Origin of the sequence: Bacillus sp. FSL L8-0193, assembly GCF_037976065.1 — a bacterium.
In the GTDB taxonomy this organism is placed as follows: Bacteria; Bacillota; Bacilli; order Bacillales; family Bacillaceae; genus Bacillus; species Bacillus paralicheniformis.
Genome location: NZ_CP150261.1, coordinates 1,161,978 through 1,219,648 on the forward strand (window position 1 = coordinate 1,161,978; position 57,671 = coordinate 1,219,648).

The 57,671-nt window shown below is 44.2% G+C and carries 54 protein-coding genes (2 of these 54 cut by a window edge); 41 read left to right on the forward strand and 13 right to left on the reverse strand.

What is annotated here, in order from left to right; genetic code table 11:
• The 6 genes from MHH76_RS05795 to MHH76_RS05820 all read left to right on the forward strand — a co-directional run.
• Positions 1–1,505, forward strand: partial view of a transglycosylase domain-containing protein gene (locus MHH76_RS05795; RefSeq protein ID WP_023856563.1) — the 3' portion only. Its footprint begins 634 nt before the window's first position; 1,505 of the gene's 2,139 nt are visible here — the last part of the coding sequence; its start codon lies beyond the left edge, outside the window; its stop codon occupies positions 1,503–1,505.
• 125 nt (positions 1,506–1,630) lie between these two features.
• Positions 1,631–2,692 (forward strand): uroporphyrinogen decarboxylase, encoded by a 1,062-nt coding sequence (gene hemE / locus MHH76_RS05800; protein ID WP_039072632.1) that lies wholly within the window; start codon positions 1,631–1,633, stop codon positions 2,690–2,692.
• 73 nt (positions 2,693–2,765) lie between these two features.
• Positions 2,766–3,704 (forward strand): ferrochelatase, encoded by a 939-nt coding sequence (gene hemH / locus MHH76_RS05805; RefSeq protein ID WP_043054263.1) that lies wholly within the window; start codon positions 2,766–2,768, stop codon positions 3,702–3,704.
• A 15-nt stretch (positions 3,705–3,719) separates the two neighbouring features.
• Positions 3,720–5,132: a protoporphyrinogen oxidase gene (gene hemY, locus MHH76_RS05810; RefSeq protein WP_023856566.1), complete on the forward strand. Its 1,413-nt coding sequence runs from the start codon at positions 3,720–3,722 to the stop codon at positions 5,130–5,132.
• 196 nt (positions 5,133–5,328) lie between these two features.
• Positions 5,329–5,901, forward strand: coding sequence for a TetR/AcrR family transcriptional regulator (locus MHH76_RS05815; protein WP_003180287.1), 573 nt, complete (start codon positions 5,329–5,331; stop codon positions 5,899–5,901).
• A gap of 71 nt (positions 5,902–5,972) precedes the next feature.
• Positions 5,973–8,135, forward strand: a complete 2,163-nt coding sequence (locus MHH76_RS05820) for a YhgE/Pip domain-containing protein (protein WP_039072634.1) — start codon at positions 5,973–5,975, stop codon at positions 8,133–8,135.
• Positions 8,136–8,191: 56 nt separating this feature from the next.
• Here MHH76_RS05820 and MHH76_RS05825 read toward each other — a convergent pair whose 3' ends face one another.
• The gene (locus MHH76_RS05825; RefSeq protein WP_023856568.1) at positions 8,192–9,187 is read right to left on the reverse strand and encodes a ketoacyl-ACP synthase III; all 996 of its coding nucleotides are present in this window, start codon (positions 9,185–9,187) and stop codon (positions 8,192–8,194) included.
• 106 nt (positions 9,188–9,293) lie between these two features.
• On the opposite strand from MHH76_RS05825, the gene MHH76_RS05830 reads away from it, so the two are divergent.
• Entirely contained in the window at positions 9,294–10,331 is a 1,038-nt protein-coding gene (locus tag MHH76_RS05830; RefSeq protein WP_016886430.1) for a M42 family metallopeptidase, read from the forward strand.
• A 78-nt stretch (positions 10,332–10,409) separates the two neighbouring features.
• Here the strand turns inward: MHH76_RS05830 and MHH76_RS05835 are convergent, their stop codons facing one another.
• The 3 genes from MHH76_RS05835 to yhfH all read right to left on the reverse strand — a co-directional run bounded on the left by MHH76_RS05835 (position 10,410) and on the right by yhfH (position 12,491).
• Positions 10,410–10,607 (reverse strand): hypothetical protein, encoded by a 198-nt coding sequence (locus MHH76_RS05835; protein ID WP_003180298.1) that lies wholly within the window; start codon positions 10,605–10,607, stop codon positions 10,410–10,412.
• 155 nt (positions 10,608–10,762) lie between these two features.
• Complete coding sequence (locus MHH76_RS05840) at positions 10,763–12,049, reverse strand: cation:dicarboxylase symporter family transporter (RefSeq protein ID WP_003180300.1); 1,287 nt, start codon at positions 12,047–12,049, stop codon at positions 10,763–10,765.
• Positions 12,050–12,356: 307 nt separating this feature from the next.
• Positions 12,357–12,491 (reverse strand): protein YhfH, encoded by a 135-nt coding sequence (yhfH, locus tag MHH76_RS05845; RefSeq protein ID WP_075213443.1) that lies wholly within the window; start codon positions 12,489–12,491, stop codon positions 12,357–12,359.
• A 156-nt stretch (positions 12,492–12,647) separates the two neighbouring features.
• Here yhfH and MHH76_RS05850 point away from each other — a divergent pair, with 156 nt between their 5' ends.
• From MHH76_RS05850 to MHH76_RS05860, 3 genes are all read left to right on the forward strand, one after another.
• A complete protein-coding gene (locus MHH76_RS05850) occupies positions 12,648–13,382 on the forward strand; it encodes an MBL fold metallo-hydrolase (protein WP_020450814.1) in 735 nt (244 codons plus the stop codon).
• Positions 13,383–13,400: 18 nt separating this feature from the next.
• Entirely contained in the window at positions 13,401–14,390 is a 990-nt protein-coding gene (gene lplJ, locus MHH76_RS05855; protein WP_039072635.1) for a lipoate--protein ligase LplJ, read from the forward strand.
• Between the two features lie 159 nt (positions 14,391–14,549).
• Positions 14,550–16,091, forward strand: coding sequence for a fatty acid--CoA ligase family protein (locus MHH76_RS05860; RefSeq protein WP_039072636.1), 1,542 nt, complete (start codon positions 14,550–14,552; stop codon positions 16,089–16,091).
• On the opposite strand, the gene MHH76_RS05865 is transcribed toward MHH76_RS05860, so the two are convergent.
• Positions 16,062–16,508, reverse strand: a complete 447-nt coding sequence (locus MHH76_RS05865; protein WP_020450817.1) for a hypothetical protein — start codon at positions 16,506–16,508, stop codon at positions 16,062–16,064. The two genes, MHH76_RS05860 and MHH76_RS05865, sit on opposite strands and share 30 nt — an antisense overlap.
• A gap of 127 nt (positions 16,509–16,635) precedes the next feature.
• Between MHH76_RS05865 and MHH76_RS05870 the strand changes: the two genes are divergently transcribed.
• From MHH76_RS05870 to MHH76_RS05885, 4 genes are all read left to right on the forward strand, one after another.
• The gene (locus MHH76_RS05870; protein WP_003180313.1) at positions 16,636–17,187 is read left to right on the forward strand and encodes an XRE family transcriptional regulator; all 552 of its coding nucleotides are present in this window, start codon (positions 16,636–16,638) and stop codon (positions 17,185–17,187) included.
• A gap of 12 nt (positions 17,188–17,199) precedes the next feature.
• Positions 17,200–17,916, forward strand: a complete 717-nt coding sequence (locus MHH76_RS05875) for an AzlC family ABC transporter permease (RefSeq protein ID WP_003180314.1) — start codon at positions 17,200–17,202, stop codon at positions 17,914–17,916.
• Entirely contained in the window at positions 17,909–18,220 is a 312-nt protein-coding gene (locus MHH76_RS05880) for an AzlD domain-containing protein (protein WP_025811755.1), read from the forward strand. The genes MHH76_RS05875 and MHH76_RS05880 overlap by 8 nt, the downstream gene beginning before the upstream one ends.
• A 71-nt stretch (positions 18,221–18,291) precedes the next feature.
• On the forward strand, positions 18,292–19,548 hold the full coding sequence (locus MHH76_RS05885; RefSeq protein WP_039072637.1) for a M48 family metallopeptidase: 1,257 nt from the start codon (positions 18,292–18,294) through the stop codon (positions 19,546–19,548).
• A gap of 57 nt (positions 19,549–19,605) precedes the next feature.
• Here MHH76_RS05885 and MHH76_RS05890 read toward each other — a convergent pair whose 3' ends face one another.
• Positions 19,606–20,742, reverse strand: coding sequence for a S8 family peptidase (locus tag MHH76_RS05890; RefSeq protein ID WP_043054574.1), 1,137 nt, complete (start codon positions 20,740–20,742; stop codon positions 19,606–19,608).
• Between the two features lie 384 nt (positions 20,743–21,126).
• Here MHH76_RS05890 and MHH76_RS05895 point away from each other — a divergent pair, with 384 nt between their 5' ends.
• The 4 genes from MHH76_RS05895 (at position 21,127) to MHH76_RS05910 (ending at position 25,247) form a co-directional block, all read left to right on the forward strand.
• Positions 21,127–22,056 (forward strand): DMT family transporter, encoded by a 930-nt coding sequence (locus MHH76_RS05895; RefSeq protein ID WP_020450820.1) that lies wholly within the window; start codon positions 21,127–21,129, stop codon positions 22,054–22,056.
• Between the two features lie 110 nt (positions 22,057–22,166).
• The gene (locus MHH76_RS05900) at positions 22,167–23,144 is read left to right on the forward strand and encodes an ABC transporter substrate-binding protein (RefSeq protein ID WP_023856572.1); all 978 of its coding nucleotides are present in this window, start codon (positions 22,167–22,169) and stop codon (positions 23,142–23,144) included.
• 82 nt (positions 23,145–23,226) lie between these two features.
• Positions 23,227–24,225 carry an iron ABC transporter permease gene (locus MHH76_RS05905; RefSeq protein ID WP_023856573.1) on the forward strand — a complete coding sequence of 333 codons (999 nt, stop codon included), beginning with the start codon at positions 23,227–23,229 and terminating at the stop codon, positions 24,223–24,225.
• Positions 24,225–25,247 carry an iron ABC transporter permease gene (locus tag MHH76_RS05910; protein WP_043054264.1) on the forward strand — a complete coding sequence of 341 codons (1,023 nt, stop codon included), beginning with the start codon at positions 24,225–24,227 and terminating at the stop codon, positions 25,245–25,247. Before MHH76_RS05905 ends, MHH76_RS05910 begins: the two co-directional genes overlap by 1 nt.
• 30 nt (positions 25,248–25,277) lie before the next feature.
• Here the strand turns inward: MHH76_RS05910 and MHH76_RS05915 are convergent, their stop codons facing one another.
• The 3 genes from MHH76_RS05915 to MHH76_RS05925 form a co-directional block, all read right to left on the reverse strand.
• Positions 25,278–25,850, reverse strand: coding sequence for a histidine phosphatase family protein (locus MHH76_RS05915; RefSeq protein WP_020450824.1), 573 nt, complete (start codon positions 25,848–25,850; stop codon positions 25,278–25,280).
• A gap of 291 nt (positions 25,851–26,141) precedes the next feature.
• Positions 26,142–27,434: a globin-coupled sensor protein gene (locus tag MHH76_RS05920; RefSeq protein ID WP_025811745.1), complete on the reverse strand. Its 1,293-nt coding sequence runs from the start codon at positions 27,432–27,434 to the stop codon at positions 26,142–26,144.
• A gap of 106 nt (positions 27,435–27,540) precedes the next feature.
• Positions 27,541–29,070, reverse strand: a complete 1,530-nt coding sequence (locus MHH76_RS05925; protein ID WP_023856580.1) for an FAD-dependent oxidoreductase — start codon at positions 29,068–29,070, stop codon at positions 27,541–27,543.
• 141 nt (positions 29,071–29,211) lie between these two features.
• On the opposite strand from MHH76_RS05925, the gene MHH76_RS05930 reads away from it, so the two are divergent.
• On the forward strand, positions 29,212–30,069 hold the full coding sequence (locus MHH76_RS05930) for an SDR family oxidoreductase (protein WP_020450827.1): 858 nt from the start codon (positions 29,212–29,214) through the stop codon (positions 30,067–30,069).
• Between the two features lie 68 nt (positions 30,070–30,137).
• On the opposite strand, the gene MHH76_RS05935 is transcribed toward MHH76_RS05930, so the two are convergent.
• The gene (locus tag MHH76_RS05935; RefSeq protein ID WP_020450828.1) at positions 30,138–30,371 is read right to left on the reverse strand and encodes an IDEAL domain-containing protein; all 234 of its coding nucleotides are present in this window, start codon (positions 30,369–30,371) and stop codon (positions 30,138–30,140) included.
• A gap of 272 nt (positions 30,372–30,643) precedes the next feature.
• Between MHH76_RS05935 and MHH76_RS05940 the strand changes: the two genes are divergently transcribed.
• The gene (locus tag MHH76_RS05940; RefSeq protein WP_020450829.1) at positions 30,644–31,222 is read left to right on the forward strand and encodes a competence protein ComK; all 579 of its coding nucleotides are present in this window, start codon (positions 30,644–30,646) and stop codon (positions 31,220–31,222) included.
• Here the strand turns inward: MHH76_RS05940 and MHH76_RS05945 are convergent.
• Entirely contained in the window at positions 31,216–31,581 is a 366-nt protein-coding gene (locus tag MHH76_RS05945; protein ID WP_020450830.1) for a hypothetical protein, read from the reverse strand. The two genes, MHH76_RS05940 and MHH76_RS05945, sit on opposite strands and share 7 nt — an antisense overlap.
• Positions 31,582–31,788: 207 nt before the next feature.
• On the opposite strand from MHH76_RS05945, the gene MHH76_RS05950 reads away from it, so the two are divergent.
• Positions 31,789–32,400, forward strand: coding sequence for a TVP38/TMEM64 family protein (locus tag MHH76_RS05950; RefSeq protein ID WP_020450831.1), 612 nt, complete (start codon positions 31,789–31,791; stop codon positions 32,398–32,400).
• A 12-nt stretch (positions 32,401–32,412) separates the two neighbouring features.
• Positions 32,413–32,931, forward strand: coding sequence for a signal peptidase I (lepB, locus tag MHH76_RS05955; protein WP_020450832.1), 519 nt, complete (start codon positions 32,413–32,415; stop codon positions 32,929–32,931).
• 128 nt (positions 32,932–33,059) lie between these two features.
• Here lepB and MHH76_RS05960 read toward each other — a convergent pair whose 3' ends face one another.
• On the reverse strand, positions 33,060–34,835 hold the full coding sequence (locus tag MHH76_RS05960; RefSeq protein ID WP_025811741.1) for a S8 family peptidase: 1,776 nt from the start codon (positions 34,833–34,835) through the stop codon (positions 33,060–33,062).
• A 424-nt stretch (positions 34,836–35,259) separates the two neighbouring features.
• Between MHH76_RS05960 and MHH76_RS05965 the strand changes: the two genes are divergently transcribed.
• Positions 35,260–36,501, forward strand: a complete 1,242-nt coding sequence (locus tag MHH76_RS05965) for an MFS transporter (protein WP_020450834.1) — start codon at positions 35,260–35,262, stop codon at positions 36,499–36,501.
• Between the two features lie 40 nt (positions 36,502–36,541).
• Here MHH76_RS05965 and MHH76_RS05970 read toward each other — a convergent pair whose 3' ends face one another.
• Positions 36,542–38,155 carry a PucR family transcriptional regulator gene (locus MHH76_RS05970; protein ID WP_020450835.1) on the reverse strand — a complete coding sequence of 538 codons (1,614 nt, stop codon included), beginning with the start codon at positions 38,153–38,155 and terminating at the stop codon, positions 36,542–36,544.
• A gap of 603 nt (positions 38,156–38,758) precedes the next feature.
• Here MHH76_RS05970 and allB point away from each other — a divergent pair.
• The 18 genes from allB to MHH76_RS06060 all read left to right on the forward strand — a co-directional run.
• The gene (gene allB, locus MHH76_RS05975) at positions 38,759–40,123 is read left to right on the forward strand and encodes an allantoinase AllB (protein WP_020450837.1); all 1,365 of its coding nucleotides are present in this window, start codon (positions 38,759–38,761) and stop codon (positions 40,121–40,123) included.
• Positions 40,124–40,721: 598 nt separating this feature from the next.
• Positions 40,722–41,951 (forward strand): allantoate deiminase, encoded by a 1,230-nt coding sequence (gene allC, locus MHH76_RS05980; RefSeq protein WP_020450840.1) that lies wholly within the window; start codon positions 40,722–40,724, stop codon positions 41,949–41,951.
• A 23-nt stretch (positions 41,952–41,974) separates the two neighbouring features.
• Positions 41,975–42,763 carry a (S)-ureidoglycine aminohydrolase gene (gene allE, locus MHH76_RS05985; protein ID WP_020450841.1) on the forward strand — a complete coding sequence of 263 codons (789 nt, stop codon included), beginning with the start codon at positions 41,975–41,977 and terminating at the stop codon, positions 42,761–42,763.
• A gap of 15 nt (positions 42,764–42,778) precedes the next feature.
• On the forward strand, positions 42,779–43,807 hold the full coding sequence (allD, locus tag MHH76_RS05990; RefSeq protein WP_020450842.1) for an ureidoglycolate dehydrogenase: 1,029 nt from the start codon (positions 42,779–42,781) through the stop codon (positions 43,805–43,807).
• A gap of 27 nt (positions 43,808–43,834) precedes the next feature.
• A complete protein-coding gene (gene allD, locus MHH76_RS05995; RefSeq protein ID WP_020450843.1) occupies positions 43,835–44,884 on the forward strand; it encodes an ureidoglycolate dehydrogenase in 1,050 nt (349 codons plus the stop codon).
• 17 nt (positions 44,885–44,901) lie between these two features.
• Entirely contained in the window at positions 44,902–46,659 is a 1,758-nt protein-coding gene (locus tag MHH76_RS06000) for an acyl-CoA synthetase FdrA (RefSeq protein WP_020450844.1), read from the forward strand.
• On the forward strand, positions 46,659–47,924 hold the full coding sequence (locus MHH76_RS06005; RefSeq protein ID WP_020450845.1) for a DUF1116 domain-containing protein: 1,266 nt from the start codon (positions 46,659–46,661) through the stop codon (positions 47,922–47,924). The genes MHH76_RS06000 and MHH76_RS06005 overlap by 1 nt, the downstream gene beginning before the upstream one ends.
• Positions 47,921–48,691: a DUF2877 domain-containing protein gene (locus tag MHH76_RS06010; protein WP_020450846.1), complete on the forward strand. Its 771-nt coding sequence runs from the start codon at positions 47,921–47,923 to the stop codon at positions 48,689–48,691. The genes MHH76_RS06005 and MHH76_RS06010 overlap by 4 nt, the downstream gene beginning before the upstream one ends.
• Positions 48,692–48,696: 5 nt before the next feature.
• On the forward strand, positions 48,697–49,629 hold the full coding sequence (gene arcC / locus MHH76_RS06015; RefSeq protein WP_020450847.1) for a carbamate kinase: 933 nt from the start codon (positions 48,697–48,699) through the stop codon (positions 49,627–49,629).
• 164 nt (positions 49,630–49,793) lie between these two features.
• Positions 49,794–51,047, forward strand: coding sequence for an MFS transporter (locus MHH76_RS06020; RefSeq protein ID WP_020450848.1), 1,254 nt, complete (start codon positions 49,794–49,796; stop codon positions 51,045–51,047).
• Between the two features lie 71 nt (positions 51,048–51,118).
• On the forward strand, positions 51,119–51,415 hold the full coding sequence (locus MHH76_RS06025; protein ID WP_229129168.1) for a DUF2690 domain-containing protein: 297 nt from the start codon (positions 51,119–51,121) through the stop codon (positions 51,413–51,415).
• A 250-nt stretch (positions 51,416–51,665) separates the two neighbouring features.
• Positions 51,666–52,763, forward strand: coding sequence for a Rap family tetratricopeptide repeat protein (locus MHH76_RS06030; RefSeq protein WP_025811723.1), 1,098 nt, complete (start codon positions 51,666–51,668; stop codon positions 52,761–52,763).
• Positions 52,763–52,879 (forward strand): hypothetical protein, encoded by a 117-nt coding sequence (locus MHH76_RS06035; protein ID WP_020450851.1) that lies wholly within the window; start codon positions 52,763–52,765, stop codon positions 52,877–52,879. Before MHH76_RS06030 ends, MHH76_RS06035 begins: the two co-directional genes overlap by 1 nt.
• Positions 52,880–53,045: 166 nt before the next feature.
• Positions 53,046–54,083, forward strand: a complete 1,038-nt coding sequence (locus tag MHH76_RS06040; RefSeq protein ID WP_025811721.1) for a LacI family DNA-binding transcriptional regulator — start codon at positions 53,046–53,048, stop codon at positions 54,081–54,083.
• A gap of 114 nt (positions 54,084–54,197) precedes the next feature.
• The gene (locus MHH76_RS06045) at positions 54,198–55,451 is read left to right on the forward strand and encodes an extracellular solute-binding protein (RefSeq protein WP_025811720.1); all 1,254 of its coding nucleotides are present in this window, start codon (positions 54,198–54,200) and stop codon (positions 55,449–55,451) included.
• Positions 55,452–55,493: 42 nt separating this feature from the next.
• A complete protein-coding gene (locus MHH76_RS06050) occupies positions 55,494–56,417 on the forward strand; it encodes a sugar ABC transporter permease (protein WP_035339030.1) in 924 nt (307 codons plus the stop codon).
• A complete protein-coding gene (locus tag MHH76_RS06055; RefSeq protein WP_025811718.1) occupies positions 56,418–57,248 on the forward strand; it encodes a carbohydrate ABC transporter permease in 831 nt (276 codons plus the stop codon). It begins immediately after the preceding gene.
• A gap of 30 nt (positions 57,249–57,278) precedes the next feature.
• A protein-coding gene (locus tag MHH76_RS06060) for an alpha-glucosidase/alpha-galactosidase (protein WP_025811716.1) crosses the window boundary here: on the forward strand, positions 57,279–57,671 show its 5' end (the start). The gene runs 906 nt beyond the window's last position; only the first 393 of its 1,299 coding nucleotides appear in the window; its start codon is at positions 57,279–57,281; its stop codon lies off the right edge, out of view.

Genomic DNA, 57,671 nt, shown 5'->3' on the forward strand with positions numbered 1-57,671 from the left:
CGGAAAAAAGCCGTGAGCGGCGCAATGTCATTCTCGGCATGATGAACGAGCAGGGATATATCAGCTCAAAGGAAACCGTCAGAGCCCAAGGCAGCACATTGGGCCTCCACGTGAAAGAAAAATCAAAAAATCCGTGGCTTGACAGCTATATTGATCTGGTCATGAAAGAAGCGGAAGACAAATATTCGATTTCGAGTGAACAGCTTCTTCAAGGCGGATACACAATCAGTGTTCCGCTCGACGTTTCGATACAAAAAGCGGCTTACACGCTGATGAAGCAGGACGGCTATTTTCCCGGAACAGACAATAAAGCTGAAGGGAGCGCCGTTTTTATCGATAACCGGACAGGCGGCGTAGTGGCCGCTCTCGGAGGTCGGGAATACGCTCCGAAAGGCTACAACAGGGCAACAGCCCCGCGTCAGCCGGGTTCGACTTTTAAACCGCTTGCCGTTTACGGCCCCGCTCTTGAAGAAAAGCGGTTTAAGCCGTACTCCATGCTTGAAGATAAACAGCTGTCATACGGCGGCTACTCGCCGAAAAACTATGACGGCCAGTACGAGGGCAAGGTCTCTATGGTGGATGCGCTGACCTACAGCAAAAACGCGCCTGCCGTATGGACGCTAAATGAGATCGGAATCGAAACGGTGAAGCCTTATCTCAGCCGCTTGGGCATGAACGTGCCGGATGAGGGCCTGGCATTGGGGCTGGGCGGCTTAGAGAAAGGAGTGTCGCCGCTTGAGATTGCCGGGGCATACCGGACCTTTGCAAATTCAGGACAATACACCGAGCCGTTCTTTATTAAAAAAATCACGGACGAAAACGGGGATGTCATATTCCGCCGCGAGGAAAAATCAGAAAAGGTATTCAGCAAACAAACCGCTTGGAACATGACGCGAATGCTAGAGGAGGTCGTGAAAAGCGGAACGGGAAAAGCCGGTGATTTTTCCGGAGAGATTGCAGGAAAAACGGGCTCGACCACGTATACCGGAAAAGAGGGCGGAACAAAAGATGCCTGGTTTGCGGGGTATACGCCCGAAGTGACGGGAGCTGTCTGGATGGGCTACGATAAAACGGATGAATCCCATTATTTAAAAGGCGGCAGCGCTTATCCGACAAGGCTGTTTAAAGACATTTTAAAACGCTCCAACCATAAGCCTGAACGATTTAAGGCGCCTGAAGGTGTAAAAGATCTGGACAGGCCGATCCGCCTCGAAGATTTGGAAAGTGTTAAAGCAGACTATTCCTTTACGCCGATGGGGCTGATTACGGTGTCATTAAAATGGCATGAACAAGAGGATAAAAGGGTTGAATACCGAATATATGAAAGGAAAAACGGAAAAGAAACGCTCATTGATACGGTTAAGGGGAAAGGAAGCTATTCAATCCCTTATGCAAACATCTTTTCCAATGCTTCCTATAAAATTGTTCCGTACAATCCGCAGACGAAAACAGAGGGGAAAGGGACTGATTATATCGAACCGAAAGTGTTTCCTTCGGGTCATTAGGTACCCGAAATTCATCAATTTCTTGAACAATAAGTCTCATGAGTATACCGTTCAATAAAAAAACGGTATATTGGAAGGAGTAATTTTGCGAACGTATGGTTGCAGCTTGAAAGGTGGATATCATGATGAAAAACGACAAGGCTTTTAATGACACATTCTTAAAAGCGTGCCGAGGAGAAAAAGCCGCCCATGTACCGGTATGGTACATGAGGCAGGCTGGAAGATCACAGCCTGAGTACAGAGCGCTCAAGGAAAAATACGGACTGTTCGAAATTACGCATCAGCCCGAACTGTGCGCTTACGTGACAAGGCTCCCCGTCGAACAGTACGGTGTCGATGCGGCAATACTTTATAAAGACATAATGACACCGCTTCCAGGTATTGGCGTTGACGTCGAAATTAAAAACGGCATCGGTCCTGTTATCGATCAGCCGATCACATCTCTCACAGATGTTGAAAAACTTGGCGAACTCGAGCCGGAGGAGCATATACCATATGTGCTGGAGACGATCAGGCTCTTGACAGAAGAACAGCTGAACGTTCCGCTGATCGGTTTTACTGGGGCGCCGTTTACACTGGCCAGCTATATGATCGAAGGCGGCCCGTCCAAAAACTACAATAAAACAAAAGCGTTTATGTACAGCCAGCCTGCTGCATGGGACCTCTTGATGAAAAAGCTCGGGAAGATGGCGGCTGTATACGTCAAAGCCCAAATCCGCGCCGGTGCCAAAGCCATTCAAGTGTTCGATTCCTGGGTCGGGGCGTTGAATGCCGGTGATTATTGCCGCTATATCAAGCCGACGATGGACATTCTTTTCAAAGAGCTGAAAAAAGAAGGCGTGCCGCTGATTATGTTCGGGGTCGGCGCAAGCCACCTCGCGACTGAATGGCACGATCTTGACCTTGACGTCGTCGGGTTGGACTGGCGGATGAGCCTGCAGGAAGCCAGGGATAAAGGGCTGACAAAAACGCTTCAGGGGAATTTGGATCCTTCGATCCTCCTCGCCCCGTGGGAAGTCATTGAAGAGAGGACGAAAGCCATTCTCGATCAGGGCATGCAGACGGACCGGTTTATTTTCAACCTCGGTCACGGGATTTTTCCCGAAGTGAGTCCTGACACACTGAAAAAATTGACGGCATTTGTTCATGAGTATTCCGCCTCAAAAAAATCGAGCCTGATGACATGAGCATTTCAGTTGGTCTTTTCAATATAAACTGTCAAAATACGTATAGATCATGATCTTTAAAGAGGTGTTCACGTTGGGTAAAAAGAAAATGGGGCTTCTTGTTATGGCGTATGGGACGCCGTACAAAGAGGAAGACATTGAACGTTATTATACACACATCAGAAGAGGCAGGAAGCCTGAGCCTGACATGCTTCAGGACTTAAAAGACCGCTATAAGGCGATCGGCGGAATTTCTCCGCTTGCAAAGATCACGAAAGAGCAGACGAAGCAGCTGGAAAAACGCTTAAACGAGCTTCAGGATGATGTGGTATTCAAGTCATATATCGGTCTCAAACATATCGAACCTTTCATCGAGGATGCCGTTCAGGAGATGCATAAAGACGGGATTACAGAAGCCGTCAGCATCGTGCTTGCGCCCCATTTCTCCACCTTCAGCGTACAGTCGTACAACAAGCGGGCGAAAGACGAGGCTGAAAAGCTCGGCGGATTGTCGATCACATCGATCAACAGCTGGTATGATGAGCCGAAATTCATCGCATATTGGGCGGATCAAGTGAGAAAAATCTATGACGAAATGCCTTCGGAAGAAAGGGAAAACGCCGTCTTGATTGTATCGGCGCACAGCCTTCCCGAAAAGATCGTCGAAATGGGTGATCCATATCCTGAACAGCTTAAAGAATCAGCGAAGCTGATTGCCGAAGCGGCGGGTGTAAAAGATTACGCCGTCGGCTGGCAAAGCGAAGGAAACACCCCTGATCCGTGGCTTGGGCCGGATGTTCAGGATTTGACCCGTGACTTGTCAGAGCAAAAAGGGTACAGCGCTTTTGTTTATGCTCCCGTCGGCTTCGTAGCTGACCATTTGGAAGTTCTTTATGACAACGATTATGAATGCAAAGTCGTCACAGACGATATCGGAGCAAGCTATTACAGAACTGAAATGCCTAACGCAAAACATGAGTTTATCGATGCTTTAGCAGATGTTGTATTAAAACAATTGGAGAAAGAACAGTAAAGAAGGCGATTGTAAATGAGTGGAGAACGCAGGCAGATTGTCATCATCGGCGGCGGTATTACCGGATTAGCCGCCGCCTTCTACTTGGAGAAGGAAATCAAAAAGAACGATCTCCCGGCCGAAGTCACGCTTGTTGAAGCAAGTCCGAGACTGGGCGGAAAGATACAGACGGTACACAAAGACGGCTATGTGATTGAACGGGGGCCGGATTCATTTTTGGAACGGAAGCAAAGCGCACCTCAGCTCGTGAAGGATCTCGGGCTGGAGCACTTGCTCGTGAACAACGCGACAGGCCAGTCTTATGTTCTTGTCAGCGAAACGCTCTATCCGATTCCGGAAGGAGCTGTGATGGGGGTGCCGACAAAAATCGGACCTTTTCTGACAACCGGCTTGTTTTCCTTGCCGGGGAAGTTGAGAGCCGGAATGGATTTGCTGCTTCCAGCGAGCAAGCCGCAGGAAGACCAGTCGCTCGGAGAATTTTTCAGAAGGCGTGTCGGCGGTGAAGTGGTGGAGAACCTGATCGAACCGCTTTTGTCAGGCATTTATGCCGGGGACATTGACCGCCTCAGTCTGATGTCAACTTTCCCGCAATTCTACCAGACAGAACAGAAGTACAGAAGCTTGATCATCGGGATGAAAAAATCGCGCGGCGCCCAGAGCGCCAAAAAGCCTGCGAACAAAAAGAAAGGCCAGTTCCAGACGGTGAAAACCGGCCTGCAGACGATTGTTGAAGAACTGGAAAAGCAGCTCGATATCACAAAGGTTTATAAAGGCACAAAGGTCGTCAGCATTGAGCGCGCGGGCTCGGGCTACAGCATGAAGCTTGACAACGGCAAGGTGCTTCACGCTGATTCGGCCGTGGTCACCGCTCCCCATAAAGCAGCTGCCGCGATGTTTCCAAAAGCGGATTGGCTGAAGGGTTTAGAAGATATGGTGTCAACATCTGTCGCCAATGTGGCGCTCGGATTTCCGGAAGAAGCCGTCCAAATGGAGCATCAAGGAACAGGCTTTGTCATTTCAAGGAACAGCGACTTTTCGATTACGGCGTGTACTTGGACAAACAAAAAATGGCCGAGCACAACGCCTGAAGGAAAAGTTCTGTTAAGAGCTTATGTGGGGAAAGCCGGCGATGAGTCCGTTGTCGAACAGTCAGATAACGAAATGGTGAAAATCGTCCTCGACGATTTAAGACGGATTATGAAGATCGACGGCGAGCCGGAAATGACCTGCATCACAAGATGGCATGAAGCGATGCCGCAATACCATGTCGGCCATAAGAAAAGAATGAAAGAGATCAGGGAAGGGTTACAGGCGTCATATCCGGGCGTTTTCATGACGGGGGCCTCTTTTGAAGGGGTCGGCATTCCGGATTGCATCGACCAAGGCAAGCAGGCCGTAGCCGATGTGCTCTCACACCTTTTCGAATAAAGAAGAGCAAATAAAGCTGTCCGAATCCATTCGGCGGCTTTTTTTATTTCACTCTTTTTACAGCTTTCATCATTTTAAAGTTTGTTTATGGAAAAGATAACATTTAAATTATTGCATTTTATATTCAGGTGTGTTACATTACTTTTTGTACTTACTGACCAAAATGTTCAAATAGTCAATTTCGGGGTGAGAAACCGTGAGCAAAGATCGAAAAGCACTTATTTTAGAAGCGGCGACAAAATCGTTTACACAATTCGGCTACAAAGCGACGACGATGGATCTGGTGGCGAAGCTTGCCAATGTCGGCAAAGGTACGATTTATACTTTTTTCAAGAATAAAGAGGAACTGTTCGACGACATTTTTTCTTCGCTTCTGATTGAGATGAAGCAAACGGCTGATCAAGCGATTGATCCTGATCTGCCTTTTCACGAAAATGCCCATCGCGCGATGATGGCGATATTGGAGTACAGAAAGAAGCACCAGCTGACCATTAAGATCTTTCAGGAAGGTGCGGAGCTCGGCACACCGGCGGCCCGCGAAGTGATTGAAAAGCTGGAACGCATGGTCATCAGCTATATTAAGAGAAAGATTAAAGAAGCGATTAAAAATGACGATATTAGACCGTGTGACCCCGAGCTGAACGCGTTTGTCATCTTCAAGCTTTACATCGCGCTCATCTTTGACTGGGAAAAAAACCATGAACCGCTGAAAGATGAAGAGTTGGCAGAGATGCTGAAAATGTATATTTTAAAAGGATTATCTCGTTAGATTGTCCTTTCTTTGTTTAAAGGGGTGCTTATCCGCATAGAGAGCGGCTACTAACTAGGAGGCGTATCAACATGAATGTTTTCAAAAACCAGTGGAGAGAACTGATAACCAATAAAAAACTACTGATATCCGTGATCGGGGTTCTCTTTATACCGCTGATTTACAGCAGCATATTTTTGGCGGCGTACTGGGACCCATACGGAAACGTCGATCAGCTCCCCGTAGCGGTTGTGAATTCCGACAAGGGAACGACATATGAAGGAAAAGACCTTCACATCGGCGACGACCTTGTCAAAGAACTGAAAAAAAACGATAAATTCGACTGGCATTTTACGACGAAGGAAAAAGCGCTGAGAGGCTTGCAAAATGAGGAATACTACATGGTTGTAGAAATTCCTGAAAACTTTTCGAAGGATGCCAGCACGGTGATGGATAAACATCCGAAAAAGCTGAATCTGATTTATCATACAAACGCAGGACGAAACTATGTCGGCGCCCAGATCAGCGATAAAGCGATTGAACAGCTTCAGCATTCAGTAGGTTCTGAAATCACGCAGCAATATGCCGAAGTCATCTTTGACAATTTCGGCAAAATCGCAAAAGGTCTCGGTGAAGCCAGCGAAGGTGCCGGAAAACTGGATAAAGGACTGAAAGATGCGAAAGAAGGAAGCGAAAAGCTGAAAAAGAACCTTGAAAAGCTTGCGAAAAGCCAAATTCAGTTCAACAAAGACGGAATGGAGAAGTTCGGCGCGGCATTCAATACGCTGAACGACAAAATTCATGAACTTGATTCAGGGCTTGCGCAATTTTTGGAAAAAAGCGGCCAGCTGCACAGCGGTGCTCAACAGCTCCAACAAGGCATGCCTCAGATTGTGGCGGGATTGGAGCAGATGAATGAAAAAGCACAGATGATAAGCAAACTCGAAGAAGCCATTTCAAATGAAAAGATTCAGCAGCTTGAAACGGCACTTTCAAACGCCGAAAAGGCGAAAAAAGAAATCAGTCAGATTTCAAAAAATATTGATGAGCTTGAAGCGGCATTGAAAAACCAGCACAGTGAAGTCAAACAAATTATTGAATCCAGCAACATGCTGACACAAGAACAGAAAGCCGCGCTTATGAAACAAGTCGATGAAAAAATGGGAACGGTGAAGCTGCCTGAGTTTGACAAGTTGAAAGCGCAAATTCCCGATGTAAGCGAACTTCCCGATTTATCCGGGCTGAAACAGAAGCTTGAGGAATTGAAGCGAGTTCCTTCGGATGTGAACAAGCTTTATAAAGGATCGCAAAAGATTCAGCAAGGGCTCGATGCGCTGACAAACGGTTTGGGTGCTTACAACGAAAAATTCGCGGAGGCGAAAAGCGGATCATCCAAAATCGCCGAAGGCAGCCAGACGTTAGTCGGGAAGTTCGGCGATCTGCAAAGCGCGGCTGATAAACTGAAAGACGGTTCTTCCAAGCTTGCAGAAGGGGCTAAATCTCTTGATGAAGGTCTTGGCAAGCTGTCTGACGGAAGCGGGGAGCTGTTTGACAAGCTGTCTGACGCTGCCGATCAGACCGGCGATATTCAAGCGGGAGACGAAAACTACAATATGTTCTCAGATCCCGTCGATGTGAAAGGCGATAAAATCGATCCGGTTTCCAACTACGGAACAGGATTAACCCCGTATATTTTGTCGCTCGGCTTATTTGTCGGTGCATTAATGATCACCGTCGTCTTTGATGTGAAAGAGCCGGCCGTCCGGCCTGAATCAGCTTTCGGCTGGTTTATGAGCAAATTCAGCGTACTTTTTGCAGTGGGGATTCTTCAAGCGGCGATCGCCTGCACGATCATTCTCTCTGGCATCGGGCTTGAAGTGCAAAGCGTCTGGAGATTTTATGTGTTCAGTATGATCATGAGCATTACATGTCTTGCGATCATTCAATTTTTGGCTGCGACCATGGGAAATCCGGGACGTTTCATTGCCGTCATTCTGCTCGTGCTTCAGCTTGGAGGAAGCGGAGGAACATTCCCTCTTGCACTTGTTCCTAAGTTCTTCCAAGTCATCCATTCCGCACTGCCGATGACCTACAGCATTGCGGGATACAGAGCGGTGATTTCAAGCGGAGACTACGCGTATATGTGGGAGCAGGCTGCCGTGCTCGGCGGTGTTGCGATCGTCATGATGGCCTTGACGCTGATTTATTTTAAAGTGCTGCTGAGAAAAGGAAAAGTTGAAGAGCAGCACGCATAAAAGAAAAACATCTTTTCAAGCCCGGCAAGGGCAAGAAAAGATGTTTTTTTTTGAAATCAGGAAGCTGGCGCGCCCCATTTTACAATCAGTCCCGTATATGTAAGACCCCCGCCGAAACCGAACAGAATCAAGTTATCGCCCTCTTTCAACTTTCCGTTTTTGACGGCTTCATCAAGGGCGAGAACGATTGATACGGATGAGGTGTTGCCAAACCATTCGACGCTCGTCAGCGCTTTTTCGAGTGAAATTCCGGTTTTTTCGCAAATTGATTCGACCATTCGCAAATTCGCGCTGTGCGGGACGAACCAATCGATATCTTTCAGCTCCATTTCAGCTTGGATAAGCAGCTTTTTGACGCCTTCGGGAATGGATCTGACCGCCCATTTATACACTTCGCGGCCGTTTTGAACCATTTTTCCTTCACCTGAGAGCGGCTCCCCTTTAAGGTCGCTGCGCAAGCCGGTTCTGTATAAATGGCGGGCTCCGTCACCTTTCGTATCCTGGGTAAAAGTAATAAAGCTTGGGGAATTGTCGTCCCGTTCGACAAGCAGGGCGCCCGCGCCGTCGCCGAACAAGATGCAAGACGCGCGGTCTGTGTAGTCGGTTGTTTTGGATAAGGTTTCACCGCTGATCACAAGAATTTTTTTATGCAGTCCGGAAGTGATCAGGCCGTTGGCGATATGCAATCCGTATGTTAATCCCGCGCAAGTCGCATTTACATCCACCGCGCCGACTTCTTTCCATCCGAAGTGCTCCTGAACCTGGCATGCCGTGCTTGGAAAAGCATAGTCCGCCGTTGTGGTAGAGACGATGATCATGTCAATATCGTCCAGCGTGCCGTTGTATCTGCTTTGTAGATTTTCAACGGCCTTTATGCAAAGATCTGATGTGAATTCGTGACTTCCTGCGATTCGCCTTTCTTTCATTCCTGTCCGCTGAACGATCCATTCATCAGAAGTATCGACGATTTTTTCAAAGTCTTTGTTTGTCATGCGCTTTTCGGGAACATAGGTGCCGATGGCGGAAATTCGCGCTTTTGATAAAGTTTTCATGAAGTTCACTCTCCTTTTTTTTATTATAACACCTAGTATTAGTATCTGGTACTAAAATATTGATCTGATGTATACTATAAACATCACAAGTTGGGAGGAATGAACAATGTCAGGACAGAAAACGCTGGAGCTCATCAAGGAGCTCGTCTCCATCCCGAGCCCTACCGGAAATACGTATGACATCATAGACTATATCAATCGCCTATTACAGGAAGAAGGAGTCGAAACAAAGTTTAACCGTAAGGGCGGCCTGATCGCGACGATACCGGGCCGCGACAAAGCCCGGCACCGGATGCTCACCGCTCATGTCGATACCCTCGGAGCGATGGTGAAAGAGATTAAGCCGAACGGAAGGCTGAAAATTGACTTAATCGGGGGGTTCAATTACAACTCGATTGAAGGCGAGTATTGCAAAATTGAAACAGCATCAGGGAAAACTTACACCGGCACGATCTTAATGCATCAGACATCAGTGCATGTTTACAAAGACGCCGGAAAAGCCGAGCGGAACCAGAAGAATATGGAGGTCCGCATTGACGAACCGGTCCGCAGTGAAGAAGAAACCCGGGCGCTCGGCATCAATGTCGGTGATTTTATCTCCTTCGACCCGCGCGTTGAGATCACACCGAGCGGGTTTATCAAATCGCGTCATCTTGATGATAAAGCAAGCGTCGCCCTCCTTATTGAGCTGATCAGAACGATCAACACAGAAGGGATGACACTGCCTTACACAACACATTTTTTAATTTCCAATAATGAAGAAATCGGTTATGGCGGCAACTCCAATATCCCGCCTGAAACGGTGGAATATTTGGCTGTTGATATGGGAGCGATCGGCGATGGGCAGTCAACCGACGAATATACGGTATCCATTTGTGTGAAGGATGCCAGCGGGCCATATCACTACGGGCTTCGCAAGCGTCTGACCGCTCTTTGTGAAACATACGGAATCGAGTATAAGCTTGATATTTACCCGTACTACGGCTCAGATGCTTCAGCAGCCATCAGAGCGGGCCATGATATCGTCCACGGGCTGATCGGCCCGGGAATTGACGCATCCCACGCGTTTGAAAGGACGCATCAGTCGTCCCTGGAGCAGACGGCAAAGCTGCTGTATCATTATGTCCTGTCTGACATGGCATAAAAAAGCTCCCAAAGGACCCCGGTCCCTTGGGAGTAAAAAAAGAGTGGAAGTCATCCATCCGTAGAGGATGGCGTTTACTTACCAGTAATCATAGTGTTTTTTCTTTTTGCAGTGATCAAAGTGGTCAAACTTCTTGTAGTCATAGTCATAATCATACTTCTTATAGCATGGATAATAGTAGTAATAATAGTAGTAGTAGTATTTCTTGCAGTCGTGGTCTTTCTTGTGGTAGTCAAAGTCATAATCTTTCTTGCAATGGTCATGGTAAAAATACATTAAACTTCCCTCCAGTTTTCTTTTCTAATTTAACTACAGTACATCGTATGTAAACGAAAGGAAGTTGTTTGGACAGGTTTCTTGAGCAAATTGCATATTTTTAAAAAAACGTATGTTTCTCCAAAAGCGGGAAACATACGTTTTTTTGCGGGCTGTCAGCCGGACATTTTCATATCTGCCGGCTCCCTTTGATTTAAGACGGTCTGTCCTTTAACGGCGTCATATTCACCTTCCCATTTTGACATGACCACAGCGGCAAGAGCGTTTCCGGTCAGGTTGACGACCGTTCTCGCCATATCCATAATCCGGTCGACTCCGGCAATGAAGGCCAGCCCTTCAGCAGGAACGCCGATCGTGCCCAGAGTCGCGAGAAGAACGACGAATGATGTGCCGGGAACGGCAGCCATTCCTTTAGAAGTGACCATCAGGACAAGGATGAGCGTGAGCTGCTGCCCAATGGACAGATCGATGCCGTAGACCTGCGCCAGAAACAGCGCCGCGATTGCCTGATACAGGACAGAGCCGTCAAGGTTAAATGTGTAGCCGATCGGAATGACAAACGACACAATGCCTTTCGGACAGCCGATTTTCTCCATTTTTTCCATGACGCGCGGAAGCACAGTTTCAGAGCTTGATGTACTGTATGCAAGAAGAAGCTCATCTTTCATATAGGCCAAAAATTTAAATATATTGATACCGCACAGCTTGCCGACGATCCCAAAAATGACAATCAGAAAGAAAGCAAGAGCAAGATAGACAAGCAAAACGAGCTTTCCCAATGATAAAAGCGAAGAAAAACCAAATTTTGAAACCGTTACACCAATTAAAGCAAAAACGCCGAACGGCGCGAATTTCATGACGATGTTCACGACGTGGAACATGGCTTGAGACGTTGCCTCAAAAAAGGAAAGCACAGGCTTGCCTTTTTCGCCTATGGCTGACACTCCGAGTGCGAACAGAACAGTGAAGCAAATGATCGCAAGCAGATCGCCTTCAGCGAGCGATTGGAAAAAGTTTGTCGGCACAATGTGCAGGAACGTGTCTGCGACAGATTTGGTGCTTGCCTCTTTTTCTGTTTCTACATATTGGCTGATATCCTGTTTTTCAGCACCAGAAAAGTTTACGCCGTGTCCAGGCTGAATGATATTTCCAAGGAGTAGTCCGAGCACGATCGCAAAAGTCGTAATGATTTCAAAGTACAGAATCGTCCGAAAACCGAGCCTGCCGACCTTTTTTCCGCTGCCGGCCCCTGCAACCCCGACAATCAAGCTTGAAACGACAATAGGAATCACAATCATTTTGATTAATCTTAAGAACAAATCACCGACGGGCTGCAGATACGTTGCGACCGCAGGGTTTCCGAACCAAATCGCTCCTGCTGCAACACCTAAAATCAGCCCGAGGAAAATTTGTGTGGCTAATCCGAATTTAAGTCTTTTCATAGATGCCCTCCCAACGCATGCTTAATTTATACTAGAATATTAAACTGAGATCGTAAATTAAGTATAGCGAAAGAAAATACAGCTCGTCCATTAAAAAAATAACGTCTGAATATATTGAAAATTCAAATATGAGATGATCATCCCAGCTTAAATTCAAATCGGGACGTTCATCGGTGTATATTTCCCTAAGTGAAATAGTAAAATGTTATTAAAATAATGAATTTTGACAAGAATCTCTCTCTTTATAACTAACTTTATGACAAAAAAACGCCCCGGGGAGATCCGCCGGAGCATTTTTTAATGACGTCTATATATCTTTTACATTTAAGCATTTAGAGCAAGTGTTTCCGTAGCATTCGTGCTGCTCATCAATATCGTGGCCGCATTTTGAACATTTTTTGGAAGGCAAATTTCTGAAGAACTCGGTGATTTTAGAGAGCATGTTGATTCCCCCAATTCGTTTGTTGTCATCATTGTATTATAACAGTATCCAGGAAATCAATGTCTGTTTTATGACAAAATATAAAACATGCAATTTTTAAGAAAAATGGGTATATTGAATAGGGGGACGATAGACACAAAAAAGAGGTGTGTATATATGAAGATGACAGTCATCGGCTGCTGCGGAGGATTTCCGGCTGCAAATGAAGCGACTTCAGGCTATCTCTTTCAATCCGGGGATTATTCCGTTTTAATCGACTGCGGCAGTGCCGTTTTATCGAAGCTTCAGCTGTTTCTGCCCGTTGAGGAGCTTGATGCCGTTATATTATCCCATTATCATCACGACCATATTGCGGATGTCGGCCCTTTGCAATTTGCCAAACTGGTCGGCTCATTCCTCGGCAAGGGAGCGAATGCCCTTCCGATATATGGACATCCTTTTGATGAAGAGCAGTTTTCAAAGCTTACATATAAAACGCATACCGCTGGATTGGCCTATGATCCGAAAGAGTCTTTGGCAATCGGACCGTTTACGTTCACGTTTTTAAAGACGGTTCATCCTGTTGACTGCTTTGCTATGAGGGTGACGGACGGTGTTCATTCTGTCGTTTATACAGCCGATTCGAGCTTTCAGGAAGCTTTCATCCCGTTCAGTGCAGGAGCCGATCTATTGATCTCGGAGTGCAATTTTTATGCGGATCAGGATGGGAGAAGCGCCGGTCATATGAACAGCCTCGAAGCGGGACGCATCGCTGCAGAAGCGGGTGCGGGACATCTGCTCTTGACACACCTCCCGCATTTCGGGGAACATCAAAAACTAGCAGAAGAGGCCAAAACCGTTTATAAAGGCGCGGTTGATCTGGCGCACACCGGTTATGTGTGGGGAGAATAGAAGGAGGAACTGACAAACATGCTGTTTATCGATAATCAAAATATTACAGATCCGAGGATCAACTTGGCGATTGAGGAGTACTGCTTAAAGCACCTCGATCCTGAAGAGACGTATCTGCTGTTTTATATCAACCAGCCGTCGATCATCATTGGCAAAAACCAAAATACGATTGAGGAAATCAACACAAAGTATGTGGATGAAAACGGGATCATTGTCGTTCGCAGGCTGTCAGGCGGCGGAGCTGTCTACCATGACCTCGGGAACTTGAACTTCAGCTTTATTACGAAAGACGACGGCAACAGCTTCCATAATTTTAAGAAGTTTACGGAGCCCGTTGTGGCCGCTTTAAAGCGGCTTGGCGTCGATGCGGAGCTGAGCGGCCGAAACGACTTGATGGCAAACGGCCGGAAAATTTCGGGAAACGCCCAGTTCTCAACGAAAGGGAGAATGTTCAGCCATGGCACGCTGTTGTTCGATTCTGAGATAGAACATGTCGTATCGGCTTTAAAAGTAAAAAAAGATAAAATCGAATCAAAAGGCATCAAATCGATCAGGAGCCGGGTAGCCAATATCTGCGAATTTCTCGATCAGAAGATGACGACAGTGGAATTCCGAAGCATGCTTCTCCGCTATATTTTTGATACCGAAGGGGAAATACCGGAGTATAAGCTGACTGAAAAAGACTGGAAAATCATCAATCAAATTTCAAAGGAACGCTATCAAAACTGGGATTGGAACTATGGGAAGTCTCCGAAATTCAATCTTCAGCATTCAAAACGATTTCAAGCGGGATCGGTCGACATCCGCCTGGAAGTGCAAAAAGGCGTGATCCGCGAGTGCAAAATATTCGGTGACTTTTTCGGAGTCGGCGATGTCAGCGATATTGAAGAGAAGCTGACAGACGTACAGTATGAAAGAAAAGCGATTGAAGAAGCCCTTCAAGGCGTCGACATCAAGCATTACTTCGGCAATATTCAAAAAGAAGAATTTTTGGATCTTGTCTACTAAAAGAGAGGCTGCGGTTTCCGCGGCCCCTTTTTAACTTGAGAGGAATGGAAGATATTTCCCAACAGCCCTTGAGTGTTTTCTGTTCATTTACTATAATGGGAATAGATTTTGATTATCACAAAATGAATGGTCATTCATTCATTTTTAAGGGGTGGGAGAATGAATTTAGTTTCAAAATTAGGGGAAACAGCTCAATCAAAGCCTGACAGAACCGCTTATATTTTTGGGGAACAGACGGAAACATACGGGGGATTACAGCAGAAAATTGATTGCTTTGCAGAAGGTCTGCGCGAAATCGGGGTGGAAAAGGGAGATCATGTTGCTTTGCTTCTCGGCAATACCCCGCATTTTGTGATTGCGTTTTACGGTGCGCTGAAGGCCGGAGCCGTTGTCATACCGATCAATCCGGCCTATACGCCGACTGAGATCGGCTATATGCTGACAAATGGCGACGCAAAAGTGATCGTGGCTCTGGGACAGCTGCTTCCGCTTTACGAAAAGGTGCATGAATCCCTTCCGAAAGTCAGCTGCGTCGTGCTTTGCGAAACGGGAGAGCCGCTTCGCGAACCGGAAAGCACTGAGGTTAAGATGAAATTGAAATCGTTTACAAACATTATGAAACCTCCTGTCCGGCCGTTTCCTGAAATCGACGCCGAAGATACGGCCGCCATCCTTTATACGTCAGGAACTACGGGAAGACCAAAAGGGGCGATGCTCACACATCAAAATCTATTTTCGAATGCAAATGATACAGCCCGCTATCTAACAATGAATGAATCTGACCTTGTCGTCGCCGCCCTGCCGATGTTCCACGTTTTTTGTTTAACGGTCTGCATGAATGCGCCGCTCATGAACGGCGCAGCGATTTTGATCGTGCCGAAATTCAGCCCCGCCGAAGTTTTCAAGCTGATTAAAAAGCATCAGGCGACGATCTTCTCAGGCGTGCCGACAATGTACAATTACCTGTACCAGTATGAAGGGGCGGATGAAACCGGTTTTCGATCCATCAGGATTTGCATCTCAGGCGGAGCAGCCATGCCTGTCGCTCTCCTGAAAAGTTTTGAAGAAAGATTCGGCGTTCTCGTTTTAGAAGGCTACGGTTTGTCGGAGGCTTCTCCTGTTACATGCTTTAACCCGTTCAGCACCGGCCGCAAGCCAGGATCGATCGGCACGAACATTCTCAATGTGAAAAACAAAGTCGTCAATGAAATCGGGGAAGAGCTGCCTGCCGGTCAAGTCGGGGAGTTGATCGTTAAAGGGCCGAATGTTATGAAAGGGTACTACAACATGCCGGAAGAAACGGCCCATACGATTAAAGACGGATGGCTGTATACAGGTGATTTGGCAAAACGGGATGAAGACGGTTATTTTTATATCGTCGACAGAAAAAAAGACATGATTATCGTCGGCGGCTATAATGTCTATCCGAGGGAGATCGAAGAAGTGCTCTACCTTCATCCGGAAATCGCAGAAGCGGTGGTGATCGGAGTGCCAGACCCGAATACGGGAGAAGCCGTCCAGTGCTATGTCGTTCCGAAGAATAAAACGCTGACAGAGGATGATGTCTTGTCGCATTGCAAAAAGCATCTTGCCAAATACAAGCGCCCGGCGGCAATCGTCTTCATGGATGAAATACCGAAAAATTCGACCGGCAAAATTTTAAGGCGCGCTTTAAAAGACATTTTGACAAATCAATCTTGACACGTTAAAAGGGACGCCTGCCGCGTCCCTTTTCTGCAGTTCTCTGAGAAGAGCGTCTTTTTCCTTTTGTCGGAGAACAAAATATGTGCCCTCCTCTTCTTTCAGGATGACGGCTTCATCTTTCTTCAGCCAGACGGTGAAGTGAACGCGATGTGTGTCGGTCATGCTGATGTATCCGTGATACGCCGGAGAAGGCAGGCTATGCGCCGACTTTTCTTTCATTCTTTTCCCTTTGTTAAATGTATCAAGCAGAACGCCTATGTTGTGCCTATCTTTGATGCTGACCGTTTTTTCGCTGTCATCTGCCTGCTTCAAGATGATTTCTTCGGCATTTCTTGAGTCGAAAGGCTCCGCCATCAAGTGGAATACATAAAAGACAGTGATAGATAAAATACCGAAAAAAAGTATGATCCCCATTATTTTTTTCAGAATGATCACCTCAGGCTATTTATTTTCTCCGTTTAATGGCTTTTCATCCTAAAAAATTATGCTATAATGTTCAATAAATTATACAAATGTTCAATTTATTGAGAGGAGGCAGAAGATGAATTCGATTGAAAAACAAGTCGCAGAAAACATAAAGAGGCTGCGAAAAGTCCGCAATTACAGTCTTGATCAATTGTCATCGATGACTGGCGTCAGCAAAGGCATGCTCGCGCAAATTGAAAAAGGCTCTTCAAGTCCGACGATCACAACTTTGTGGAAGATCGCAAACGGGCTGCAAGTATCATTTACTTCCTTGGCAGAAAAGCCCGCGGGGGAGCCGACGGTCGTCAGAAAGCATGAGAAAACGCCCGTTTTGGCCGGAGAAGAAAAATACGCGGCATTTCCGCATTTTCCCTTCGACCAGAAAAAGAAGTTTGAAATCTTTTATATTGAACTTGCGCCCGGCTGTGTACACGAATCAGAGCCTCACCACGGAGGAATTGAAGAGTATGTGCTCGTCTCTAGAGGAGCGATCGCGGTGACGGCGTGTGATTACACCTGCAGCCTGAACGAAGGGGATGCGATGCATTTCACCGCAAACACCGTGCATACGTACGAAAACAACACGGAACAAACGGCATCATGTTATACACTCATTTATTATCCGTAAAGAGGTGTCAAGATGGAAAAGCACGATTCACTCAATTTTCTAGACGGGCTTCGTTCAGGGGTTTCCCTTGCCGTCGGCTACATTCCGGTCGCTTTGACATTCGGGCTTTTGGCGAAAACAACGGGGCTGTCGCTTTTTGAAACGTTTTTGATGAGCGCCCTTGTTTTCGGAGGAGCGTCCCAGTATATGTCTTTAAGCATGCTCGCCGTTCAAACGGGAATCATCGAAATCGTTATGACGACGTTCATTGTGAATATCAGACATTTTTTATTTTCGGCGACTTTGAATCAATTGGTAGAAAAAGATTCGCCTTGGAAAAAAGCGTTTTACTCATTTTTCGCGGTGACAGATGAATCGTTTGCCGTCGCTGCTCTAAGAAAGGAAAAGCTAACGACCGGGTATATGATCGGCCTTGGTTCGATCGGATATGTAAGCTGGGTTTTTTGGAGTGCGGCCGGGCATTTTGCAGGGGCCGCCATGCCGGCTGTTCTCCAGGAAAGCATGAGCATCGCCCTTTATGCCATGTTTATCGGATTGTTGGTGCCGCCTTTGAAAAAACAGCGAAAAGTCCTGCTGCTGGCGGGGGCGGCTGCGTTATTCAATACGGTTTTCCAAATGAACGGAATATTGTCGGCAGGATGGTCGATCGTCTGCGCTACGCTTTTATCTGCCGTCCTGATTGAATGGCTGTACCAATTTAGAACAGAGGGGAAGAGAAACTATGTTTAGCCCGATCATCTGGATGATTATCGGCATGGCTGCCGTTACATATGTGCCGCGGGTGGTGCCGCTTATTGCTTTTGAAAGCCTGAAGCTTCCCGGATTTTTGGAGCGCGTGCTGAAAAATGTGCCGTACGCCGTCTTAGGGGCTCTCATTTTTCCGGGAGTTTTTTTGGTGCAAAGCGGTATGCTCTACGGACTTGCCGGCGCTCTTATCGCATTTTTATTTTCCTATTTTGGAGCAAGCGTCATAGTCGTCGTGATGGGGACGATTTTGACGCTCGCAGGCGCCGGCCTCTTGCTCTCATTGTAAGGCTTGGTTCTAACTTTCGCATGAAAAGCTTACAATAGAAGTAACTGCTATGTGAGAGGAAGTGATTCGCCATGCGGAAATGGATCGCGGGAGCCGGTCTCCTGTATGTGCTGTACGGCCTTTTTTTCTATTGGTATCTCTTTATGGCCGGTGAACCCTCCGTTCCTGAGGCGCTGAAAGGGACAAGCGCAGACCCGGCGGCATTTATGAACGAAAGAGAACTCGTGCTGACGGAAGATTACTCGAAAATAAAGGACTTTATGTTTTTTATCCGGATTCCGTTTGAATGGTTTTTATTTTTTATATTGTTGATTGCCGGTTTATCCAGGAAAATGAAAAATTGGGCGGAGCAGACCTCGAAGAGGAGAAGCATTCAAATCACGGCATATGTTTTTGCTTTGTTTCTGATCGTCACGATCGTTTCTTTGCCGCTTGACTGGATCAGCTATCAATATTCGCTTGACTACGGCATATCAACCCAGACAACCGCGAGCTGGATCAAAGACCAGGTGATCGACTTCTGGATCAGTTTTCCGATAACGGCTGCGGCGGTGATCGTCTTTTACTATTTGATCAAAAAGCATGAAAAACGCTGGTGGTTTTATGCCTGGTGTCTGACGGTTCCGGTTACGCTGTTTTTATTTTTTCTCCAGCCGGTTGTCATTGATCCTTTATACAATGACTTTTATCCGCTGAAAAATAAAGAGCTTGAACAAAGCATTCTGAAGCTGGCCGATCAGGCGGATATTCCTGCGAATCACGTCTATGAAGTGAACATGTCTGAAAAAACGAATGCGTTAAATGCCTATGTAACAGGAATCGGCGCCAATAAAAGGATTGTGCTCTGGGATACCACGCTGAACAAGCTGGATGAGCCGGAAATTTTATTCATCATGGCGCACGAAATGGGACATTATGTGATGAAGCATGTTTACATAGGACTTGGCGGGTATCTGCTTTTATCCCTTGCTGTCTTTTATGTGATCGACAAGCTGTACAAGCGGATCATCGGCCGCTATGGAAGAAGCCTTCATATTGCAGGAAAATCCGATCTAGCCGCACTTCCGCTTCTTCTGATGCTGATGGGGGTCATCTCTTTCGCGTCGTCTCCATTTACGAACGCAGTTTCGAGGCATCAGGAAAAAGCTGCTGACCAGTATGCGATTGAACTGACGCAAAACAGCGATGCAGCGGTTTCGACGTTTCAAGAGCTCTCAAAAGCCGGGCTGAGCGAGGCAAACCCGCCGTTTCTCGTCAAGATTTTTAAATACGGCCATCCGACGATCATGGAACGGATTCAAAATATTGAACAACCTTCATCAGAATGAAGAAAAAGCTAGTGCTAAAAACACTAGCTTTTTCTATATGCTATTTGTTAGAATATGTTATTGAGCGGCAGCTTCGACATTGATCAGACCTTTCCCATAGTAGAAGGAGCTTCCCAAATAAGTCGCCGTGCTGGAGAGACGGTTGCGGACTTGTGAAGCTGAAAGGTTCGGATGTTTTGACAAGATCAAAGCTGCTGCTCCCGCTACATGAGGAGAAGCCATTGACGTTCCGTTCAATGTTGCATAAGTGTTCGTTGGGTAAGTGCTGTATACGCCTGCGCCAGGAGCCATGACTTCAAGCTCTGCTCCCACACTGGAAAATGAAGCTCTGTTGCTGTTAGAGTCTACCGCACCAACAGCGATGACAGAATCGTATTTCGCAGGATAGCCAATTGTATTCGTGTTTCCTGAAGATCCGCTGTTCCCTGCTGCAGCTACAACGACAACCCCTCTTGCATATGCATTGTCGACTGCCTGTTTCATCGCTGTCGAGCCTGATGCTCCCCCAAGGCTCATATTGATAACATCCATGCCGTTTGTTGTCGCCCACTCGATTCCGCTTACAATGCCGCTGTATGATCCGCTTCCGCTTGAATTCAGTACTTTAACCGCGTACAAGGATACGCTTGGCGCAACGCCTAATACACCCGTTGTATTGTCAAGCGCAGCTACTGTACCGGCAACATGCGTGCCGTGTCCGTTGCCGTCGGTGTTATAAGCTTCGCTAGCCACAAAGCTTGCTCCGCCGACTACGTTCAAGTCCGGATGAGAAGCTTGGATTCCTGTATCCAGGACGGCTACTTTTACATTCGCTCCCTTAAAGCCTTGAGCCTGCACTTTGTCCGCTTTAATGAGAGGAATGCCGTAAGGAACGGTTTGCGCCAAGGCATGGGCCACATGATCCTCTTCCACATAAGCGACATCCGGATCATTTTTGACTTCCTTAAGCGCTTCTTTGTCTAGCTTCGCTTTTGCCGCGTTGATGATTCTAAACTGCTTGTCCACTTTTCCGCCGCTCTCTTTGATGATGTCCTTTTTGACAGATGCGGTTTTCACTCCTGACTTAAATCCGACAATATAATCCTTTTCAACATTTTTCGCCGGTTGAGCAGCAGAAGCGGAATCGCTGAATGCCATCGTGAACACGAGCATGAAGGCCGTCAGCATCCCAAGCCAAAAACTCTTTTTCCTCATCATTACTCACTCTCCTCCTCTTTATTCAGAATAATTTAAATAGAAGGATAATATAATCTATTCCAATTATTCTGTTAATTTATTATAGAAAAAAAATGAATTATATGGTAGGCCTATTTTTTTGGAGGACCAATTTAAAATTTTTTGGTTATTAATAACTGTTTTAGAAAAATGTTCAGTTCGAAAGTATGAATAGACCGCTTCAGCCTGGCAGGGAAAGAGGTCCCGAGGGCCGCGAATGACAGGAGATTGCTCCATCTGATTCATTTTATGAAAATACTATTCATTTATTTTATGAGATCATTTTTTGCCGAAGGAGGTTGCGGCCTTGTCGATCATCTATTAAAATATGCAATATATCGCATACAGAAACGGGTGAAAGATATGAAATCAGCTCATGTGAAAGGTGTATTGATGGTGCTTGCAGGGGCTTCATTGTGGGGATTATCGGGAAGCGCTGCACAGTACATATTTGAAAGGGGAGCGGTTGAAGCCGGCTCGCTTGTCTCTGTCAGGCTTCTGGCATCGGGAGTCATTCTCTTGTTATATGTTTCAATGAAAAACGGTTTTCAACATGTGTGTAAGATATGGAAGAAAAAAACAGATATTTGTTCGATTTTAGTATTTTCCATTTTTGGAATGCTTGCTGTTCAATATACGTTTTTTGCTTCAATCGAAAAGGGTAATGCCGCGGCTGCTGCAATTCTTCAATACTTGGCGCCTTTTTTCGTATTGTTTTACCTATATGTTAAAAAAGAACTTCCGCCTAAGTGGAAAGATGCCGTACTTACTTTATTGGCGCTTTTCGGCGTGTTTCTTCTTTTGACAGGCGGAAGGCCGGACAGTTTGTATATTCCGGCCGAGGCCGCCGTTTGGGGCATTTTGTCCGGTGGAGCGCTTGCTTTCTATACGGTTTTTGCAGGAGGATTAATTCAATCGTTCGGTGCTTTGACGGTTACGGGATGGGGTATGCTCGTCGGAGGGGCCGGAATTTCTTTTTTGTTTCCGCCGTTTCGGTTTGACCTTTCGCACATTGGGGCAGGGGAGGCGGCAGCCATTCTGTTTGTTGTATTGTGCGGCACAGCTTTGGCGTTTGCCCTATACATCGGCAGCCTTTCTTATCTTTCCGCAAAAGAAACGAGCTGCCTGAGCTGCGCCGAACCGCTAGCGGCTGTTTTGTCGTCGGCGGTCTGGCTGGGTGTGCCGTTCAATGCCTTTCAAGGTGCCGGTACGGTAATGGTGATCATCACGGTCATCATTCTTTCCCTCAGCAGAGAAAGCAAAGCGGGGGATTCCGTGAATGAACGGGTGTAGAAAGGAGAAGGAGGCTCCTTTCTTTTTTTTATAATGATAATGATTATCGTTGTCATTGGTATGAAGTGTTGCTATAATAATTTCGTCTACTACCAGAAAAGGAGATACATATGAAACCTAAGTATTTTGCTATTTTATTCCTATTGATGATATCAGTGTTGACAGCCTGCTCGGGGGGAAGCGAAAGTACAAAAACCTCCAGTCAGGATTCCGTGACAGTTAAGCACGACTTAGGAGAAACGAAAGTAAAGAACAATCCGAAAAAAGTTGTTGTTCTTGAATTGGGTTTTATTGATGCGCTCCTTGATGCGGGCATTAAGCCTGTCGGGATTGCGGACGACGGCAAACCTAAGTTTATTAACGAGAAGGTCAGAGAAAAAATCGAAGGGTATACTTCAGTCGGTTCGCGCGCCCAGCCAAGTTTTGAAAAAATTGCTTCTTTAAAGCCCGATTTAATAATTGCCGATTCGAGCAGGCACAGCGGTGTCTATGATAAACTGGCGAAAATTGCGCCGACAATCGCGCTGAAAAACTTGAATGCAGATTATCAGGACACGCTTGACGCGTCTCTTACGATTGCGAAAGCCGTCGGCAAAGAAAGCGCAATGGAGAAAAAGTTGGCTGAACATAAACAAAAGCTGAATGAATTGAAACAGAAATTCGGGAGCCGGAAACAGAGTATTCTTCTGCTCGGAAACACAAATGAAGCAATCACTGTGCGCGACGAAAACTTTTTCACGTCTCAGCTTCTGACGAAAATCGGCTATACATACGGTGTCAGAGACAGCAGCAAAGGCGATGGCGAAAACGGTGAATCCGTCAATATTAAAATGACGCTTGAGCAGCTGCTTGAGAAAGACCCCGACACCATTGTCCTGATGACGGGAGAAAAAGATAAAGTCGATGAAGACGGGAAAAGACCGATCGAAAAAGACCCTCTTTGGAAAAAGCTCAACGCTGTCAAAAACGGCAAGGTTTATGAAGCCGACAGATTCGCCTGGTCGCTCCGCCGCAGTATTGACGGAGCAGATGCGCTGATAGATGAAATCGGTCAGCATCTTCTGTCTGAGGATCAAAAGAAATCTTAAGAGCCTGCCGGCTTGCTGAACGGGATGACGCATGCTTTTTACAAAAGCATGCGCTTGTTTTTTTCTAAAGGAGTGACCTGTTTTGATATATATGAAACGTTTTGCACCGCTCATTTTTGTTTTTCTTTTGCTCGCGGGTTTTGCGCTTTCTGTTTCAATCGGTTCGTCAACGATTGCGCTGCCCGACATTTGGGCAGCTGTGTTTATGTACGACGGTTCAAAATTGCACGCGATTATTCAGTCCATCCGAATTCCGCGCGCCTTGGCCGCCGCATTCATCGGCGCGAATCTAGGGGCCGCGGGCGCACTGATGCAGGCGGTGACAAGAAATGCGCTGGCATCTCCGAGCATCTTCGGAATCAATGCAGGGGCCTCTCTTGCTGTCGTATGTTTGACGGTGATGTTTCCTGCGCTTGCCGCTCCCCAGACAGCGATGGGAGCCGCTTTTGCCGGCGGTGCCGCGGCCGCGCTGGTCGTGTACGCGGTTGCCTCAGTATTCAGCGAACACGACAGGGATATCAGCTTTGCCTTGATCGGTGTCGTCATTCAGGCGATCATTGCTTCGATGACGCAAATGCTGCTCATTTTTCATGAAGAGTCGACGGAAACGCTATTGTTTTGGCTTTCCGGTTCTTTAGCGGGGAGCTCGTGGGATAAGCTTCATTTGTTGATTCCGGTAAGCATTGCAGGTTTGTTGACGGCTCTGGCCTTAGGGAGGGCGGCTTCCGTCATGAGTCTCGGAGATGATGTGTCACATGGGCTGGGACAAAATGTATGGCTCAGCAGATTGTTCATCGCTTTCACTGTTGTTGCGCTGGCAGGAGCATCGGTGTCCGCTGCCGGACCGATTGGTTTCATCGGTTTGATGGTTCCTCATATGATCCGGTATCTGATGGGGGCTGACTATCGGTTCGTGATTCCGTATTCGGCATTGCTTGGAGCCGTTCTTTTGCTGTTTGCTGATATTCTGTCCCGCTTTGTCTATTTTCCGTACCAAACGCCGGTCGGAGTTGTCACGGCAATGATCGGGACGCCGTTTTTCATCTATTTGGCGAGAAGACGGAAAAAGGGGGCGGCATGATGAACAATGCGGAAAGAAAAATGAAAAGACGGCGCGGGCAATCGGCGCTTGTCTTCTCTGCGTTATGCGCCTGTTTGTTGATGCTCATTGTACTCAATTTGGCGATCGGCGATGAAAACATCGGACTGTGGGACGTAATGAAATCACTGGCAGGGCAAGGGGATGCAGGAGTCCGCTTCTTGGTGATGGAATTTCGAATGCCGCGCATCCTTCTCGCTGTGCTTGCCGGAGGGGCGCTTTCAATCGCAGGTGTAGTCGCACAATCGCTGATGAAAAATCCGCTGGCCGCCCCTGACACGCTTGGCATTACAGGAGGAGCGGGATTGGGCGCTGTGATCGTTACGGTCTTGTTTTCACAGCAAAGTCCGCTTCTGCTGACAGGCGCCGCCTTTTCAGGAAGCGTTTTGGCTGCGGCTCTCGTCTATTTATTGGCTTATCGAAACGGGATTTCTCCTGTGCGGCTGGCGCTTGTCGGGATCGCGGTCAATGCTTTTTGCCATTCGGGTATTCAGCTACTCATTTCAAGGGGGAGCCCGAATGTCAACAACGCATTAATTTGGCTGAATGGAAGTCTGTGGGGGAGAGACTGGGATGATGTACTGTCTCTTTTCATATGGTGTTGTCTGGTCATTCCTCCGTTATGGTTTGCGGCAAAACCGCTCGATATCATCAAATCAGGGGACGGGATTGCCGTCGGCCTCGGCATCCGGCTCGAAAGAACGCGATTTCTGCTGCTTGCCGGTGCGGTCCTGCTGACAGCTGCGGCTGTGACTGCCGTGGGAACAATCGGTTTTATCGGGCTGATGGCGCCCCATATCGCAAGAAAGCTGGCAGGGGCTGAAACGAGGATCTTGATTCCCGTTTCAGCTCTCGTCGGCGGCATCGTTCTTTTGATAGCCGATGCCGCCGGAAGAGGCCTTGTGCCGCCGCTTGAAATACCGGCTGGATTGATCGCAGCCATTATCGGCGGTCCGTATTTTATCTATTTACTGCGCCGCGAAGCGAGGCGGGGGAGAGCATAAAAAAGACGGCATCAACCTTGCCGTCTTTTTTTAATTTGACAAATGGTGTGAAAGATTGTAATCCTTCACATGCCATTTATTTTCATGGAATTTGATGTTGCTTAGGCACGCATTGACGAGCTTCGTATTTTCCAGGTTGATGTCGCCGTTTGAGATTTTTGACAGAAGGGCGTGTATCGCGGCTCCGTGTGCGACGATCAGCACTTTTTTGTCCGGATACCGCTCGCTGACCTTTTGAACGCCGGCCATCAGCCGTTCGGCAAGCGCTTCTTTTGATTCCTGATTCGGATATTCTTTATCGGGGTAGAGCCTCGTTCTTTCTTCGAATGGCATCCCTTCTGCATCTCCGTAATTCCTTTCGATGAAATCTTCCATTTCAATGATTTCAAGTCCCAGGTATTGATTGATGATTTCAGCGGTTTCTTTCGCTCTTCTTAAAGGGCTTGTAATGATGACGTCCCAGTCGGACCCTTTCAAAAACGCCCCGGTTTCTTTTGCCTGTTTTTGACCGGTTTCATTTAAAGGGATATCGGTTCTTCCCTGCAGTTTTCCTAAAGCATTCCAGTCTGTCTCGCCATGCCGGATCAAACAAATCGCAGTCATTCTGAAAAATCTCCTTTCGATGTCGGCTTTCGCGTTTTTCGGTGATATGGCTATTATACTAAATTTAAAAAACAGAACCACGAAATATGACTGGCACAGAACAACATTTACACGATTTTTTCAAACAGGAGCGTAGCGCCGATTCTGCGGAATTGAAAACATCACTGAGCGTTGCCATTATGGCTGTGAATATATCTTTGACTTGCATAGCAGACTTTCAAATAACGTAATAGAATCAGGTTTCAAAAGCAAAATACACAGGTCATGAATTGACCTGTGTACGGTAGCAGCTTATTTTTTTGTCAGCTCTACGAGAGAATCGACTGAAACCGCGACTTGTGACACGGCGGCATTCACATCTTGAAGGCCGCTTAAAAATGCCTGCAGATCGCCTTCGATTCGGCCGCTTTGCTCTTTGCTCGTTTTCATATTGGAGACGATATCATCGAATAGATGATTGATCTCCGACATCTTGTCTTTGCTTTCGTTCACGAGCTGGTTTACATCTGTAATATGCTTCGTGACGATCGAGATTTGCGCGTTTGTGTTATTGACGAGCTCAGATACGGTGGAGACGGTTTTTTTCGTATCATCGGACAGCTTTCTGACTTCGTTTGCGACGACTGCGAACCCTTTGCCGTGCTCCCCCGCTCTTGCAGATTCGATCGAGGCGTTGAGCGAAAGTAAATTCGTCTGCTCGGCAATGCCTGTTACGATTCCGAAAATCTTTTCGATCTGCAGCGCGATTTCTTCCAGCTTTTTAATTTCCTGCTCGATTTGCGTCATGCTGCTTCCCATTTGATTCAGCTGGTGTTCCTGCTCCTCAAGCTCCTTTTTTCCGCCGATCGATTTTTGTTCGACAGAAACAGCTGTCTTCGTTCCGGCTCTTGACGTTTCGGCGATTTCGGACGATTTGTCGACCAATTCCTGTACAGCGCCCGTTGTTTCGGCAAATAAAGCGGCCAAAGAACCGGAAGTATCTTTGATTTGCCGGTGAAGGTCATTTTTGCTCTCTTCATCAAGTCTGCGGAGCCTTGCATGCTCGTCTTCAAAGGCCTCGAGGACGATCTGCTGTTCGATGTTGAGAATTTTGGTGACGGCTTTGACTGACCGCCTGTATTCCTCATCGGATAATGCGTTTTCAAAGATTGACAGCATGGAAAGAAGGAGATCTTGAAATGCCCCCAGATACCACTTTGGCAAGAGCCCAATCCGAAGATGAACGTGGGCGATCCGGATCCTTTTTTCTAAAAAGGCTTCGTCGATGACACCTGAAAACATTTCCTGGATGTGGATCGTCAATGTCTTTTTGAGACGGTCAACTGAGCTGTGGTCATGGATGATCTCCATCAAAGAGTTTTCATGCTCAAGGTTTTGGTAAAACCGGGTGACGATGGTTTCGATATGTTCAGTGACTAAAGGCTTCAGCCTGCTCAGCACCCAAAGATCCTCATCCGTCAAATCGACCATTGCCAGCTGTTTTTTAAATTCTGCGTGCTGATTGAGCCTGATTCTTTTTGTTTGGTCAGGACCTTCTTCAGCAAAGAATGATCGTTCTGTCTTTCTATCCTTTTTGAATAACACGATCGTATCCCCCTGTAATCGTTAATGATAAAACTGCCGTTTTTATGAAATTTCCAGCATTTATCTTTTTATCGGCAATTTTTCATTACTTTTTAACTTGTACACCTCAGCTTTCCGGATCTTTCAAAGGTTCTACGGCAGGACCCTCGATGACATCGCCGTCGACCGAAAACCTTGAGCCGTGGCACGGACAGTCCCACGTCTTTTCTCCGTCGTTCCACTCGACTTCGCAGCCCATATGGGTGCATGTTGTGTCAACCAGATGAAGCTCGCCTTTTTCATCGCGATAAGCACCCGCACGTTTCCCGGCATGTGATACGACCGCACCTTCTCCGTTGACAAGGTCTTCCGGCTTCCTGATCGGCTGTTCGAGTTTTCCTTCGGCAAAGTGTTTTGCAACATCCGCGTTATAGGAAATGACTTTTTTGATGCTTGGATCCGGGTGGAAACGGGCCGGTTGAAAGACGGCTTGATAAGGATTGTCTTCGCCTGCGATATGGTCTGTCATCAACTGCGCGGCGAGGGTGCTTGTTGTCATGCCCCATTTCCGAAAGCCGGTGGCGACGAGAATGCGCTTTTCTTTCGGATAGATCGGCCCGATATACGGAATTTTGTCAAGCGTGATTAAATCTTGCGCTGACCAGCGGTAAGGGATCGATTCAATGCCGAACACGCCTTCTGCAAATGATTCAAGCGCCTGATAATGCTTGATTGTATCCTCTCCCTGGCCGGTTTTGTGGCTTTCACCGCCGACAAGAACCATTTCTTCTCCGTCAATCGTCACCGAACGGAGCGAGCGTGAAGGCTGATCTATACTTAAATACATGCCGCCTGGATACGGCGTTTTCGGCTTGACGGCGAGCACGTATGACCGGCTCGGCTCAAGCCTTGCAAAATAGAAGCCTTTTTTATCATGAAACGGAAAGTGCGTGCAGCACGCGACATAATCGCTGAAGATTTGATGCCCGTTTCTTGTCAGCACTTTTGGCCGGTCGCCTTCTTTGATTTCTTTAGCCGCCGTGTTTTCGTAAATTTTTCCGCCGGCTTCCAGGACGGCCTCTGCAAGGTGTTTCAAATAGTGGAGCGGATGAAACTGGGCCTGGTTTTTCATAACAAGTCCTGCTTTCATATCGATTGGAACGGGGAGATCTTTGATGAATTCCCTGTCAATCCCGAGCTTTTGATATGCCTCATATTCCTTTCTGATTTTTTGTACCGATTGTTCTTCAGTTGTGTAAATGCATGCGTCCTGTTCTTCAAAATCGCACGGAATCTTTTGCTCAAGCACGAGGTTTTTGATAAAGGACAGCGCCTTGAGGTTTGCTTCATAATACAGTCTCGCATTTGGCATTCCGATGTGCCCGATCAGCTCATCATAGATCAGATCATGCTGTGCGGTGATTTTGGCTGTCGTATAGCCGGTTGTTCCGTCGAGTATCCGCCCGGATTCGATCAAGATGACGCTGTAGCCTTTTTTCGTCAGTAAATAAGCAGTCGTCAGTCCGGTCATGCCGCCGCCGATGACGGCGACATCTGTTTTGACATCTTCAGACAGTTCTTCGAACTTAGGAAGATCTGTACTGTTTCTCCAATACGATTCAGGCGAGTCCGGCAGTTTTTGTTCTTGATTGCTCACAAAGTTCCCTCCATCATCCATCTGTTTTGTTCTTAAATTTCCCCAATTGAGAAATATTCATGCATGTGAAACGGCTTGTCATAAAAAAGGGGCGTTTTCATAAAATAGTAAGGTTGAATCGATGTGAAGGAGGGAATCGTTTTGAGCAAGCAGCCGAAGAAAGTACTGCCTCCCCAGCACCAAACACAGCGTCCGGGATTGGAGTATTTGATGGATCCCCGGCCCGTTTTTGACCGGCCGAAACGAGAGCGGAAACTGGCCGGGAAAACCGCGATTATTACGGGAGGAGACAGCGGAATCGGCCGTGCCGTATCCGTTTTGTTTGCGAAGGAAGGCGCGAACATTGTCATTGTCTACTTAAATGAACACCGCGATGCAGAAGAAACAAAGGGGTATGTGGAAAAAGAAGGGGTCGGATGCAAGCTGATCGCAGGAGACATCGGAGACGAGGCTTTTTGCAACGATATTGTGCGCCAGGCAAAGGAAGCATTCCCAACGATCGATATACTCGTCAATAATGCGGCTGAACAGCATCCGCAAAAGGGAATCGAAAAAATTACAAGCCATCAGCTGATCCGAACGTTTCAGACGAATATTTTTTCAATGTTTTATTTGACAAAAGCTGTGCTGCCGCATTTGAAAAAAGGCAGCTCAATCATCAATACCACTTCGATTACGGCTTATGCCGGCAATGAAAGGCTGATCGATTATTCTTCGACGAAAGGAGCGATTACATCATTTACGCGTTCGCTCGCTTTGTCGCTCGTCGATCAGGGCATCCGTGTGAACGGGGTGGCACCGGGTCCGATTTGGACGCCGCTGATCCCGTCGACGTTTACGGAGAGAGAGGTCGAAATATTCGGTTCAACAACGCCGATGGAACGGCCCGGACAGCCTGCTGAAGTGGCGCCGAGCTATTTGTTTCTAGCCAGCGACGATTCTTCCTACATGACGGGCCAAGTGCTCCATGTCAACGGCGGAACGATTATTAACGGATAAAAAGGCCGGGACTATTTCATAAGCCGGCTTTTTCCGCGTAAAAAAGCCAATCCGGGAGGGATTGGCCGTTATGCGTGCTTTTTCAGCGCTGTATATTCTCTTGAAAGCTCAAGGAAAGATTGCTTATCTCCTTTGTCTAATGCTTCATTAATCTTCTTGTTCAGCGTGTGCAAACGCCGTTTAAAAAGCGATTCATCAAGGACCATTTGAATGTAGATATCCGTGATGGTTACATCAAGTTCTTTCACCTTTTGGGTATTGCGGGACTTCATGAGCTCAGCGTACGACTTTTTCTCTTTCATAAAGATTCCCCCTGATGCCTTTTTTATAGTATATGGATTACGCAACAAAAAATCAATAAGTATTTATAATTTTTAGATAATTATTCGAAGGAGCGTGTTTATGAGAATAAAAGTTTGTATATTTGGACAAAGAAACACGGATTTAATCGAACAAAATATAAAAATTGCATTTTAAAAACATATTTTCAAATTAATTGGAAAAAATCCTGTCGTTTTGTAAAGGATAATGTTAGATTAATAGTATAAATTTACTAACGATTAGGAGGATCAAGATGAGCACAGAGGATATGACAAAAGATACGTATGAAGTAAACAGTTCGACAATGGCTGTCCTGCCTCTGGGAGAGGGGGAGAAACCCGCCTCAAAAATACTCGAGACCGACAGGACTTTCCTCGTCAATATGAAGCCGTTTCAGATCATCGAAAGAAGCTGCCGCTATTTCGGGTCGAGCTATGCGGGGAGAAAAGCGGGCACATATGAGGTCATTAAAGTTTCCCATAAACCGCCGATCATGGTGGATCACTCAAACAATATTTTTCTTTTTCCCACATTTTCCTCAACTCGTCCTCAGTGCGGGTGGCTTTCCCATGCGCATGTTCACGAGTTTTGCGCGGCAAAGTATGACAACACGTTTGTCACGTTTGTCAACGGGGAAACGCTGGAGCTGCCCGTATCCATCACATCTTTTGAAAACCAGGTTTACCGAACGGCATGGCTGAGAACAAAATTTATCGACCGGATTGAAGGAAACGCCATGCAGAAGAAACAGGAATTTATGCTCTATCCGAAGGAAGACAGGAATCAGCTGATATACGAATTCATCCTCAGGGAGCTGAAAAAGCGCTATTGATCGGGAGCGGCTTTGAATAAATAGTGCTCAAGAAGCGCGGATACCTGATTGCGGATGCGGGGATTAAAATAGTTATGCTCTTCTTCGTATCCTTCATATATAAAGGAGTACATCGTAAAGGCTTCGTCCCGTGACACTTCGTGCACCTTGATTTTCCGCCGGCGCAGTTCATTTTTCACGTCGTACAGATCGCGCTGGGCAAGCTTTAACGCCTGTTCGATCAGACGCTGATAGGGGTCTTTCAGCTTGAATGGCCCCTGCTGGATGATTTTCATGTCCCGGTTTAATATGCTGACGGTCATCGGGAGGTAAATCGCCTTTTCAATCATATCCCTGGCTTCAGCGGGAATTCTTGTCATGGCTTTTCTCCTCATTTCTTTTGTTGATAAGGAACGTTTGTTCTGTTTTTATTTTACACGAAAGACGGCCTTTTAATCAAGAACGGGAAAAAATGACTAAAATGATCAAGTTGTTTCAGACTAATACAGAAAACACCGAGACGGATGATTTAAAGTTTTTGATTTAAAGTGTAGAATAGAAGTAGACAACCGCCCTGAGGAGAATCAATGTTGGAGCAATTATTCAGCTATTTTACAGAAGAGAATTTAACAGAGTTTTTTCAGAGCTACAGAGCTTTTGGTCCTTTTGTAGCCGTTCTGCTGCCGTTTATTGAAGCGCTGCTCCCGTTTTTACCCCTGCTCGTGTTTGTTGTCGCCAATGTAAATTCGTTCGGTTTATGGCAGGGGTTCTTGTTGACGTGGATCGGGGCATCTTTAGGCTCTATAGCAGTTTTTCTTTTTATCCGCCATTTCGGCCAGCAAAGAGCACTCGGTTTTATCCGCAGGCATCCATCCGTAAAAAAACTGATGATCTGGGTGGAAAAACGGGGCTTCGGTCCGCTGTTTCTCCTGCTTTGCTTTCCATTCACGCCTTCGGCAGCGGTAAATGTTGTGGCAGGACTTTCGAGAGTCAGCCTGCTGCCTTTTTCACTGGCGGTGCTTTGCGGCAAGTTCGTGATGATTTTTATGGTGAGCTTTGTCGGCCATGATCTGAAGGCGCTTTTTACCCAGCCTTTGCGGACAGCTGCCGTGATCATCGTCATGCTGATCTTATGGTACGCCGGAAAACGGGTTGAACATCGTCTGAACGTGAGATTCAGCCAGAGAGAGAAAGACTAGGGGGACACAGAATTGAAAAAGCGTTTTTTGGTCATAGCCGGGGTGCTGCTTGTCATCGTCGTCGGAATTCAGGTCAAAAATGCCGTTTTCATTGAATATAAAGTAGAAGGCGTCAGCATGAATCCGACCTTTCAGGAGGGCAACGAACTTTTGATCAACAGGTTCGCCCACCACTTTAAAACAATCAGCCGATTTGACATCGTGCTGTTTAAAGGACCTGACAAAGATATATTCATTAAAAGGGTGATCGGGCTTCCGGGCGAAACCCTCCGGTATGAAGATGATCAGCTGTATATCAACGAAGAAAAGATCAAAGAGCCTTATCTGGACGATTTAAAGGCCGTCACTGCCGGAGGGGACTTGACAGGGGATTTTACGCTGAAGGAAGTGACCGGAGAGGAAAAGGTGCCTGAAAATGAGTACTTCGTCCTCGGGGACAACCGGATCCACAGCTTTGACAGCCGCCATTTCGGCTTTGTTTCAGACCGGGACATCGTCGGGATTGTGACGGAAAGAATTGATAAAAAGTGATTGGAGAATGCGGCGGAAAGCAAGCGCCCGGCCGAAAGGAATACGATGTCGCAATTGTCGTGTCCGAGCAGAACAGCATCAAAAAAGACGTATTCGCAAGAAAAGCCCGGGATTCCGGGCTTTTCTTGCTATTTCAGTTTGATCGCATTGATTCGTTTTTGCAGCTTCGTTTTTTCGGCGGATGCTTTCAGCTTGCTGACCGCTGATTGCGCTGCCGATTTTGTTTTTTTCGTTCTCTTTTGTTCGGCCGTTTTAACTTTGGCTTTCGCCGCTGCCACTTTTTTGTTATAGGCTGACGCGGCTTGCTTTTTCGCGGTGTTCAGCTTTTTTTGCAGATTTGATTTGTCTTTTCCGGCAGGCAGCTCATTAATCGCTTTTTGCGCTTTGCCGAGGTTTGAGTCTGTGGCCGCTTTTTCAGCTTTTGCAACGGCCTGCTTTGCGGTGTTCAAGAGGCTTGAGCGGACCGCATTGATCCGTTTTTGCAAATTCGTTTTGAAAGTACCGCTGTCGAGTTCATTGACCGCTTTTTGGGCTGCGTCGGCATTGGTTTTCTTTTTTTGCTTCTCTGCGAGTTTTACTTTGCTTTCGGCTGTCTTTTTAAGCTGCTCTTTAACAGCATCGAGCCTCTTTTTCAAAGCGGTTTTATCGGCGTTTGCAGGCAGCGGTTCGATCGCTTTTTGCGCGGTTTGAATGTCCGCTTTTTTCTTTGTCTTTTCCGCTTGTCCGACTGCTTTTTGCGCTTTCTCCAACGGCTGTGTGATCTCTTTGAAGCGGATTAATCCATAGCCGAACAAATGATCACGGCCGGGAGCGCCCAAGTCGCTTGTATAAATCTGCATTTTCTTGCGCAGCTCAGGATTTGAAGCGGTTGGGTACAGCTGTTTCAAAAGAGCAAACATTCCGGTGACGTGCGGCGTTGCCTGTGAAGTGCCGCTTCCGATTGCATAGCCGCGGTCGGAAGATGTACTGATAATCGATGTGCCGGGAGCGGCAAACTCGACGGCGCTGCCGGTGTTGGAAAATGAGGCGATCTGATTTTTTTCATTGGTGGCCGAGACGGCAATGACGCTGCTGTAGGCGGCCGGGTAATAAACGGATTTTCCGTTTCCGGCATTTCCGCTTGCACCGACTAAAATCATTCCCCGTTTGTATGCTCTATCTACTGCATCGTGGAGAACTTGACTGTCGCCTGAAACGACGAGGCTCATATTGATGATATCGATTCCGTACTGGATCGACCAATCGATGCCTTGTAAGATGCCTTTCAGATCCCCCGAACCATTCCGGTCCAGCGCTTTTACGGCATACAGCTGCGCGCCGGGCGCGATGCCGTCGATCCCCCGTCCGTTATGCTTCGCTCCGATGATTCCGGCAACATGAGTTCCGTGGCCGTTATCATCACGGTATGAAGCGGTATAGCCGACCATCGATGCACCGCCTGCGATTGACAGCTCTTCATGGGGGGAAATCCCGCTGTCAATAACCGCAATTTTCACCTGTTTCCCTGTCAAACCTTTATTCCAAGCCAGTGCGGCTTGAATCGGCTTGATGTTCCACTGTGAAAACGCGGAGGCGGTTTGCGCTGTGCTGCTGGAGACAGCTTTTAGAACGGTGCTGTCGGCAGCAGCTACCGGGAGGTTGTCTTCGACATACAGGACGTCGGGATCTTGTTCAAGTTCCCGCACTGTTTTGTCGTCCGCAGTAACAGCAGCTGCGGGAATGTGCCGGTAAACGTGTTCTACCGTGTCTGCTTGTTCGATGACGTTTTCTTTTCCGCTGGCATTTTTATATACGACAATGACTTCGTTTTCCTGCTTATTGCTTTCCGCTTGAATGCGGGGTGAATTTGCGGAAAAACCGACGAACATTGCAGCGGACACCGCGATTTTCCATAACTTTCTCATCCGGCTCTCCTCCTTATTTAGCGGCATTCGCTATATATATCGGAGAATTTTTGAATTTTCAAAGAGAAAGAAAGCCGATCTTAAGGGCGCCCGTCGTGCAACTCAGTTCTTGAAATGTTAAGAACGCTGCTATATCAACGTTTGGGGAGCCTTCCTGTTTATTTGGGAAGTGCTTTTTTTAATAAATTGTAGGTTTGTTTAAAAAAAGAGCCATCTTTTTTACCTGATTGCTTTTATAGAAATGAGAGAGCTGGGAAAAATAGGACTAGCTTCTATCGATGAATCTTTCATTGATATTTTTAAGCAGATGCCTTTTGTCTAAAATGTATAATGTTACTTTTGTTTTTGTTGAAAGTGAACAATGTTATTGACTGGCTTATAACCTACAATTTAATTAAATAATAAAAAGGGAGCGTGTCATACCGTGGAAAAAACAAAGAAACATGACCCCGATTATTACAAAAAGATCATTATTGCATTGTGTTTAGGGTGGGTAGCTATTTGGATTTATCGTACAATCCTTACGCCAATATATCCACAGATTCAAGAATCATTAGGACATATTAGTGATACACAAATGGGGTTGGTTGCTTCTATTTATTTCTTTGCCTATACGGGTATGCAAATTCCGTCAGGAGCACTTGTCGATAAATTTGGACAGAAAAAGGTGTTAATTCCTGCATTTATCGTCTTTGCGCTGGCTGCATTTGTAATTGGCACAAGTTCAACTATCATGCAAGTATACATTGGTTCGTTATTGGCTGGTATTTCGACTGGTTCATATTACGGTGCAGCCTTTTCCTTATCAGCCAAACATACGCCAAAAGATAAAAAAAGCTTTTCCAATGCGATAATAAATAGCGGATCAGCATTAGGAATGGTAATTGGACTAATCGGATCATCGGTTTTAGTAGGCGGTTTTGAAATTCAATGGAATTATATGCTTTTTATAACAGCTATCGTTATCGTAGCTGTAACATTTGTGTTTGTGTTGTTTATTAAACAAGATAAAACATCAGACAAGGAAGTGGCTGAAGAGAAGAAAGACGCCGTACAAAGCACAGAGATTCTAAATGAAAGCTTATTTTCTCCAAGACAATTAGTTGTATATTTTGTGTATTTTGCAACATGCTATGGCTATTATATGATTGTCACTTGGCTGCCATCCTTCCTTGTAGCAGAAAAAGGATTTGCTCAAGGCTCAGTAGGATATGTAGCTGCACTAGTTGCAGTCACTGCAGTGCCTGGTGCTTTGATATTTACTAAATACATAGACAAACATGCACATTTGCGTCTGCGTTTAATTTTATTTCTATTAATTGCTGCGGCAATCACAATTAGTTTGACAGTATTTGCACCAAATCCTGCAGTGCTGTATATTGCATTAATTTTATATGGCTTATTAGGTAAACTTGCGATTGATCCAGTTTTAATAACCTATGTATCTGATTCCGTATCAGGAGATAGAGTGGCCAGAGCATTAACTCTCTTTAACTTCTTTGGAATGAGCTCATCTGTTATTGCACCAACACTTACTGGTTATATTGGTGATGTAACCGGCTCGCAAGTATTAGCATTCTATATTGCAACCATCCTTCTCGCAGCAGCAGCGTTGCTATTTTTCCTTGTGGTTATGTTAAGACAGAATAAAACAGTAGCTAACTAAATAAATAGAAAAGAAAACTTCCGGTGGTTCTACTTTTGATTTACAACGATATTTTCTCTGAAGCAAATAATGCTAATCGAATGCTCAGGGATGTATCAGGAGATTCTACAGATTGACCTAATATTTCTTCGCATTTTTTAATACGATATTTCACAGTATTACGGTGAATGAAAATATCCTCTGAGGTCTTTGTAAGATCACATTGGTTTGCCATATAGACATTTAACGTAAACCTTAGTTCTTTTTCCTTCGTTGTTTGGGGATAAGCTAATGGACCGAGTGTATAAATGATAAATGGTTTTAATTTATTCGTTGGAATGAGTTGTAATAATTCTTCTACGCTTTTAGATTTATAGGGCTCTACAAATTCTATTTCGCCTTGTTCATATTTATTATCATAAGCCTCATTCGCTTCGAAAAAAGACAGTGGTAATTGTGAAAGCTCGGAGACCTCATTACCAATGCCAAATGAAAGGGAGCTATTAAAAAATAGCTGATACTCTTTTTGGATATATCTGCAGTATTCCAAATAATAATGATGTCTTCTTTGTAAAAGTATCGTAAATCTGCGTTCACCCTGAGACATATATATACTAATGGAAGGGTCAATCCCAGTAAACTTATGCGTTAACCACTCAAAAGTCATCTGATATCGCTCATTTAAGTAGGCGCTATTTTCTACATTCTTTTCTTTGTCTATCCCGCAAATCATCACTTGGTAGAATTTAGAGGGTTGAATGTGATATTTTTTTAAAAGGTCGGTGTGTTGTGTTAGTGATACAAGGTTATCAGGATGTTCGGACATCAGAGATGTAAAAAAATGGTTCGTATCCTGCTGCTCTGCTTCTTTAATTTTGCTATTTTTGTAAATTGCGAGACTAAGTGTGTTAACTGCTTGTTCTATTGTTAATAAACTAAACGGATAGTTGAGCAAATTAACATTTGAAATCATTAGATAATACGGAAAATATTTAAATGCAGGAACCTTAAATATAGCATATTCTTCCTGGAAAACACCATTGTGATTTGGTTCGATTTGCTCTGAATTTAAATATCTTCGGAAATAATTGAGGTTTTTTTGAACATGTTCTGAGTGTTGATGAAAGTGATGACTCGCTGACTCAACTTGATGAAAAGAATTTAGCAGCATGACAGGAACCTTTATAAGTCTACTTAAACGTTCAATCATCATGTTCAGGCTTAACCCTTGCATAAGCATAGCATTTAACTCTTGTTGGATATCTAATGCGAAGTGTAATTTTTCTGTTTCTTCATCCAGGATAAATGACGATATATGATGAGTAATGGATCCTAAATTCCAACTTTCCGGAATTTCAATAATTGGGAATTTTAATTTGTTTGCAAATGCAATAACCTCATCATCTAATTTTTTTAAAAATCGGGATAGCTTGATACCTAGACCAGCAACTTGTATATCATTTAACTCACTAATAAGACTGATTAGTCCGGATTGATCATCCTGATAGCTCATTCCTGTTGTGACGATAAGTGAGTGCGGCGTTGTAAAATTTTTAATATCAGGCGTTTCTGTAATATCAACCATTTCTACCACTCGTTCCAAATCGCCCTGCTCATTTAGCAATGTTAAATCTGAAAATTGTAGTACAGATAATATTTCTTTTAATGTTGTCATAAAGGCTGCCTCCTTATCTTTGTTAGAAAAAGATAAAATAAAAATGAAATATGTCAGATGTTACAAGGATAACTTTTCAATCTGATCGTACACTGTTTTTGAAGGTAATTATACGTATAATCCTTTAGTTAAAAATATTAAAGGAGAATCATTAATGCTTGAACATGATTCTTCGTTTTTTGAAAAGTGTGATTATAACAAAGATATCATGCCGAAGATCACTTGAACAAAGAATTTCATCCTCATTTACTTTTTTTAACGTTGGGGGTGGGACTAGTGCATAATATTCCGGATTATATAGCTGTTGGTGATGTTTTACATCACCATTTCAAGCAACGATATCACTTGTCGGATAGCCTTATGACTTGTTGCGAACGGATACACAGGTTCAAAATATGGCGTCCCATTTTCATTGATAGTGGGGCGGGGCTGCCATTTATTATTCTTGATCATTAACTTTGCTATCGGTGAAACATTAAATAAGTGCTATCTTAAATCTAATGATTTGCATTTTTTGGTATTTTGGCTATCCGGGGAATTAATGCTGGCGGTTGCGAAAGGCAGTATTTTATATCCAACCATTAAAAGAGGAGGATGATTTTAATGAATTTTGATTCAATTATCAAAAATGGATTAGTCATTCTGGAAAATGGTGAACAAGAAGTCGAAGTAGGGATTAAAGATGGCAAAATCGCAGCAATCGGTCAGGATTTGGGTACAAGTGCAAAAATTATCGATGCAAAAGGATCGATTGTATCTCCGGGTATGGTTGATGCACATGTTCATATCACAGAGCCGGGCGGCGGCTATCGTGATGAATGGGAAGGCTATGACACAGGAACACGTGCCTCTGCAAAAGGCGGTGTCACAACGATCATCGAAATGCCATTAAATCAAGTGCCAGCAACGGTAGATGAGGAATCTATTCAAGAAAAATTTAAAGCTGGAAAAGGAAAATTATCTGTAGACGTTGCGAGTTACGGCGGTTTAGTACCATTTAACTTGGATGGGGGTATTCAAGAGTTAGATAACAATGGTGTTGTTGCATATAAATGTTTTTTAGCAACATGTGGTGACCGTTCTATAGAAGGAGATTTCATGAATGTGGACGACTATTCCCTCTACGAAGGTATGAAACAAATTGCGAAGACAGGCAAAATATTATCTGTACACGCTGAAAATGCTGCAATTACGGACAAGTTAGGGGAAATAGCATCTAAAAATGGTGAAACCTCATTACGTGCTTATGTAGATTCTCGACCCGTATTTACTGAAGTAGAACCGATTAGAAAAATAATTCTATTTGCGAAAGAAACGGGATGTCGTGTACACATCGTTCATATAGCTTGTGAAGAGGGCGTAGATGAAATTGTCAAAGCACAACAGGAAGGGGTCGATATTACATGCGAAACATGTACACACTATTTATATTTCTATAAAGAAGAACTGGATCATATCGGACCAGTTGTAAAATGTTCTCCGCCAATCCGTGAACAATCACGCTTAGAAGGCATGTGGAATCGGGTATTAAACGGAGATATTTCATTCGTAACATCAGACCATTCACCATGTACCCCAGACTTAAAAGCTACGGATAATGCATTTGAAGCTTGGGGGGGTATCGCAGGTGTACAAAATAATGTTGACGTATTATTTGATGAGGGTGTGCAAAAACGTAATATGTCATTATCCAAATTTGCAGACATTATTGCTACAAACCCTGCGAAACGTTTTAATCTATCATCAAAAGGCAGTATTGCAGTAGGGAAAGATGCGGATTTCGTATTTATTAAGAAAGATGCACCTTATGAATTAAAGGCTGAGGACTTAGCATATCGACACAAAATTAGTCCGTATATTGGCCGCAAAATTGGTGCTCAGGTAGTGAAAACAATCCTTCGCGGTGTCGAAATCTATGATAAAGAAAAAGGGATTTTAAATGAAAAAGTAGGAAGATTTATTCCTTAAGTGACGGACTAGCTATCCCGTCAGGAATTTGAGGCATAGGAAGGTGTGAAGGCGACCTGAGATTGTGTTACACTCGCAAATTCAGTGTGTCATCAGCATTTCTTATGGCAGCTAATACAGCTGAAGTGAGCATGGCAAAGTTGACTTCATCACAATCTTTCGCTATTACAGCAGCAGTTGTTAATCAATATGTATCCTGACTCTTGGCATATCATTTATGATGTAATGAAACAGATAAATGACCCTATAAATCAATGTTTTTTATTGATTTATAGGGTCATTTTTTTATTTGCACCTTATTTATTTGATTGGTAAAAGAGAAGTTTCGCTCTTTTGAAGCGAGCGATCTGCGATTTTCTTTAGGAGAAATTCAATGCAAATTTAATTTGTTATAAAGCGTATTTTTTTATGTAATCGAAAGCCAACAGTTTCTTTTTATATCTGGCATTAGCCCATTATTTAGATACCGTAAATTGATTAAAAGGTGTCTTTGTTAAAAGTGCATAAAATGTTTTTTCATTATTGTTGGTTATGTCAATGAATGGTTGTAAATAGGGTTCTATGATGAAAGTAAATAAAAGAGAGGGGGAGAAAAAGAATGGATATTCAATCAACCTTTGAAACGTTGGATAAGAAATTCACAAGATTTGGCGGTTTAGAAAAAGGGGGAATTACGCGGCTGTTATACTCTCCTGAATGGATTGATGCAGTTCGCGAACTGGAAGCAACATTCAAGGAAGAAGGTTTAGAAGTAAGCTTTGATGATGTTGGGAACTTATCTGGTCGTCTTGTTGGAAGTAAATATTCTGAAGAAACTATTTTAACAGGATCACATATCGACACAGTTGTTGAAGGCGGTCATCTAGATGGACAATTCGGTATCTTATCTGCACTGGTTGCTGTGAAATATTTAAAAGAAAAATATGGTCAACCATTACGAACAATAGAAGTATTATCGCTCGCAGAAGAAGAAGGAAGCCGATTTCCATATACATTTTGGGGAAGTAAAAACTTTTTTAACCTAGCCAAAAAAGAGGATGTTGACACAATAGAAGATGCTGAAGGAATTAAATTCGAAGATGCTATGCACGAATCGGGTTTTGATTACCGTAAAACAGATGATGTTCGTGACGATATTAAAGCATTTATTGAAGTACATATTGAACAAGGGAAAGTATTAGAGACGGAAAATAAAGCGATTGGTGTTGTAACTGGGATTGTCGGTCAAAAACGTTACTCAGTTAACTTGAAAGGTGAAGCAAACCATGCTGGCACAACACCGATGTCATTACGAAGAGATACAGTTGTTGCATATAGTGAGATTGTAACAGACTTAACGAAACGAGCTAGAGAAATTGGAGAGCCTCTTGTATTAACGTTTGGACATGTCACTCCTGTTCCAAACACGGTAAATGTCGTCCCTGGAGAAATTACCTTTTCGATAGACTGTCGTCATATTGATCAACAACTATTAAATGATTTTGCGAGAGAAATTGAAGATAAAGTTAAAGCGGTGGCAGAAGCAAACAGCATGGCTTATGACATTAATTTATGGATGGATGAAGCACCGTCATTGATGGATAAAGAAATCATTCAAATAATTGAACAAGCAGCTAAGGATAATGTGGGGGACAGCTATAAATTGATGCCATCTGGTGCAGGTCATGATGCACAAATTTTTGCGGATTTTGTCCCTACAGCAATGTTGTTTGTACCTTCTATTGGCGGAATCAGCCACAATACCAATGAAGAAACGAAGATAGAAGACCTTGTGAAGGGGATTGAAGTATTGAAAGATGTATTGTTTGAACTAGCTTATAAGGAATAATAATGAAAAGGAGCCAGATACTCATGAGTTACTTAAATCATAATCAAGGATACAGAGAAGGTTTATTAGAAACACGTTCAGTAATAAAAAAGGATAATTATGCGGTAATTACACCCGATGGCTTGGTTAATAATGTTGTACCTGGCTTTGAAGATTGTGATGTAACCATTTTAGGATCCCCGCGTTTAGGTGCAAGGTTTGTAGATTATTTGGTAACAGTTAAAAACAAGGGCGGAAACAAAACCGGTTTTGCCGGTGATGGTATCCAATCATTTGTGTACGTTGAATATGGTAAAATCAACGCTTTTGCGGATGGTAAAAAATACGAATTGGCAAAAGGCGGATTCTTATATGTACCTCCACACTTACAATTGACGTTTGATAATCATAATAATGGTGAGGACAGCCGTTTGTTTTTATACAAAAAGCGTTATCAGCCGCTTAAAGGACATACGCCAGAAATTGTTACAGGTAATGTGAATAACATCAAACAAGAACCCTATGAAGGGATGAAAGAAGTATTAATTCAAGATTTACTGCCAAAAGAAATCGCATATGACATGAACATTCATATTCTTTCATTTAAGCCGGGTGCTTCGCATGGTTACATTGAAACGCACGTTCAAGAACATGGTGCTTATATATTAAGTGGACGAGGTGTTTACAACTTAGACAACGAGTGGATGCCAGTTGACAAAGGTGACTATATTTTTATGGGAGCTTATACGCCGCAAGCAACCTATGCAATTGGTTTAGATGAACCATTCTCGTATATTTATTCAAAGGATGCGAATAGAGATATTAATCTATAAAGAGGGGCAATTTTAATGAGTGAACCATTAGTGTATGTAGAAAGTAATCGTCTCCGGCAGCTAATGAAAGATAAATTAGTGAAAGCAGGCTTACCTGAAGAACATGCGGATAAAACAGCTGACTTACTCATCTTTGCAGATGAACGAGGTGTTCACTCACATGGTGCAGTGAGAATGCAATACTACTCCGAACGTACATTAAAGGGTGGATATAACCTGAACCCCGACTTAAGCTTCGTAAAAACGGGTCCAGCATCAGGGATTTACCATGGAGATAATGCGTTAGGACATTATGTGAGTTATCAAGCAATGAAAAAGGCAATCGAATTAGCAAAAACATCAGGTATCGGTGTTGTCGGTGTAAAAGAAATGGGACACAGTGGTGCGATTGGTTATTATGCACGTCAAGCAGCATTAGAAGGTATGGTGGCATTAACAGTATGTCAATCTGATCCCATGGTTGTGCCATTTGGCGGTACCGAACCGTACTTTGGCACCAACCCAATTGCTTTTAGTGCGCCTCGAAAAGATGGCAGTCCAATACTGTTTGATATGGCAACAACGGTACAAGCCTGGGGGAAAATCTTAGATGCAAGAAGTAAAAACAAATCTATTCCAGACTCATGGGCAGTTGATAAAAATGGAGCACCAACAACAGACCCGTTTAAGGTAAATGCATTATTACCAATGGCTGGGCCTAAAGGATACGGGTTAATGATGATGGTGGATATTTTATCGGGGAGTTTACTCGGCTTGCCATTTGGCAAGCATGTCACTTCCATGTATAAAGATTTATCAGAGTACCGTCGCTTAGGGCAGCTTCATCTCGTGATCAATCCTGAATACTTTGGCGGGAAGGAGCAATTCCTGGAAAAAATATCTCAAATGGTTGAAGAATTACATGATAACCCGCCTGCTGAAGGATTTGACAAAGTGTATTATCCCGGTGAAATTCAAATAGATGTGATGAAACAGTATAAAAAAACAGGTATCCCAGTTACAAAGGAAATTTTAGATTATTTAGAGTCAGACAACATTTACTAATTATGTAATGGAAGGGGGGAGGATCAGATGCGAGTATCTAAGCAGGAGCTGTTTCATTTAATCAAACAGAAGCTAATCAAAGCTGGATTAAATGAAGGAGCCGCACACGATGTTTCAGATGTATTGACATTCGCCGATCATAGAGGGATCCATTCCCATGGAGCAGTACGTGTGGAATACTATGCCGAACGAATCGCAAAAGGCGGTATTACAGCAAACCCAAACTACACATTTGAACAAACAGGACCTGCATCCGCTGTCTTTAGCGGAGATAATGGTCCAGGTCACCAAGCAGCAAAACAAGCGATGGAAAAAGCAATCGAAATGGCAAAAAATTCAGGTGTGGCTGTTGTAGGCATGAAGAATATTTCGCATAGTGGTGCATTGGGTTACTTTGTTGAAATGGCAGCAGAACAGGACATGGTTGCTTTAAGTATGTGCCAATCAGATCCAATGGTCGTACCGTTTGGAGGAACAGAACCATACTTTGGCACCAATCCGATTGCTTATAGTGTACCATCGGCTGATGAACGCATAATCACATTTGATATGGCGACAACTGTTCAGGCATGGGGAAAAGTATTGGATGCCAGAAGTAAAAATGAATCGATCCCGGAAACATGGGCAGTAGATGCAGCCGGTGCACCAACAACGAATGCAAGAGATGTTCATGCACTTGTGCCAATTGCTGGTCCAAAAGGTTATGGATTGATGATGATGGTGGATATTTTATCGGGCAGTCTTCTTGGAGTACCTCATGGCGTACATGTATCCTCCATGTATCAAGATCTGACAAAAGGCCGCGATTTAGGGCAAATTCATATTGTTATCAATCCCGCATACTTCACAGATTTAACTGCTTTTAAACAACAGATTTCGACGATGCTCGATGAATTAAAAGCACAACCGGCAGCTGAAGGCTATGGAGAAATTTATTATCCGGGTGAGCGCGGTAAATTAAGAAGTGCCAAATATGATAAAGAAGGAATTGAAATTGTAGACGATATTTATAACTACCTCGTTTCAGGCGATGTTCATTACAATCGCTATCATGGAAAGAATAGATTTGCAGAATAACAAAATGGAGGATCATTATGTTATACACAATTATAAAAGAAAACACCTATCAAGATTCTATCGTGTTAATGCTTTTATCAAACAAGTTATCTGCAATAGATGGTGTAAACAAAGTATCGATCATGATGGGAACACCAGCTAACAAAGATATTTTTAAATCTTCGGGTTTAGGCACAGATGAATTGGAAAAAGCAAATCCAAATGACATTGTTATCGTTATAGATACAAATCAAGAAGAAAAAGTAGCGGCAGTGAAAGAAGAAGTAGAAGCAGCTTTAAAAGGTGATGCCGCTTCACAAGACGCATCTAAAGGCCAAGAAGCACATAACTGGAAGCGCGCAATGGAGCTTGCGAACAACCCTAATTTGGCATTGATCTCCATTCCTGGTCAGTATGCAGCAATGGAAGCGGAAAATGCATTGAATGAAGGGTTACATGTATTTGTATTCAGCGACAATGTATCTAAAGAAGATGAGGTTAAGTTGAAACAAAAGGCGCATGAAAAAGGATTATTAGTAATGGGACCAGACTGCGGGACCGGAATTATCCATGGCGTGCCACTTGCATTTACAAATATCGTGAATGAAGGAGATATTGGCGTTGTGGGTGCATCAGGTACAGGAATTCAGGAAGTGACAAGCATCATTGACCGTTATGGTAAAGGTGTAACAAACGCAATTGGTACAGGTGGTCGGGATTTATCGACAGAGGTTGGTGCTATCACGGTTTTAGATAGTATCAAAGCATTGAACCAAGATCCAAAAGTAAAAGTGATTACAGTAATTTCTAAACCGCCTGCAGAGGAAGTGCAGCAAAAAGTATTAAACGTATTAAGAAATATTGAAAAACCGGTTGTTACGTTATTTTTAGGAGATCAACCAACTTATCAGGAAGAAAATATTTATCATGCGTATACACTTGAAGAAGCAGCGGTTGTATCTGTTCAATTATCCAATGGTGACAAACCGAATTTTAAACCGACATTGGCTGAAGATGTAAATGTGTCGTTAAAAGATTCACAAGTTGGTATTAAAGGTTATTACTCAGGTGGTACTTTGGCATCTGAAGCAGCTATGTTATTGAAAGAGGCATTTAAAGAGGAAGTACTTGAAGAGAAGAAAGAAGCCTATATCCTAAAAACAAAACATCATGAAATTATTGACTTAGGCGATGATATTTATACCCAAGGGAAGCCGCACCCGATGATTGATCCTGAAAAGCGTATCGAAATGCTTGAAACATCGGGAAACGATCCTGAAACAGCAGTCATCATGATTGATAACGTTATTGGCTATGGCAGTCATGATGATATGGCAAGTGAATTAGCACCAGCCATTAAACGTATGTTAGCCAATGCACATCAGGGAGGCCGCGAACTTGCAGTTCTTGTAACAGTTGTAGGTACAACTAAAGATCCTCAAGGTTATGAAAAGCAAATTGAAACCTTAAAAGAAAGTGGTGCAATCATTTGTGAGACAAACGACCAAATGGTTCGTACCGCGATTAAACTGGCACGAGGAAAAGTGGAACAGCCAGTCCTTGATATACAAAAATTTGAACATACCCAAGAAGACTTAACAGTAGACGAAAAAATTGTGTCCTTAATTAATAAGAAGCCAAGTGTCATCAATATTGGGCTGAAAAGTTTTACAGCAGCTGTTCAGAACAGCGGATCAGAGTGTGTTCAATTTAACTGGCGGCCAATTGCTGGCGGTGATGAAAAGTTAATGAAAGTACTTCAATTTCTAAACTACTATGAAGGAGAGACAATCTAATGGGGTACAAAACAATAAATGAAGCGAACGAAGCTGTTATCCAGAAGATCATAGCAGCTGAACCATTCTTAACGGATGTTGTACCTGCCAAGTCTGTGATTCCTGAATTGGAAGATTACGTGTTATTACATGCCGGGCCTCCAATTAAATATGAAAATATGACAGATCCTATGCAAGGCTCTTGTGTTGGAGCGATTCTTTTTGAAGGATGGGCAGAAGATGAAGAGGGAGCGCGTGAACTGCTTGAAAACAATAAGATTACATTTATTCCATGTCATCATGTGAATGCAGTTGGACCAATGGGAGGCATTACATCACCTAATATGCCGGTTCTTGTTGTGGTGAACAAAGAGAGCGGCAACGAGGCGTACTGTCAAATGAACGAAGGCATCGGTGCAGTATTACGCTTCGGTGCTTATCATGAGCAGGTAATCAATCGCCTGCACTGGATGAAAGATGTGTTGGGTCCGGTGTTAAGTAAGGCATTAAGAAAAATTGATGGAGGCTTAAATGTTAATGTATTGATGGCTAAAGCTATAGCAATGGGGGATGAATTTCACCAGCGCAATATTGCAGCGTCATTGGTGTTTTTAAAAGAAGTTGCTCCAATAATTGCAGCATTAGATGTTGTTGAAAACGAACAAAGAACAGAAGTGATCCAATTTTTAGCTGATACAGACCAATTTTTCTTAAACATTGCCATGGCGACAGGAAAAGCAATGATGGATGCAGCGCGTACAATCAAACATGGTACAGTCGTTACCGCAATGTGCCGAAACGGTGAAAACTTTGGCATCCGTATTGCAGGTATGGGAGATGAGTGGTTTACAGCACCTGTTCATACACCACAAGGGTTATATTTTACCGGCTACTCAGCGGAAGATGCAAACACAGATATCGGAGATTCAGCGATTACAGAAACAATCGGTGTTGGCGGTGTAGCAATGATTGCTGCCCCTGCAGTAACACGTTTTGTTGGAACAGGCGGATTTAATGATGCGCTTGAAACAAGCAATCAAATGGCTGAGATCTGTGTTGGAGAAAATCCGAACTTTGTGATTCCGACGTGGGACTTCAAAGGTGCGTGTTTAGGTATTGATGCACGTAAAGTTGTTGAAACAGGCATCACGCCGGTAATCAACACAGGCATTGCACATAAAATTGCCGGATATGGGCAAATTGGTGCTGGTACAGTTCATCCTCCAATCGAATGTTTTGAGAAAGCAATCACAGCATATGCTGAAAAACTGGGTTTTCAAGGATGATTTTACAGGCAAGTGCGATTGGTTCAATCGCACTTCAGCTATTAATTGAGGGAAAAACATTTACTGTGCACAGCATTTTTGAAAAAGGTATAAATATTGTTGATCAGAATGATGAATTGATATTTATCGGCACAAATGAAAATGGGACCTTTCCATTTGGAATTTTGCTTGGTTCACAAACGAAGCAAACATTAAAAGCAGGTCTTGAGGTGGGAGATTCATTACACGTTCGCAATAACCATCTTTCCCATAACTGCTTTAAACTCAATTTTAATGCCAAAATACTTCCGTTATATACGGATTTTAAACATGCAAACATCAATAAATTAAAAGAAAACATGCAACAGATTTCATTTAAATCGTATGAATCTACTGATTTTGAATCAGTTCATGTGTCGGACTTGATAAATAAATTACACGATCCAACTGAAAATTTAGAAGAGGAGTTTCGTTACTTTATCGGACGAGGCCAAGGTTTAACCCCAACAGGTGACGATATACTGGTCGGTATATTATATGGACATTTCATCAACTCTTTTATCGCACAAAACCACCTCGAAACATTGGGGAATCTCATTAGAAAACCCTTAACAACCCTTGTTAGCACGCGCTTTTTAACTTGTGCTTTAGAAGGTTTATTTAGTTCGAAAATTACAAGATTACAACATGATCCATCTTTGAAAAGTATGAAAAGCCTTATAAAAGTAGGTTCTTCTTCTGGGATGGATACTTTATACGGAATTTATATGGCTTTAACAAAGGAGTGAAAGAAATGGGGAAAAGAGTAGTACTGGCACTAGGAGGTAATGCAATTTTACAGCCAAAACAAGAAGCAACTTATGCCAATCAACTCAAAAATGTAATCTCTGCAACACGTCATATGATTGAAATCAAAGAAGCAGGACATAAAATTGTGATTACACATGGCAATGGTCCGCAAGTGGGGAATATTATTGCTCAAAACGAAGCTGCCAAAAATGTCGTTGAACCACTGCCAATCTATGCTTGTAATGCAGAATCACAGGGATTCATTGGTTATATGCTGGAAAAAGCTTTGAAAAACCATATGAAAGAACGGGGCATTGCTGCGAATGTAGCTACATTTCTAACCATGGTCGAAGTGGACAAGGATGACAAAGCATTTGAAAAACCAACGAAACCAATAGGAGTATTTTATTCAGAGGAAGAGGCGAAGCAATTAGAAGAGAAAGGGTTTACGATGTCAGAAGATGCAGGGCGAGGCTACAGACGAGTTGTGCCTTCCCCGGAACCGAAAGTGATCCATGGAATAGAAGAGATTCGGCGTTTAATTGATGAAACGATTGTTATCTCCTCTGGCGGCGGCGGTATACCTGTATATCGTGATGAGAGCGGTCTATTACACGGTCTTGAAGCAGTTATAGACAAAGATCGTTCAGGATTAAAGCTTGCACAACAAGTAAATGCTGACGTTTTCATGATGTTGACAGACGTACCAAATGTATTTATCAATTTTGGCAAAGAAAATGAGCAAAAACTAAGCCGAATTACTGTAGAAGAAGCTGAACAATATGTGGCAGAAGGGCAATTTCCTGCTGGCAGTATGCTGCCAAAGATCCAAGCGGCTATAGAATTTGCAAAGTCAGGTAAAGAGGCAATGATTTGTTCATTGGATCAAGCGGTAGCTGCGCTAGATGGAAAAGCGGGGACACGCATAACAAAATAAGACAATCCGTGTTGTTCATAAGGAGGATAAAAAGCCAAAATTCCTCCTTTTTTCAGATATGACCACAGACAGATTTCGAAAAGATACAATCTATGAAGTCTAAATCGAAAGTCAAAGGAAGAGTAGAAAATAAGGATCATTTAAAAGTTGAAGGAGGAAGTTTGATGACAAAAGAGACGGGATCAGTTGAAGGTAAAGGAAAACAACCACTGATTCCCTATTGGGTTAAAGTTATTATCGTATTTTTCTTCGGTTGGGTAGCTCTTTATGCAACGCGAACAATATTAAACCCGATTATGGGGAATATTGAATCAGCGTTTTCATTAAGCAAGGCACAACTTGGCTTAATTATGAGTATATTTTTCATCGGTTATGCAGGTATGAACGTTCCTGCAGGAATATTAGGAGATAAAATTGGAAAAAAACGAGTGTTGGTTCCAGGTGTTATTCTATTTGGATCGCTAGCAGCAGTTGCAGGAATGATGCCTACATTTTTTCTATTTATCTCTGCATGGCTTATGGTTGGTATGGCTCAGGGGGTATATTATGGGCCGCAATATGGAATATCATCCGAAATGATCCCGAAGAACCGTTTAACATTAGGTAGTGCTGTAATTAATGCAGGGATGGCTTTCGGTACTTCAATTGGCTATTATATCTCCAGTTATGTTGTAGGAGAATGGGGATTCGGATGGAGAATTCCATTTTTTATCATCGGAGTGCCGGTTGTACTTATTGGTATTGCAATGGCAATTGTAATTAAAGACAAGCCCAAAAATGATAAAGAGGTTAAAGGCACCGCTGAACCGTTTAAGTTTTCATCTTTATTTAATAGAAACTTAATTTTGGCTTATATTATTATTTTCTGCTCTATTTACGGATTCTTTATGATTATTACTTGGTTGCCATACTATTTAGAAACAGCACGCGGTTTAACCGGAGGAAATATCGCCTTTGTTGCATCACTTGTTCCATGGGCCGCGATTCCAGGTTCATTATTTTTTAGTTGGCTGTCAGATAAGCTAGGCCGGCGTAAACCAGTATTGCTCATGATGTTACCGTTTGGTATTTTATCAACAGCTGCAATTGTTTACTTTGATAGCTTACCAATTCTGTATATGACACTAATTGTGTATGGAATTGTAGGGAAAATTAGCGTTAATCCCGTTTTAATTGCGGTTGTAGCTAATAATGCACCAAAGCAATCATTAAGTACAGCATTTGGATTCTACAACTTTGTTGGAATGTTAGGTTCCATTTTAGCTCCGTATATTACGGGCTGGCTTACAGACGCTACAGGAAGTATGAATATAGGATTTTATTTTGCAGCAGCTCTGTTAGTCATCGCATTGATTGCAACATATTTAATAGATGAAAGTAATTTGCCCTCTGTTGATAAAGCAGCTAAAGATCATTAGTCAGTAAAAGCTTATGACTTTTTCACTGTAATTGTGATTCAAGCAGCATAACAAAGGCGACAGCCAGACTGATAGATGCAAATAATAAACAATTCGGGATCGCGGTATTAAAATTCGGCTGCTTCTGCAAAACAGCATGGGCTAAAATGACGCGACAAAGCAGCGCGCTCAGGCTTGGAGGCAAATGCATATGTGAAAAGAAACAAGACGGGAAAGAACTGAGCGGCAGCTCAGCTGGAGGAAACGGAAAAGTGCTCCCGGGTCAGACATCCTGTTATACACCGATGGTTTATGTTCTCGATCCGCGTTCTTCATATGCGATGAGGAAATATTATCATTCATCAAGCGAAACCCTCGCTTATGCCTAGATAAGTTCGTATTTATATTAAAGCAATGAAAGCACCCTTTCAGCAAGGGTGCTTTTTGCTGTCTTATCAGTCCCGGTTTCTCATTTCTTGAAGAGTCATTTGACCTAATGAAGGGGCAGAAATAGCGGGGGATTCAAAAAAACTGTGTAAAATGAACTATTACTATTAATTTATATAAGGGGAAAAATATAGTATGATAAGAAATGAATAAAATATAAAAAAATTGAATATCGGCAGAAAGGAGCTCCATATGAACAAAATCGCCGCGGAAGAAGTCGCCAACATGCTCAATACATGGTACCGCGCCATTAGAAGAAGCGATGCTGAACAGTCGATCAGGCTGTTTGAACAAATCAAACCGCTGCTGGCAGACATGGAGGAAGATCAGGAAGTTTTGATCTACTATTCCCTGCTGGAACTGCGGCATAAAATTATGCTCTACGATTCGAGAGGCAAAAAGATAGAGCAGCACGACGTATCGGCCGGCGACAGTGCTGCATCACATATGACATCCTATTACTACTACCTGTTTTCAGGAGCTTATGAAGTGTATAAAAAAAATTATGAGCAGGCAATCAGCTTCTATAAAATTGCCGAGAAGAAGCTTGCTCATGTACATGATGAAATTGAAGTTGCCCAATTTCACGATAAAGTCGGAAAGCTCTACTATTACTTGGGCCAGAATATCGTCTCTTTAAACCATACCCGGCAGGCGATGGAAATTTTCAAAGGACATGGCGACCATGACATGAACCTTGTCTCAACTTATATTACAATGGCCGGAAATTATACCGAGATGGGGAAATATACAGAGGCGGAAGAATATTTAACAGAAGCAATCCATACTGTCAGAAAAGCCGGCGACCATTTTAAAGAAATGCAGCTCCTTCATAATTTTGCCTTGCTTTATGCGGCGATGGACAAATCGGACAAGAGCATTCAATTTTTGGACATCGTTTTGAATGATCATGCATATGCTGCATCGGATTATTATTTCAATGTCGTGTTTTTAATGATCAAAGAGCTGTTTAAAACCGGAGACTATGAACGCGCCGCAGCCTTTTACAAAGAAGGGAAGGAAAGGTCGCAATCTGCGGCGAATGAAATATTTGACGCTAAAATCGATCTTTTATATGCGGCTTATGCTGGATGTGGTGAACAGGCGGTTAAAGACTGCAAAGACAACATAGAAATCCTCTTTCAAGCAAAGCAATACGACAGTGCCAGAGAACTTTCTCTCTTAACGGCCAATGTTTACAGATCAAAGTCTCTTTATAAAGAGGCCGCACATTTCTTTTTGGAAGCGATTAAAGCGGAAGAAAAAATGAAAAAAGTGGAGGGAATGTGATGAAAAAACTGTTCATTGTTGCTGCGATTGCTGCCGTCGTATGTTCGGGATGGTTTGCGGCAGAAACTCATTCGCCATCCGGCGACATGCAGATTGCTGAAAAGATGGTTGGTTAAAACGAATACCCGGAACAAATATTGAACAACCGCTCCTGAGCTAAGGGGCGGGTTTTTTTGTAGAGAAATCTAATTTTTTAAAATATTGAAAACGTTTACTTCATTTGTTAAGATGTCTTTAGTAAAGTTTAGTGAATATGGATCTTAAAGACAGGGCGGGATGAAAATGGCGACGATTAAAGAAATTGCGCTTCAGGCTAAAGTATCAAGCACAACGGTTTCAAGGGTTTTGAACCATGATCAGTCATTAGCGGTGGCCCCTGAAACAAGGCAGCGGATTTTGGATATTGCAGACCGGCTCGGCTATAAAAACACGCGCAGACGCCGCGACGTATATGTCTCAGAAAGCGGGGAAAGCCCGCGAATCGGCATTGTTGTCTGCCAATCACAGGAAGAAGAGCTGAACGATCCATACTTTTATTCCATCAGGCAGGGAATTGAAAGCGAGTGTTTTGATAGAGGAGCGTTTATTACGAAGTTTATTCAGCTGAGCAGCATCCGCTCAAATCAGCTTGCAGGCGATGTCAACGGCTTAATCGTCATCGGAAGGATCGATTTTGCCGGCTTGCAGCAGTGCATGGGGGCGCTCAACAACGTCGTGTACATCAACCATACAGACAATGAAGAATTGCGCGACTCGGTTGTCGTCGATTTTGAGAAGGCGACGGGGAGGGCGCTGAACCATTTGAAATCGCTCGGCTATACAAGGCTCGGTTATATCGGCGGAAGAGAAAAAGAGCACTTTCGAATCAGCGATCAGGAGACAAACGTCATTGAAATTGAAGACAAACGGCTGACTGCGTTTCTGGAGACGGCCGGTTCGGAAAACGCGAAGCATATTTATGTCGGCGAGTATTCGATGCAGCAAGGCTATGAGCTGATGAAAAAAGCGATTCTTGAGAAAAACGTTCCCGAAGCTTTTTTTATCGCCAGCGATTCGATGGCCATCGGCGCGCTCCGGGCTCTTCGAGAATCGGGACTCAAGGTTCCCGAAGATGTTGCCATCGTCAGCTTCAACGGCATTGAAGCGTCCGAATTTGCTAATCCGCCATTGACTACCGTAAAGGTTCATACAGAAGAGATGGGCCGGACGGGTGTGAAACTGCTGCTCGACAGAATGAAAGGACGGGAACTCCCGCTGAAAGTGACCGTACCTTCAGAACTGATGATTCGGGAAAGCTGCGGATTCAGCAAGCGGGGCTAATGGTAAGGATCAGGCGCTTTTCAAGGAGGTGAGGCAAATAGGTTTACTAAATGACAGTAAATAATGAAAGTGCATTTTACCCACCGTCAAAATTTCATAATTGGAGTGAAATTGATGAAAAAAATCATTTTCTCTTTTATTCTCCTGATCATTTTGCCTGCACTAGCAGCGGGCTGCTCGGGAAAGAATGCCGGAAAGAACGGAGACGTCACACTCACAATGTTTTCGACAATGACAAAAGACAGTGAAAAACAGACGCTCAGAAGCATCGCAGATGATTTTGAAAAAGAAAATGAAGGCATCAAAATCGATATCAGCTTTCCCGGACCGGACTATGAAAATATGCTGCGTGTCAAAATGGCGGCAAATGACATGCCTGACTTGTTCGATACGCACGGCTGGGCGAAGATCCGCTACGGGGAATACACCGCAGATTTAAAAGACATGGAATGGGTGAAGCATCTCGACCCAAACCTCGATCCGATTTTGAAGGATGAAAAAGGCAAAGTATATGCCTATCCTTTCAATCAGGCAAAAGACGGGATCGTCTATAATGCCGGTTTGTTGCAGAAATACGGTCTCAAGCCTCCGCACACGTTGAACGAACTGATGCACGCGCTGGAAACGATCAAAGAAAAAAGCAATGGGAATGTCATTCCTTTTTGGTTCGCAGGTTCAGATAAAGGCGCTTTAGCTCAGTTTTATGATCAGTTTGCCACCCCGCTTCTCATTACAGATGATCGCCGCAATGAAAAAAAAGCTTTGGAAAACGGCACATTCGACTGGTCCGGCTACACACTTCTCGCAGAAATCTTTAAAGAAATGCAGGAAAAGGAATTGATCAATAAAGATATCCTAACGGCAAAACCGTCGCAATTGGTCGAATTAATGGCACAAGGAAAAATCGGCTTTACTCTCTCGGTCACATCGATCGGCCCTGATACGAGAGAAGTCAATCCTGATATCCAGTTAGGCGTGATGCCGACGCCAGCCGTTTATGAAGGCGACAAACCGAGCTGGATTGGAGGAGAGCGCCATACCGTTGCTGTCTGGAAAGACTCTGAACACCTCGAAGAAGCAAAGCGGTTTATTGAATTCGCCGCACAGCCCAAATATGCGAAAAAGATCGCCGAAGCCACCTCATTTCCTCAAGCGTTAACCAACACAGAAGCCGAAAACTACTATTCTAAGTTTTATGATCAATATAAAGAAATCGAAATCGAACCGTACTTTGACCGTGTCTACCTCCCGAGCGGAATGTGGGACGTCATGGGGACGACGGGACAGGAACTTTTGGCCGGTACGTTAACGCCGAAGCAGGTATCGGAAAAAATGAAACAGGAGTACAGCAGACTGCAAGATCAATAGAAAGGATCGTTTTCATCATGATGAAAAAAGAAGGGTGAAATGATGAGCGAATTAGCTAAAGAAAAAAGTCTGACTATTGCGAAAAGAAAAAAGGGATTTGTGAAGAAAAGCGGATCACTCTGGTGGATGTATCTTCCCGCCTTGGCGCTTGTATCCATTTTTATGATTTATCCGTTTGCCAGCGGCATTAAAATCACGTTTACGAACTGGAACGGTTTTTCACAGTCGTATGACTGGATCGGCTTTGCCCAATATAAACGGATGCTGGCCGACCCGGCCACATGGCTTGTCGTCAGAAACACCCTGCTGTATGGACTGGGCAGTACGATTTTGCAAAATGTCATCGGTCTTCTCTATGCTCTCCTGCTGTTTAAAAGCATCAGAATGAAAGCGCTGACACGTACGGTTGTCTATTTGCCCGTCATCATCAGCCCGCTGATCATGGGGTATATCTGGTATTTCTTCTTCTCCTATGAAGGAGGCGCCTTGAACGATGTGCTGAAATTATTCGGAGCAGCTCCTGTAAACGCTTTGAGCAGCCCGGAAATCAATCCGTGGATCATCGTATTTGTGAATTCGTACCAGTTTGTCGGTATTGCGATGGTCATTTATTTAGCAGGTCTCGGAAGCATTCCGAAAGATTTTTATGAAGCGGCGCAAATTGACGGGGCAAGCGGTTTTCAGCAGTTTTGGAAGATTACGCTGCCGCTGTTGATGCCTTCTGTCACAATCAACATGGTCATCAATATCATCGGCGGACTGAAGCTGTTTGATGTCATTTTAGCGCTGACAGGCGGCGGTCCGGGAAATGCTTCGCAATCGATGTCGACTTTTATGTACGATTTGTATTTTAAAAGGCAGGATGCCGGTTATGCAGCCGCACAGGGGGTTTTCATGGCGGCGTTGATACTGCTGATCAGCTTTACGGCTCTTATTTATTTTAAGCGCAAGGAGGTCGAAGCCTAGATGAATCACCAAGAGAAAAAGAAGCGGGCGCTGTGGACGGCACTGGCGGCATGCATTACCGTTTTTCACCTGATTCCATTTTATATTTTGCTGACGACCGCGCTGAAAGCAAAGGGGGATTTCAGCTCGAAATGGAAGTTCCCTGACGAAATCAGCCTCGGTAATTTCGCAGAAGCATGGGATAAAGCAGGTCTGGCCGGCTCGTTTTTCAATACCGCTGCGATCACTCTTGCTTCGGCGGCTCTGTTGATTATGATCGGCTCTCTGGCGGCCTATCCCCTCGCCAGACGAAGAACAAAGCTCAATCAAGCCGTATACTTTCTGTTTATCGGCATTATGATCATTCCGCCGCTGACATCAATGGTTCCTTTATACAAAATGGTGGTGGAGTTCGGCATGCTGAATACGCTCGAAATCGCGATATTGAATAATACGGCGGCTTATATGCCCTTGACAATTTTTTTGTATGCCGGATTTATCCGTTCGACGATTCCGAAAGAGCTTGAAGAGGCGGCAAGAATCGACGGGGCGAGCACGGCGGGCATTTTCTTCAGAATTGTCTTTCCTTTATTAAAGCCGGTGACTGCGACGATTTGCATTATTGCCTGCGTATTCATTTGGAACGACTATCAGTTTTCGATCTTTTTCCTTCAAGACAAAAGTGTGCAGACTTTGACTGTGGCGATTGCCGGATTCTTTGGGCAAAATGCGAACAACCTGCACTTGGTGGCGGCAGCTTCACTGATGGCGATGCTGCCGATGACGATTCTATTTTTATTCCTGCAAAAGTACTTTATAAAAGGATTATCAGCAGGAGCGCTAAAAGGTTAGCGGAAATTTCACGGGGAAAGGAAGATATGAATGACTAAAATTGCTTTTATCGGAGCAGGGAGCACAATTTTTGCGAAAAATGTGCTGGGGGACTGCCTGATGGTTCCGGCGGTCAACGGATTTGAATTTGCTTTGTATGATATCGATCCGCAGCGTCTCAAAGAATCTAAAGAAATGCTTGAACATTTAAAAAACCGCTATAACAACACGGTATCGATCCGCGCTTATGACGATAGAAAAGAAGCTTTGGCGGGGGCGAAATATGTGATCAATGCCATTCAGGTCGGCGGCTATAAACCGGGCACAGTCATCGATTTTGAGATCCCGAAAAAGTACGGCCTCAAACAGACGATTGCCGATACGGTCGGAATCGGCGGGATATTCAGAGCGCTGCGGACGATTCCCGTTTTATTGGATATGGCA

What these genes read in the sequence shown, in the direction of transcription:
- hemE (WP_039072632.1), top strand. Translation starts at nt 1,631, where the DNA reads ATGAAAAACGACAAGGCTTTTAATGACACATTCTTAAAAGCGTGCCGA.
- hemY (WP_023856566.1), top strand. Translation starts at nt 3,720, where the DNA reads ATGAGTGGAGAACGCAGGCAGATTGTCATCATCGGCGGCGGTATTACC.
- MHH76_RS05820 (WP_039072634.1), top strand. Translation starts at nt 5,973, where the DNA reads ATGAATGTTTTCAAAAACCAGTGGAGAGAACTGATAACCAATAAAAAA.
- MHH76_RS05825 (WP_023856568.1), bottom strand. Translation starts at nt 9,187, where the DNA reads ATGAAAACTTTATCAAAAGCGCGAATTTCCGCCATCGGCACCTATGTT.
- MHH76_RS05830 (WP_016886430.1), top strand. Translation starts at nt 9,294, where the DNA reads ATGTCAGGACAGAAAACGCTGGAGCTCATCAAGGAGCTCGTCTCCATC.
- MHH76_RS05835 (WP_003180298.1), bottom strand. Translation starts at nt 10,607, where the DNA reads ATGTATTTTTACCATGACCATTGCAAGAAAGATTATGACTTTGACTAC.
- MHH76_RS05840 (WP_003180300.1), bottom strand. Translation starts at nt 12,049, where the DNA reads ATGAAAAGACTTAAATTCGGATTAGCCACACAAATTTTCCTCGGGCTG.
- yhfH (WP_075213443.1), bottom strand. Translation starts at nt 12,491, where the DNA reads ATGCTCTCTAAAATCACCGAGTTCTTCAGAAATTTGCCTTCCAAAAAA.
- MHH76_RS05850 (WP_020450814.1), top strand. Translation starts at nt 12,648, where the DNA reads ATGAAGATGACAGTCATCGGCTGCTGCGGAGGATTTCCGGCTGCAAAT.
- lplJ (WP_039072635.1), top strand. Translation starts at nt 13,401, where the DNA reads ATGCTGTTTATCGATAATCAAAATATTACAGATCCGAGGATCAACTTG.
- MHH76_RS05860 (WP_039072636.1), top strand. Translation starts at nt 14,550, where the DNA reads ATGAATTTAGTTTCAAAATTAGGGGAAACAGCTCAATCAAAGCCTGAC.
- MHH76_RS05865 (WP_020450817.1), bottom strand. Translation starts at nt 16,508, where the DNA reads ATGGGGATCATACTTTTTTTCGGTATTTTATCTATCACTGTCTTTTAT.
- MHH76_RS05870 (WP_003180313.1), top strand. Translation starts at nt 16,636, where the DNA reads ATGAATTCGATTGAAAAACAAGTCGCAGAAAACATAAAGAGGCTGCGA.
- MHH76_RS05875 (WP_003180314.1), top strand. Translation starts at nt 17,200, where the DNA reads ATGGAAAAGCACGATTCACTCAATTTTCTAGACGGGCTTCGTTCAGGG.
- MHH76_RS05880 (WP_025811755.1), top strand. Translation starts at nt 17,909, where the DNA reads ATGTTTAGCCCGATCATCTGGATGATTATCGGCATGGCTGCCGTTACA.
- MHH76_RS05885 (WP_039072637.1), top strand. Translation starts at nt 18,292, where the DNA reads ATGCGGAAATGGATCGCGGGAGCCGGTCTCCTGTATGTGCTGTACGGC.
- MHH76_RS05890 (WP_043054574.1), bottom strand. Translation starts at nt 20,742, where the DNA reads ATGAGGAAAAAGAGTTTTTGGCTTGGGATGCTGACGGCCTTCATGCTC.
- MHH76_RS05895 (WP_020450820.1), top strand. Translation starts at nt 21,127, where the DNA reads ATGAAATCAGCTCATGTGAAAGGTGTATTGATGGTGCTTGCAGGGGCT.
- MHH76_RS05900 (WP_023856572.1), top strand. Translation starts at nt 22,167, where the DNA reads ATGAAACCTAAGTATTTTGCTATTTTATTCCTATTGATGATATCAGTG.
- MHH76_RS05910 (WP_043054264.1), top strand. Translation starts at nt 24,225, where the DNA reads ATGAACAATGCGGAAAGAAAAATGAAAAGACGGCGCGGGCAATCGGCG.
- MHH76_RS05915 (WP_020450824.1), bottom strand. Translation starts at nt 25,850, where the DNA reads ATGACTGCGATTTGTTTGATCCGGCATGGCGAGACAGACTGGAATGCT.
- MHH76_RS05935 (WP_020450828.1), bottom strand. Translation starts at nt 30,371, where the DNA reads ATGAAAGAGAAAAAGTCGTACGCTGAGCTCATGAAGTCCCGCAATACC.
- MHH76_RS05940 (WP_020450829.1), top strand. Translation starts at nt 30,644, where the DNA reads ATGAGCACAGAGGATATGACAAAAGATACGTATGAAGTAAACAGTTCG.
- MHH76_RS05945 (WP_020450830.1), bottom strand. Translation starts at nt 31,581, where the DNA reads ATGACAAGAATTCCCGCTGAAGCCAGGGATATGATTGAAAAGGCGATT.
- MHH76_RS05950 (WP_020450831.1), top strand. Translation starts at nt 31,789, where the DNA reads ATGTTGGAGCAATTATTCAGCTATTTTACAGAAGAGAATTTAACAGAG.
- MHH76_RS05960 (WP_025811741.1), bottom strand. Translation starts at nt 34,835, where the DNA reads ATGAGAAAGTTATGGAAAATCGCGGTGTCCGCTGCAATGTTCGTCGGT.
- MHH76_RS05970 (WP_020450835.1), bottom strand. Translation starts at nt 38,155, where the DNA reads ATGACAACATTAAAAGAAATATTATCTGTACTACAATTTTCAGATTTA.
- allB (WP_020450837.1), top strand. Translation starts at nt 38,759, where the DNA reads ATGAATTTTGATTCAATTATCAAAAATGGATTAGTCATTCTGGAAAAT.
- allC (WP_020450840.1), top strand. Translation starts at nt 40,722, where the DNA reads ATGGATATTCAATCAACCTTTGAAACGTTGGATAAGAAATTCACAAGA.
- allE (WP_020450841.1), top strand. Translation starts at nt 41,975, where the DNA reads ATGAGTTACTTAAATCATAATCAAGGATACAGAGAAGGTTTATTAGAA.
- allD (WP_020450842.1), top strand. Translation starts at nt 42,779, where the DNA reads ATGAGTGAACCATTAGTGTATGTAGAAAGTAATCGTCTCCGGCAGCTA.
- allD (WP_020450843.1), top strand. Translation starts at nt 43,835, where the DNA reads ATGCGAGTATCTAAGCAGGAGCTGTTTCATTTAATCAAACAGAAGCTA.
- MHH76_RS06000 (WP_020450844.1), top strand. Translation starts at nt 44,902, where the DNA reads ATGTTATACACAATTATAAAAGAAAACACCTATCAAGATTCTATCGTG.
- MHH76_RS06005 (WP_020450845.1), top strand. Translation starts at nt 46,659, where the DNA reads ATGGGGTACAAAACAATAAATGAAGCGAACGAAGCTGTTATCCAGAAG.
- MHH76_RS06010 (WP_020450846.1), top strand. Translation starts at nt 47,921, where the DNA reads ATGATTTTACAGGCAAGTGCGATTGGTTCAATCGCACTTCAGCTATTA.
- arcC (WP_020450847.1), top strand. Translation starts at nt 48,697, where the DNA reads ATGGGGAAAAGAGTAGTACTGGCACTAGGAGGTAATGCAATTTTACAG.
- MHH76_RS06020 (WP_020450848.1), top strand. Translation starts at nt 49,794, where the DNA reads ATGACAAAAGAGACGGGATCAGTTGAAGGTAAAGGAAAACAACCACTG.
- MHH76_RS06030 (WP_025811723.1), top strand. Translation starts at nt 51,666, where the DNA reads ATGAACAAAATCGCCGCGGAAGAAGTCGCCAACATGCTCAATACATGG.
- MHH76_RS06035 (WP_020450851.1), top strand. Translation starts at nt 52,763, where the DNA reads ATGAAAAAACTGTTCATTGTTGCTGCGATTGCTGCCGTCGTATGTTCG.
- MHH76_RS06040 (WP_025811721.1), top strand. Translation starts at nt 53,046, where the DNA reads ATGGCGACGATTAAAGAAATTGCGCTTCAGGCTAAAGTATCAAGCACA.
- MHH76_RS06045 (WP_025811720.1), top strand. Translation starts at nt 54,198, where the DNA reads ATGAAAAAAATCATTTTCTCTTTTATTCTCCTGATCATTTTGCCTGCA.
- MHH76_RS06050 (WP_035339030.1), top strand. Translation starts at nt 55,494, where the DNA reads ATGAGCGAATTAGCTAAAGAAAAAAGTCTGACTATTGCGAAAAGAAAA.
- MHH76_RS06055 (WP_025811718.1), top strand. Translation starts at nt 56,418, where the DNA reads ATGAATCACCAAGAGAAAAAGAAGCGGGCGCTGTGGACGGCACTGGCG.